Raw genomic sequence first — 57671 nt, 5'->3', positions numbered from 1 at the left:
GGGCATCGGACGAACGATCATCCCGATCATCACGGCGGTCACCAACCAACTGCTGGCCCACACGGAAATGATTGTGGTGACGTGAATGCCGGGATAACGATTTTCGATCCGTCCGACGGCCGAGAAGCCAGCGATGATCGTCATCGCGGCGGCTAGTCCCATCACGGGCGGAAAACTGGCCAGTGCAAAGATCTGTTTCAGCACCAAGCCCAACAGCGCCAACTGGACGGCCATGCGAGTCGCGCTGACCGCGATCTGCCGACCCAAGTTCAACTTCAACCACCACGACAGCGCGCCGTTGACGACCAGCAGTCCGGCGGCGACGGCCAATTCGCCCGCTGACAATGAAATGTCATTCATGGGTGATTCTCCCGCCGGCCAAACGAATCGTTCGTGTCGTCATGCGATCGATTTGGTCGGCATCGTGGCTGGTCCAAACCCAAGCACGTCGTGGATCACCGTTCTTCCATCCGCTTGCCAGCGATTCGAAGCGGTCCAGCGATGCTGCGTCCAGCGATGCTGTCGGTTCGTCCAGCAACATCACTTCTGGATCAACCAGGATCGCGCGGACGAGCGACACCAGTTGCTGTTCCCCACCGCTAAGCGTCGACGCGTCCTGGTCTAGAATTCCTTCGAGGCGGTCCAACTCGCCAAGCAAATCGATCGCCCGAGCGCGGTCGTAGTTCGATTGAGACGACGCAAAGGAAAACGGTAGCTGCAAGTTCTGTTCAACGGTGCCGACGATCATGGCGGGGCGCTGGGCAAGGTAGACGACACGGCGACGGAAATTGGGAATCGCCGCCGACGTGATCGTATCGCCATTGATTTTGACGTATCCGTTTCGGATCGGATCCAGCCGCGCGATCGCCCGCAATAGGGTCGACTTGCCGCTGCCGCTGGGGCCGACCAATGCGATGCCTTCGCCGGCCATCACGTCCATGGTGATGTCGTCAAGCAAGACGCGACCGGCGGCGCCGGTGCGAGTGATTCCCTGGACAGAAACGACAGGTGTCATCGGAGCGTTCACGCCCGAGATTCGGCGAACCGCTCGATCGCCATCACGGCCACCGCCGCGCCGACGGCCAGCGCCGCCAAGACCAGCAGGCTGCCGTCCCAGTTCGCTGGCGAGACGTATTCCATGACTTGGAATTTTAATTTCTCATGCGCGGTTGCCGCCGTCGGTCGTTGCAACGGCCAAAGTTTGCCGACACTGCCGACCATCAATCCGACCAACCACGCCATCGTGGTGCTGCGATGATGTTCAAGCAGCCAACGAAGAACTTTTGAAAACGCCAACAATCCGACCAGGCATCCGCTGGCGAAGACGGCGATCTGCGTCAGCGACTCGATCGAAAAGTTGCCCTTCGCGGCATCTTTGATCAGCCCCGTCACGCCGTGGTAGACCCCCAGCAGCAGCAACACAAACGCGCCGCTGATGCCCGGCAAAATCATCGCACAAATCGCGATCGACGCCGAGAAAAACAGATACGGCAAACTCATGTTGCCCGTCCCCATCGGCAGCAGGGTGATCACGATCGCCACGGCCGCACCGGCTAAGAAAGCGACCACACGCCCGAGGCTCCAGCGATCGACGTATCCCTTGACGATCCAAACGCTGGCGACCAGCAAGCCCAGGAAAACCGCAAACGTTTGCGGCATCCGATGCTCAAGCAACCAGTGCATCAATCCCGATAGCGAAACGATCCCGATGGCAATGCCGGCTCCCAATGCGGCCAAGAACCGAACGTCCAAATGCCGAGCCGCCGCGGCGAACTGTTTTTCTTTGACCAAGCCCAGCAAGTGCCGGTCGACGTGGCTGATCGCCGTGACCAATCGCGTGTAGTGACCCAGAATCAACGCAACGGTTCCGCCGCTGACGCCGGGAACGGTGTCGGCCGCACCCATCAGGAACCCGCGAACGACGTTGATCAAGTCTCCGCCGGCCGAATGGGTCGTGATCGAGGGCGTTGCGACCGGATCTGTCGGCGTGTTCCCAACCTCAACGTCATGGGGCATTTCAGAGCGTTCCATCAGTGCTTCCTTCGGGCGGACCTTGCAACGATACTTTTGACAGAAGATACCTGCGGGACATCGGTACAGCCATCGGCGACCGCGCCCAGCCACCTACCATCGTCTGACCCGGAAAGGGGTTCAACATCCCGTGATCGAAATCTTGATTCTTGCCGTCGTCCAAGGCATCGCCGAGTTCCTGCCCATCAGTTCATCGGGCCATTTGGTCGTGTTGGGCGCGCTGATGGGGGAATTGAGTGAGTCGCCGACGCTGGAAGTCATTCTGCATGCCGGCACGCTGGGCTCCATCTTGGTCGTCTATTGGCGAAGGATCCTGGATCTGTTGACTCGCGATCGTCGGGTCATTTCTTTGTTGGTGGTGGGCACGATTCCCGCCGTCGTGATCGGTTTGACGATCAAGACCCAGTTCGAACACATCATGCGTTATCCGCTGTTGGCCAGCCTGATGCTGATCGTGACCGGCGTGATGCTGATTTTTCTGGGCCGACTGAAGCCTCGCGACGGCCAATACGCCGAGCTGTCGCTGAAGAACGCGTTCCTGATCGGATGTTTTCAGGCGTTTGCGATTCTGCCGGGGATCAGCCGCAGCGGGTCAACCATTCTGGGTGGACGGCTGTTGGGGCTGAAGAATGACGATTCGGTGACTTTCTCGTTCTTGCTGGCGATTCCAGCCATTTTGGGGGCAACGGTCCTGACGTTGAAGGACGTTTACGAACAGGTTCAGGACGGTGTTCCGATGGCATTCGAGGTTCCGCAGTTGGCTGCGGGAGCCCTCGTTTCCTTCGTTGTGGGCATTTTTGCACTGAAATGGTTGATCGGCTGGTCGCGCCAGGATCGGCTGCATTGGTTCGCGTGGTGGTGCATTCCGGTCGGAATCCTGGCCTCGGTCTACTTTGGGCGGCTGGTCTTTTTTTCCTGATTCTATTGACGCATCGATGGACGCGTGTTTAGCGTGTGGTACAATCGACGTCACTGCTTCGGCAGGAACTCACCCCCCTTAGTAGGAGCAGACGCATGTCCATGCAACTCACCGACCGCCAGCAAAATGTCTATGACATGATTCGTGGCTTGATCGTCAATCGTGGATATGGTCCTACTGTTCGTGAAATTGGTGAACACTTTGGCATCAAAAGTCCCAACGGTGTGATGTGTCACCTGCGTGCACTCGAACGCAAAGGTTTGATCTCACGCAGTCCCAACAAGTCTCGCGCGATTGAGTTAACGCATGCTGCGGACCGCAGTGGACATTCGTTGCCAATGGCAGGCATGGTCGCCGCCGGTCCAACGACATTGGCATTCGAACAAAACGATCGCGTCGACTTCAGCGAGATGTTGTTCAAGGAAGATCGTTTCATCTTGCAAGTCTCGGGCGACTCGATGATCGACGCCCACATCACCGATGGCGATTTCGTCGTGGTGCAAAAACAAGAGACTGCGATGCCCGGTCAAATGGTCGTTGCCCAAACCGACGAAGGCGAAGCAACGCTGAAGTATTGGTTCCCCGAAGGCGATCGAATCCGGTTGCAACCGGCGAATGAATCGATGGACCCGATCTATGTCCGAAACGCCACCGTCATCGGCGTTGCCGTGGGCGTCGTCCGCGCCGGTTTATAGGCGTCGAATGTTCATCGGGCCGTGAACCGTTGGATCACGATCGACTCATTCGTTGGTCGATTCGTCAATCGACACGTTCGCTTCGGCGGCCCGTTCGGGTTCGTCCAATGCGGTGTGGATTCGAACCAATAGCTCAAACGCTGCTGTTCGTGTTTTCGGCGACTCGGAAGCAGTCGCAAGCGTCGCGTAGAACTCTGCTTGCTCCAGCCGCGCAGTGTCCGCCAGCAAGTATGCGAATGGCAACATCGCCTTCTCGTACTCGGCCGCCTCGAAAATGGATTCGTACTGTTCGATGGCTTCACGGAATAAACCTTGTCGCGTGAAGCAGTCCGCCCGAACGAACTGGCTTTCCAAATCGCCCGGCATCAAACGCAGCGCGTCTTCGGCTGATCGGCGTGCCTCGGTGAACTTGCCCGACCAGTGAAGCACTTTGGCCAAGTTGCGAAACGCAATTGCTTGACGATCGCGATCGATCGAATTGCGAATCTCTGTATCGACCCGGGCCACCGTTTCACCATCTGGAATGGTGCCTCGCAGCCACTTCGATGCCTCCAGCGTCTCGATGATCCAGCACGCCAAATCACGGTGAACGTCGATCGTCGGGTGAACGTGGTCCAAAAAGTACTCGTTGCCCAGGCAGGCGTGTCCGTATTCGGCGAAGCACTTTGCTCTCAATCGTTCGTCGAATCGAACCAGCGCCACGTCCTGTTCCGCCGCCGTGCTGTGTACGCTTTCGATGATCGCCGACGTCGCACGTAGCGGGCAAATGTCGCGGTCGACCGCCGCTGTGAACTCGGCTAGCGCTTCGTCGAACAACCCCTGCTCGAACAGTCCCCTGCCGCGATCGAAATGTTGATCGTCACTCTTGAACGGTGAGCAATCCTTTTGGTTCGACGAAGGCTCGACCAGCACGATGGCCGCGCCGCTGCGTCGTGCGATTGTGATCATGCGTTCCAGATTCAATCGATAGTGACGCACGACATCTGCGGACCACGTGTCGTCGCGAACATAGTCGACCGGGCCGGGTGTATGGTTCAGTCGCTCGTCCACGTCGCCGGGCAGCATTTCGATTGGCGCATCATCTTGCCCGCGCAAGCGACGGACGATCGATTCCATGGCGGTGAAGGTTCGGGTTTTTCGCAGACTCGTTTCGGCCCATCGCTGAGTGGCCGACGACTCGTACATTGTGGGATAGGTGCGACGCTCAAGAAATTCGTTGTGAGCCGAATAGACGATAAACAAGTCGGGTTCGTAGCTCGCCAATTCCTCCATCACCGCTGCGACGCGGTAGCTGGCGTAGCTGACTCCGCCTGCGTTGATGACTTCCCACTGTGTCGCCGGATCGACATACGGCAACAGTCGTCGCAGATAGCCACAGTACGAAGTCGCGTCGTCAAACGGTCGCCCGAAAGTCGTTGAGCCGCCGACGCAAAAAACACGTTTGACATGGTCGGGTTTCGGTACGGCAAAGGATTGCGAATTGAACCAGCGAAGTTTTGTGGGCGAGGTGACCATCGTCGTCGTGCCCACGTCGTCGGCGGTTTCCACCATCAGCGGCATCGTCGACGAAAAACCAACATAGGGATCCGTGGTCAGACGATCGGCCGACAAACCCAACAAGGCCAACATGCATTCGACGGTCAAAAAGAAGAACGCCACCGTAAAAAGGGCGAACGCGATCTTCTTGCGGTGTGTCAGCTTCAAGCGGTTACCCAGGTGGCTTTCTTGGCGGGGGCGGGGCCGACATTCTACCTCGTCCGATGGAGGTTGATGAAACGGGGGGCGTTGAAACGGGGCTGCCTCTGGCGTCGAATTGCCTTCCCGTTATGCTGGAATGATACGTTTTTACGCCCGAGGATCCATTTTTATGTCCGCTTCGTCCGCATCGGCTGATTTGTCATCTGCCAAGACCGTTCCGTTCACTCAAGAACAAATCAACTCGATCCGCAAGACGCATCCAACTCCGTTTTACATTTATGACGAAGCGGCGATCCGAGCGAATGTACGCCGGCTCAATGAAGCGTTTTCGTGGTGCCCGGGCTTTCGCGAATACTTCGCCGTCAAAGCGACACCGAACCCGCGGATTTTGCAGATTCTGATGGAGGAAGGCTGCGGCGGCGACTGCAGCAGTCTGGGCGAACTGCTGCTTTGCGAACGCGTCGGTATGACCGGCGAGAAGGTCATGTTCACGTCCAACAACACGTTGGCCAAGGACTACAAGAAGGCCCGCGAATTGGACGCTGTCATCAACTTGGACGACCTGACGCACGTCGATTACTTGCATGACAACGTCGGCACGCCCGAGCTGATTTGTTTCCGTTACAACCCCGGTCCGCTACGGGAAGGGAACGTCATCATCGGCAAGCCCGAGGAAGCGAAGTTCGGCTTCACTCGCGAGCAACTCTTCACCGGCTATCGCCAAGCGATGGAGAAAGGAGCGAAACGCTTCGGGCTGCATACGATGGTTGCGTCGAACGAACTGAACCCCGAGTTCTTTGTCGAGACGGCGGTCATGTTGTTCGAATTGGCGGTCGATTTGCACAAGGAATTGGGCATCCGGTTGGAATTCGTCAACTTGGGCGGCGGCATGGGAATCCCCTACCGTCCGGGCGAATTGGCACTCGACTTCGAAGTCGTCGGAAGCGGTGTGAAAGCTGCTTATGATCGCTTGATTGGTGGTACCGACTTGGATCCGTTGACGATCTATCTGGAAAATGGTCGCATCATCACTGGTCCATATGGTTACTTGGTGACCGAAGTCGTTCACGCCAAAAATACCTACAAGAATTACGTCGGTGTCGACGCGTGCATGGCGAACCTGATGCGGCCGGGCATGTACGGTTCGTATCATCACATGTCGATTCTGGGCAAAGAAGACGCGCCGCTGGATTTGACGGCCGATGTCGTGGGCTCGCTTTGCGAAAACAACGACAAGTTTGCGATCGACCGCAAGCTTCCCCACGTCGGACGCGGGGACGTGATGGTGATTCACGACGCGGGCGCCCACGGTCACTCGATGGGGTTCCAGTACAACGCCAAGCTGCGAAGTGCCGAGTTGCTGCTTCGTGAAGACGGTGAAGTCGAACTGATCCGACGTGCTGAAACGATGGACGACTACTTCGCGACACTGAATATTTAAAGGGCCATTGGGGTTGAAAACCTGCGGCCTCAGCGAGGCATTCTCGCGACGCGCAAATCGGTCGGCTTGGTGCCATCGATCGCCATCAGCACCTGCATTTTCATTTCCGCGGTCGGTTCGCCAGGCAATTCCATGCCGGGCGGGCTGCCCCAAAAATGGCGAGTCTCGTTTCGCGTTGTGATTTCCAATTGCGGCACCTGGACGCGGCGTGAATCGCCAGTCACCGAAATGGTTTCTAAGCCCGATTGTTCTCGAATCGGCATCAACACGTCCGCCAACCGGGCAGCCGCCTCGACGCGAAAGTCACCAAACGGCATTCCCTCGGCGTTAGTCGAATCGGCACCTGGTACGTCAATGTGGACGAACCCTTTCGTTTCGGCACGCGTGAATTCGCTGGTCGGCAAAAGGATTCCGTACGCATCGACCGGAAAGAAAAACCGATCACGAACGCCTTTGATGTTTCGATAAACTTGGACCATCGCAACGGGTTGTCGGTAATCCAGCCGAACATCGACATCACCGCCCGGTAGTTTGCGAACACTGATGACGCCGCGGACCCATGGATGCATGGAAAACGCGGACGCAATTTTGGCGGTTGCTTGCCGATCCATCAACGACAAGCCGTCCATGGCGGTGTCGCGATATACCGTTTGGACAATGTCCGATCGAACAAAGTCCGGCGGCGGGCTGATGCGAATCTGTTCGACGTTGACGGCATGGAAGTTCTTGGCAACGTGTTCGGTACCCCAGCGGTGCCATGACACGTATCCACCAACGATTAGCAGCGCCGGCCACAGAATCGATAGAGCTGCCGGCGCCTTGATCAGTCGCCTGAGCAAGTCGCGAATCGGTTGCTTCGTTTCGGGTTCAGGCGATCGCATCGCCACAGGCACGCCCTCACCGGCAAGACCGTCTAACCCGCAAAAGCGGTTCGGCGATCGGAAGATTGGAAATCACGCCGGCAAACGTCTCGCACCGGCTTCGCTTCTGATTACCAAATGTGCAGGTTCAACTGCAAGTCGATCCCGGTCTGCATCAGGACTTGCTCGCGAACCCTTTCGATCAGCCGCAGGCATTGATCGCTGGTCGCGCCCTTGTGGGCAATGATGTAGTGGGGCTGCTGTGTGTCCAGTGAAACATCGCCTTCCCGGATCCCCGCCAATCCGACCGATTGGATCAAATCACGCGTCGGCATCCCATCGGGATCCACAAACGGCATCGCAATTCGCCGATCTTCGGTGGGTCGCGAGGCATTTCGGCCGATCCACAGTTTCTGCATCCGTTTGGTCAGCGCCGCGACGTCGCGCGTTTCCAACTGAAACGTCACGCTAAGAACGATCAAGCCGCCCAGCGACGATTTTCGATGCGAAAAACCGATGTCGTCCTGCGAAACCGTTCGCTGCGAGCCGTCTTTTTCCAGGACCTCGATGCTGTGGACGATCGAACCGATGTCACGGCCACCGCTGGAGGCATTGCCGACGACGGCACCACCGACGCTGCCGGGGATGCCGACAAGATGCTCCAAACCTCCCAAGCCTGCGCCGACCGCTTTGATGACCGCGTGCGAGAGTTTGGCTCCTGCACCGGCCGTCATCTTGGTGCCGTCGACGGACATCCCGCTGGTGGTGGCAGCGGCCAGCGAGATGACCAAGCCATCGACGCCGGCTTCGCGAACCAGAATGTTGCTGCCATCGCCCAAGATCCGGACGGTAAGCCCCGCTTGTGATGCGGCAACTACCAACCGCTGCAAATCGTCGGTGTCGACGGGCTCAGCAAAATAATGAGCCGGACCACCGATACCAAGCCAAACCAACGGCCCCAAGGGCTCGTCGGTGCGAATCAAATGGTTCAAATCGTCCGGAAAGGTCATCTGCGAGCGGGCTCCATAGCAGTGATTCGTGCTGTCAAAGATACACAAGATAGCGAATCAAGCACAAAGAGAACCACCCGACACTCAGCCGCCAAGAACTTTCCGCCCGAGCGCCTTACGAATCAGCGACCGAACGGGCTGTTTGGGCTGGTAGCCCATCAGCTTTCGGCGCTGCCAGCGGCCATCTTCTTGAGTGAAGACGATGATTTGGGGCAGCATCTTGTCGCCGCCGGTCAATTGTTTGACCAATTCTGGATCGTCGTCCTTGTTGATCACTGCCAAGCTGACGGAATCCAGTTCGCCCGTTTGGGCCATTTGTTTGATGGTCGTATCTTTCAGCACGTTGCATGCGGGGCACCAAGGGGCACCCACGACAACCATTAAAGGCTTCTGCTCAGTCACCGACTGCTCGTAAGCTTCGGCGTACTTCTGAGTCATTTGTTGCTCGCTGGTGACGCTAGCTAACGCGATGGCCAAGATAAACAAAACCATAGATTATTCCCTTCAAAGATGAAGTTCGATCACGCTTCGCACGTCGTTTCGACGACGCGGAAGCACCCTTGCCGAATGAGATAAGTGTTAGGACTGCGCAGACTTTGCAGCTCTAGGTAACTGGCAAACTTGGGCGGAGTATATGGGGCCATGTGCGGGTCACAAGTGCTGCCGCTGACTTTTCGCCGAAATTGACATTGACAAAAAGGGCCGTTTCTGTGGTAGCCCCCCGGTCGATTCCCGGTCCCCGTTTCCGTAACCTCCCGTCGCTCAACAGGTTGGGGCGTGCCAATCCAGACGCGTCAAATGGACACATCCCCACATGCGGGCCATGGTGGCGACCCGAAAATTTTTGCTACATCGCCACGCAAACGGTCGAATTGGGGCACAATGGGGCGGCGTCGAACCCGATATTTCAGTCCGCAAACACGATCCACATCCGCCATGGCCCGATTCCTCCTCTACCCGGTTCGGACGCTATGAAAGTACGAGTCGGACTGATCGGCCACTGCGATGCCTGGCAAACGCGGCATCGGCCGGCCCTTCGTGTTCTGCATGACCGATTCGACGTTCGAGCCGTTTTCAATACGGTTGCGAAGTTGGCCGAGAACGTGGCCGCAGAATTCCAGGCCGATGTCGTCGATGGATATCGGGCCCTGGTCAATCGCGGCGATATCGATGCCGTCATCATGCTGCAACGCAATTGGCTTGGCTGGCTGCCGGTGATGGCCGCTTGCGAGGCAGGCAAAGCGATTTATTGGGCCGGGGATCTCGATTTCGATTCAGTCCAGGATGCCGAGGTTCGATCGATCGTCGAAGACTCTGGCGTTGCGTTCATGGTCGAATTTCCGCGGCGGTATGCTCCAGCGACACTTCGATTAAAGGAACTGATCGCGACTCGCTTGGGAGCCCCCAAGTTGATTTTTTGCCACCGTCGATTGCAGGCGCTCGGCGCATCGTCGGTCGGCGAATCCGATCCATCGCGACGTGAATTGGTCGAGTTGATCGATTGGTGTCGCTATGTCGTCGGCCGCGAACCGGTCAGCGTTTCATCCGTCGGTCATCAGACACAGGTTCAACCCGACATGACATCGGTATCCGACTACCGGTGCATGAGTTTGGCTTTTCCGCAATTTGACGACAAACCTTCGGTCACCGCTCAAATCAGTTGCGGCAGCTACATTCGATCGACGTGGCACGAAGCGGCCGGTTTTCGACCGCCTTCGGCGATGCAAATCTGTTGTGAACGGGGTGTCGCTTTCATTGACCTGCCCACAACTTTGGTTTGGTTCGACGAAGCCGGACGAAACATGGAGACGCTAGACACCGAATCACCCGTCGGTGAACAATTGCTTTCCCAGTTCCACCGCAGTGTCACAAGCCTGCTTCGCAACATGAGTGATCTGGACGACGCCTACCGCGCCGTTTCCATTTTCGAAGCCGCGCTGCAAAGCGAAACTGAGGGGCGAAGCATCTCGGTTTAATGGCGACGAATCGAGCGTTCACGAGAGCTGTTTTGTTCGGGTGTGGCTGAATCAGAGTGCTGGCGATTCAATCCGCCGCCATGATCCGCGAACGATGCGCATCGGCACCGGATTGCACAGCGCGTCCGGTGGATTCGAAAACAATTCATCGAGAGCGAAAACGCTGACGTTGCCGCGGATCTCGATCGAATGGCCGACGATCATACCGGTGACGATCAAGTTCGATCCATCGACGAGCGGTTCGAATTGAATGCTTGACTGGCTGTAGATCAAGCCTCGCAGTTCCGTCGGAAATCGATCCGTCAACGTGGTGTTCCCGTACATGCCGCGGTATCCGGATCCAGTCGGATTGAAGTGGACGGCGCGCGATGCTTCACTCAGTTCCGGTTCCATGGCAACGAAACGCACCGGAGAATCGGTGACAAGGATAGCGTCGGGGTGCGCAGAGTAGCTCCAAGTCACCGCTCCGCGGATTTCGATCTCGCTGGCCGATTCGATGACCAACGTCGCATCGATTCGGCTGTGTTCGATCACCAATTTTTCACCCTTCATGTCGACGTGGTAGATGCCGGACGCATCGGCCGGACCGAACGGATTCGATGTTGCCGAGATCAAACGGTCCCGAATCACACGGCCGGTCCCCCCAGACGGAATTGCCGTGCGAGCCATGGGGCCACTGATTTGCTGGTATGTTTCAACTAAATCGCGACTGGGTTGGATCAAAGCGTCCGGGGCAAGGTCTCCGCGAAGTGTCATCTGCGTGGTTCCGTCGCAATGAAGCAGCGGGGTCACCATCAAGCCGCCCGATGACTCGGTACAGTTTTCGCCGACTTGCACCGGACGTTCGCACGTGATGGAGCCATCATCTTGGAAATGCACGTTTTGAACGGCAGTCATCCCGTAGTTAAGTATCGATAGCGGTTGTCTATCCCATTGCAGTGTCGTCGTGATCGCGTACTGTGATCGTCCGACGCGTGCGTGAACCGTTACGTCTACCGGATGTGTCGGATCATTGTCTAGCGATCCGTCTTGATCGACATAGCGATGCCGAACTTCACGATTCGATCCGCGGATGATCGCGGTCCCTGTCGACCAAGGTCGCCAAGCCGAAAATCGTCCACTCAGCATTTCTTGTCGCCATAACGAACTGTCTCGCATCATGGACGCCAATCGATGCATCTCGCTCTCTGCTGCCCGCACTGCCAGGCCTCGATCGACCCAATCGGATTGCTCTTTCGCACGTTGGGTCGAATTCGAAATTGCTGTCACGACTAAGATCGAAACGATCAACGACGTGAACAGTACTGCGACGTACAGAAAACCGCCGCGATCGATTTGTCGTGGCCGTGGCGAACGGCATGATTTCAGGATTTCGATGTTCATTGTCCCACGCCTAAGATGGGACGGTTGCGCAGCGGAGCTGTGATCCGAAGCGAGCTGCCGTCGCTGAAGGTGAGCGTCTCGTTTCGCCAACGCTGAAACGAAGCGGTTTCAGCTTCGTCGCCTGGGACGTCTGACACCACGGCAACGTCCGTTATCAGGTGGCCGGTAGGCGTCGTGCAATGTACCGTTACCAAGCGAAGCCCAGCATCGGAATCTACCGTTGGGGTAGCACTGGCTTCGATGCCGTCCGTCGTTGGGGTTGCCGGTTGCACAATCACTTCGATACTCCATCCGCTGCATCCGTCGATGAATTGACCGTCACGGTGCATTGGCGGCGACTCGGTGAAGCCGTGATAGTCGTCGACGTCGTCGAAGCCAATGCGGGCAAGTCCGGTCTCATCCGTTTCGATACCGAACACGGGTGCCACAGAATCACGAAACGCCTTGGAAGTAATCTCGTCTAACATCTGGCCCGATAAATCAGCCGCCATTTCGTGTTCGTTTTGCAAACCACGGTTCCGCCACAGATTGGCTGATGTTGTCATCGCTACCAACAACACACCCGACACCAAGACGGTCGATACGACAACTTCCATCAGCGTGATGCCATTTCGCATTAGGGGAGCCCCTTCAACACGACGGCGGCTTGAATCCATGAGCCGTACGATCGGTGCATCATCTGCGGTGGCGACGAGAGCGTCGTTTCGTTGCCATTGCGACTGGCAACGCCGATCGAATTGCCAAACCAAAAGCTGCTTTCACCGGCGCGGCGCTGAACCACGTCGACATAAGATGCCATTCCCATGGTCCCCGGAAACCAGGGTGATCTGTCCGCCGCAAAGATTTGCAGGTTCAGGTCAGAATCTTGCGTCGTCGCCGATTCCAAAGACGTTGGTGCTAGGTCGGCAAACGGCGACGCGTTGCGACGATTCGCGGTCCAGCGGATCGGGCCGCCGGGATCAACGCCTTCGACGGTGATCAACGTCGCCGCCATGTATGCGATGGGCGACGCGTCAATCGTGATTTCAGTGGGCCAAGTCAGGTCGTAAGCCCCATAGGCAACGACTAGCGAGAGGTATCCGTTGGACTCGTCTTGCAGTGTCGTGAAGGAGTTCGGTTTCGTAATTGCGACGGTCGAGGATGACTTCGCAGACACACACAACAGCACCAGGTCGCCGGGGATCACGCCAGCAGGAATTTCGACCGAGATCGACGAGACACTGTCCGCCGATGATTGCACGGCTCGACTGCGACAGCGGACCAAATTCGGCGACGTGGCGATCCAGGTCGGGGCCGAGTAGCCATCGATGGTCGTGTCCAATTGCGTGATTGACGCACCGATCCGAACAGCCGTGTCGCCGTCAACACCGCGAGTCAAATCGGCGGACTCGGATCGATAGCGAATCACTTGGTTTATGTTCGATGCCGGTTCGGTGCGATGCAGGTCGAGGCCGACACCCGATGGGGCAGCCGTTGCCGAAGTTGCATAGCGAAGGTCCCCGCCGATGCGATCGGCGATCAATCGTCTAGCAAGATCCTTGTCGTGGTCGGTATCGGGTTGCAATAGACTCGACGTAACGGCTATCGACCCTGCCAAAGAAGCGACAAGCACGCTGGCCGCCAACATGGCGACGACGATCTCAATCAATGTGTAAGCGTGCCGTTTCACGGAGTTGCTCCGCTGGTGCCATCGACCTGTGCCGATTGCGAAGCAGGTTCGTAGACAGGATCCGATGTCGGAATCCACACACTGACGTTGGTGAGTGAGACCAAGCCGGTACCTGCAGCGATTCGAACGTCATATCGGTCCCCGCCGAATTGAAGCGTGATGACTCCGGTTTGCATCATGGATGTACCTACATAGGGCACTCCGTCAGCATCGAAGCGAATCGTTGATTGACCGTCAAAGTCCGCGGACAGGTCGAACGACGAATCAAAAAGTTCGCCGATGGAAACGGACATGGATGCCCCAGATCCGTCGCGCGAACCCAGTGAAGCGCACGTGTAGACGTCGTTCGCGTTCTGGCACACCCATTCGATGGATCGCCCTCGAGCGATGGCCATTTGGCGTGCCAGCCGAACATCGTTGGTGACTCGCCATGCCGCCGATTGCAGGCGAGTGGAGCGGTAGGCGTCAGATAGCCGAGGTGCCGTAATCGCCGATAGTAGACCGATCACCAAGATGGCGATCGTGACTTCGATCATCGTCATTGCGCTACGTCGCGGGTTCACGGAATCGACCCAGGCCTTCGGAATCATCGGACGGAATTCAACACACCGCACAACCCTAGGTCAGCGATCGCGAACTGCCGAGAAGAAGCTGGGGAAAATCGCCCGCACAATTGTTACGATCGAATCAAACGATCGTTTCGGTTCCATTCAGAGCGTTTCGTCCGTGACTTGCAGCGACTAAGCGATGATCTCGTGGATCGGTTCGATCGGTTCGACGCCGACTAATTTTTGCTCCAAGCCGCTGTAGAAATACGACAAGTGGTTCGGGTCGAGGCCGAGTTGGTGCAGGATCGTCGCGTGCAAGTTCTTCACATGCAGCGGGTTCTCGACTGCTGCGGCCCCCAATTCGTCGGTTGTACCGTGGCTGACGCCTCCCTTGATACCGCCGCCGGCCATCCACATCGTGAAGCCATAGGCGTTGTGGTCGCGGCCGCTTCCGTTGGCGTACTCAGCGGTCGGTTGTCGTCCAAACTCGCCGCCCCAAACCACCAAGGTTTCGTCCAGCATCCCTGTTCGTTTTAAATCGGCCAGCAGCGCCGCGATCGGTTGGTCGGTGCGACCGGCGTGCTTGTTGTGGTTGGTTTCCAAGTCGCCATGGGCGTCCCAATTATCATCGTTGTGGGCGCCGCCGCTATACAGTTGTACGAACCGGACGCCTCGTTGGACCAATCGGCGAGCCATCAGACATCGCGTGCCAAAATCGCGAGTCTCTTCTTTGTCGATTCCGTACATCGAAAGCGTCTTCGCATCTTCATCAGCCAAGTCGACGGCCTCCGGTGCAGTCGATTGCATGTTGTAGGCCAACTCGTAGCTGGCAATCCGCGACGTCAAGTCATCGTTGCCGGCGTGAGTGACTAAGTGCCGTGTGTTGGCGTCTCGGATCGAGTCGATCAGGCGACGCTGTACACCCGTCGGTAAATCTGATGGCGGCGCCAAGTCCAGGATGGGTGCTCCTTTGCTGCGAAAGACGGTGCCTGCGTAGGTTGCCGGCATGTAACCGCTGCTCCAGTTCTTTGCGCCGCTGATGGGGCCGCCCGTCGGGTCGAGCATCACGACAAAGCCCGGCAGGTTTTCGTTTACGGTGCCCAGTCCGTAATTGACCCACGAACCGATCGCCGGATTTCCGGACAAAATCTTGCCGCTGTTCATCATCAGCATCGCCGAACCATGGATCGGTGAATCCGCCGTCATGGAATGCAGGAACGCGATGTCGTCGACGTGCTCGGCCACATTGGGAAACAACGAACTGACCCACTTTCCGCACTGGCCGTATTGCTTGAAATCCCATCGCGGTTCGACGATCCGGCCGCCCGGTTTGTGCCCGCCGCGACCGAACGTTTTCACGTCCACGATTTTTCCGTCCATTCCCTTCATCTTCGGTTTGCGATCGAAGGTGTCGATGTGGCTGGGGCCGCCGTACATGAAAAGAAAAATGACCGACTTTGCCTTGGGCGCGAAATGCGGTGCTTTGGCAGCGAGTGGATTTTGAAACGGCTTGTCGTTCGCGGCAGCGGTGGAGCCGAAAAATCCGTCGCCTGACAACAAGGAAGAAAGCGCCGCCGCCCCAAACCCGGCGCCCGATTCCCACACGAACTCGCGGCGTGTGCGTCCACAGAAACCAATTTTGCGTCTTTTTTCAGTCATGGTATTCGTTCGCGTTGGAGTGGAAGATCGTGTGGCAGTTTTTACGACGGCGTATGTGGCGCAAGCGATTGCATCAATCGACAAACAGAAACTCGTTCCAGTTCATCACCGATAAACAATACAGTCCGACCGCGCGGTCCCGGCTGAGTTCGTGTTTTTCTTGAAGTTCGACGATCAAGCGACCGCCCGCGGCAATCTCGTCGGCGGACGATTCGCGCTGCAGGACGGCACGAACCGTTCGTCGGACGATTTCTTCGTTGTCGGCATTCGTCTTCCATTCGTCGGCACCGATCGATCCCGCCAAGATATCGGATTGCTCTTGTACGAAGTCACTGTTCAATAGCGACAGCGCCTGGCCAGGTTGCAAGGTTGTAAAGCGTTCTTCGCACGTCAGATCGGGGTCCGGGAAATCAAACGCCGTCAGCAATGGCGTCAGCAGTGATCGCTTCACGTGAATGTAGACGCTGCGTCGGTTGAGCTGATCTTCCGTCGAATCGCCCCAGCCGGAACCGGGACGCGACTGCCCTGCCAAGACTTCGGCCGACATCCGTGGATAGAAACTCGGGCCACCCAATTCCACGTTCAGTGAACCGTTGGCAGCCAAAATCGAATCGCGGACCTCTTCGGCACTCAACCGTCGTGGATCAAAACGCCAAAACAGATTGTTATCGGGATCAACTGACTGACCTTCGTCCGTCGATGCCGACGACATTTGGTAGACGCGACTGGTCATGATCAGTCGATGCATCGATTTGAGTTTCCAATCGCCGTCGATCAATCGCTGGGCCAGCCAATCGAGTAACAGTGGATGAGTCGGCGGTGTTCCGAGTTGGCCGAAATTGTTGCTGCTGCGGACGATGCCGCGACCAAAGTGGAACTGCCACAGCCGGTTTGCCATCACACGGGCGGTCAAGCGGTTGTCGTCGCGAGTCATCCACTCTGCCAGGACTCGTCGCCGGCCGGCTGACTTAGCCGATTCGGCAACCGGCGGTAACACGGGTGGTGCATCACCGAAAATCGCCGGATAGGCGGGCTCGACCGGGTCCGCCGGTGAGTGAGGGTTTCCTCGAAACAGCACGAATGTTTGATCTGGGGTCGCATCGCATCGGGCCAGCCCCATGACCGTCTCGCGAGGCGGCAAGGACTTGCGGCGCTGTTGGACTGCATCACGGGAGACGATGAGTTCCTGGTAGGTTTCCCATTGATCGGCGTCCAAGCATTCCTTGAGGTTCTTATTCAGGATTTTTTGTCGTGCACGTGGTTTACCTTCGGTCGCACGTTGGTCGGGGCCTGACATTTTGGCGATCCCAATCTGCTCGATCTCAAGCATCTTTGCTTGGATCTGCTGCAAGTCGGTGTCGCATTGTTGATGGCCGCGATTGGCTTCGTTTCCGGTCACGTCAATTTGATTGTTCGACGTACCGTCGCTTCGCGTCGCGTACGATGTCACGTCCGCCAAGAACGCCACCATGCTGTAGTAGTCGGTTTGCGGAATCGGATCAATTTTGTGGTCATGGCAACGCGCACAATTGATCGTCAAACCCAGGAACGCTTGGCTGGTCGTCGTGATGATGTCGTCGATTTCGTCGAACCGCGCCTGCAGCGGATCGGCCGGCTCGTCGTCCCAAATTCCCAGCCGATAGTAGCCCGTCGCGATCAATGACTCCTTCGTGACGTTCGCAAGTTCATCCCCCGCCAATTGTTCACGCACGAATTGGTCGTAGGGCTTGTCATTGTTGAAGGCGTCGATGACATAGTCGCGATACTTCCACGCGTTGGGTTTCGGATTGTCTCGTTCAAACGAATTCGTTTCGGCATAGCGGACCAGGTCCAGCCAGTGTCGCCCCCATCGTTGCCCGTATTGGGGCGATTCCAAGAGTTCGTCGACCAATCGTTCGAATGCTAAGGGATCATCGTCGGTGACAAACGCTTGCACCTGAGCAGCGGTAGGCGGCAACCCCGTGAGGTCATAGCAGGCGCGGCGGATCAAGTCGTGTCGGTCCGCGGGAAAATTAGGTGACAACCCGGCATGGGCGAGCGAGTCAAACACGAAGGCGTCGATCGGATTCTTGTTCCAAACGGCATCCGCGACCACCGGCGGTTGCGGATCCTTCATTGGCTCGAACGCCCAGTGGTTTCGCCACGCCGCACCCGATGCGATCCAAGACTTCAATATCTCGACTTCCTCCGACGTCACCGGATCGCCTTCGGGAGGCATCTTTTCGTATTCGTCATCCGTCGTAATTCTCGCGATCATCACGCTGGCTTCGATATCGCCCGGCACGATCGCATGTTCGCCCGAATCTGTCTCGGCGTAGGCCGATTCCTGGTCGACGAACTTCAGCCCTCCCTCGGCCTTGTCCGGGCCGTGACAAGCAAAGCAACGCTTGGCAAGAATCGGCTGTACCTGTCTCGCGAAATCAATTTCGGGAGCCGCTTTGGATGGCGGTTCACTTGGTTGAAATTCGTCAGCCTGAATGCCGATCGATCCGGACATTGCGATCGCAATCCCCATCGATCGGATTGCATACATTGCGGATGCCGTAGCAATGCAGCTTCGACGATCACGGTCCATCATTGGAATCACCGGGGTGGGGCTTATTGGGGTGGGGGACTTGGGCAGGGCAGCGCGGGCGGGCATGTATGGGCGGCGCGAAAGGTGTTGCAGTCGAATCGACGCCGCAACAGAAGTCGCTCGCAACCGTCCCACCGACAATATCATCCCCGATTCAGACCCTTATGGTAGCTCTCTAGACCCGTATGCCAATGAGAATGTGACCTTACCAAATGAGAGCCTTTGCACTTTCCGGATCAGTTCGAACGCCCCTAACGGGACGCGACCTAATTTTTCAATTGACAGAACGAATTTTCACGACCATACACTTATCGTGGTAAAACATCTCAAGCAGACCGCTAATCGTGCCAGAGTGCAAAGGATAACGCGGTTTGATTCCGACCAAATCTTCGCAACCCTCGGCGCGCCCATTTCATGGCAATTGCGGCTTGAAAGAATTTGAAATGGCTGAAACGAACAAACTGCAGTTGCTTCCGCGCCACAATCGCTCGCTTTCCGAACGTCCCAACGTGCTGTTGATCGTCGAAACGGCAATGGCGTTTGGGCGAGGCGTCTTGGAGGGGATCGGCCGTTACCTGTTGGAACATCCTTCGTGGTCCGTCCAACTGGATTTGCGCGAGTTGTTGGTTTCGCCACCGGCTTGGCTGCGGCGTTGGGAAGGCGACGGCATCATTACGCGGTCGACCACGCCCGAGATGGCCGCCATGATTCAAAAGTGGGGCATCCCAACGGTCAATCTGACAGATATCTACGGAGATCAAGGCATCCCCGCAATTTGGAACGACCATGCCATGATCGGTCGTATGGCCGCCGAGCACTTGATTGAGCGCGGGCTCAGCCATTTCGGGTTCTGTGGTTTCAGCGATCACCACTGGTCGATCGAACGGGGTGCCGGATTCGCTGAAACGGTCGCCCAGCACAATGGTGTGCTATCGTCCCACGCGTCGGATTGGTCCCAGGCGCGGCGAAGCGGCTGGGAACGGCAGCAATCCAAAATCGTCGAGTGGTTGATCAGCTTGCCCAAACCGGTCGGCATCATGGCGTGCAACGATTTTCGCGGCCAACATGTGTTGGAAGCCTGCCGCACGGCAAAGTTGAACGTGCCGGAGCAAGTTGCGGTCATCGGCGTGGATAACGACGAAGTGATCTGCGATTTCTGTCAACCGCCGCTAACCAGCGTCATCCCGTCGGCCGAACGGATCGGGTATGAGGCGGCCGTGCTGTTGGACGAATTGATGCGAGGCGAATCGCCGAAGGAAACCACTCGCAGGATCCCACCGCTGGGCGTCGCCGCGCGGCATTCCACTGATGTGATGGCCATCGATGATGTCGAAGTCGTCGCGGCGCTGAAGATCATTCGTCAACGCGCGTGCCAAGGATTGACGGTCAGCGACATTTTGCGGGAAATCCCGATCGCGCGAAGTTCGCTCGAACGACGCTTCCGCCGTTCGATCGGTCGATCGCCGCAAGCCGAAATCCGTGACGTCCAGATCAAACGAGCTCGACAATTACTCGGTGAAACGGATCTGTCGCTCGCCCAAATCGCGTCGCTGACGGGATTCAAACACCCGGAATATTTCAGCGTCGTCTTCAAACGCGAAGTGGGGCAAACCCCGGGACAATTTCGATCGGCCGTTGGCTAAGCGTGTCGCGATCAACCTTGATCGTCCGGTGCAACGCATCGGACGTGTGGGCACGGCGGAAGTGTTTCGATTGCAGCATCCACATTCGTTCAGTGTGTCCCTGGATTGCAAGTCAAGCTAACGTGACGGCTGTGGTTGTCCACCTTGGTTGGCAGCCCTTCCGTCCAACCGAGTCCCGGCCAACGCAGTGACCGCCATGACCGAACCCACCAAGCGGACCTCCGCATCGGCTGACATTGGGCACACCACGCGGCCCGACGCTGACGCCGAAAGTCACGACGGTCGGGCGCTCGGCGTCACGCTCTCAGTTCGCTCGACAGTGCAAGCCGGCGACCTGGACGATACCGTCGATACCCTAGATGAATCTGCGGGACCACGCGTCTTACCTGTTCGAACTGCTTCGAAGGTATTGGCGGATTTCGGCGACTATGAACTGCTTGACGAGATCGCGCGCGGCGGTATGGGCGTGGTCTTTCGTGCGAAACAAAAAAGCGCCAATCGCGTCGTCGCTTTAAAAAGGATTCTTGCCGGACGCTTCGCCAGCGACGAAGAAGTTCAACGGTTCTACGCCGAAGCGGAATCGGCCGCCCGATTGGATCATCCCAACATTGTGCCCGTGTTTGATGTTGGGGTGGAATCGGGACACCATTACTTTTCGATGGGCTTTGTCGACGGCCAGAGCCTTAACGCCAACATTCATCAAGGTCCCACGCCGGTACGACGAGCGGCGCAATTGGTGGAAACGATCGCGTCGGCGGTCGGATACGCGCACGACCAGGGCGTCATCCACCGTGACCTCAAACCAGCCAACGTGTTGCTCAGCCGTGACGGTGTCCCGCGCGTGACTGACTTTGGACTCGCCAAGCAAGTGGGTTCCAGCCGTGATCTAACCGCCACCGGTCAAATCATGGGCACGCCAAGCTACATGCCGCCCGAGCAAGCATCGGGACAGACGGCGACGGTCGGCCCGGCCGCCGATATCTATGCGCTCGGTGCGATCTTGTACGCGTTGCTTACCGGACGACCACCGTTCCAAGCGGCCAGCGCCATTGAAACGATCCGCCAAGTTCTCGAAGAAGAACCGCTCTCGCCAAGCACCCTGAACGCCGACGTCGATCGCGATCTCGAAACGATTTGTTTGAAGTGCCTTCAAAAAGACTCGGTGCAGCGGTATGCGACGGCGGGTGAATTGGGCGACGAACTGTCGCGATACTTATCGGGTGAACCGATTCACGCGCGGCCGGTCTCACGCGTCGAACGAACATGGCGATGGTGCAAACGCAATCGCTTAGTCGCCGGTTTGATGGCGGGGATCGGGTTCTCGTTAGTCATTGGCATTTGTTTGTCGACGTACTTCGCGATGCTAGCCAACGCGCGGGCGCGGCGTGCTCAAGAGGGCACGCAAATCGCGGTCGCAACGTTGGAAACGATGATCAACACGCTGCAAACGGGACTGGCAAGAATTCCGGCGGCGCGTGAACTGCGCCAGCAACTCCTTCGCGATTCCCTGTCGGATTTGCAGCGGGTTTCCGGTGAAGTGAAATCCCAGGCGCGGGTTGACCTCAGCACCGCCAAAGTCTTGACCAGCTTGGGGCTAATCTTCAGCGAGTTCGGCGATGACGAAGGTAAGTCAATGTCGGCCGAGGCACGGGATCATCTTCAACGATCCGTCGCGATCTACCAGCAACTGCGAAACCAGAACGACAAACCGTCGCTGAAACGTCTCCATGCCAATGCCTTGAACCAACTCGGCAATCTGTTCATCAACGACAATCAAATCGATTCGGCGGAAACGTCGCTGACCCAATCGATCGATCTTTTCCAAAGCCTGTTGGCCGACGATCCCGACAACGAAACCATTGCTTACGAGTCGACCTATCCCATCAATAACCTGGGCGACATCGATGCGATTCGCGGCAACTTCGAAGCTGCCTTGGTTCACTTCGAAACGGCGGTTGCCATGCATCGGCGGCTGCGATCGGACACGGGCGAGAATCTGCGCCGGCTGGAGGGACTTGCCGACAGTCTGATGCGAGCGGGCGACGCCTGTCACGATTTGAAACGCAACGACGGTGCGCTGCGGTACTTCGCCGAATCGAAGGACCTTTCCCGGCGATGGTATGAAGCCGAACCGAAATCGTCGTTTGCGATGGATTCCCTTTCGTTTGCTCACGAACGGCTGGGGAATCACTGGCTGCAGGTCGGTGACGCGAACAACGCGAAAATTCACTATGAAGGAATGCTCGCGTTGACCGAGAAGGCGCTCGTCGAAGATCCGAAGAGTCGCTTCCTGCTCGACGGCCTCTCGGTCTGCTATCAAAAACTCGCCAACACTTACGCCCGGCTGGACGAAACCGAGAAGGCGAGTGAGGCCAGCCGGAAAGCTGCCGAGGCAAGACAGCGGATGCCCCGCTGAATCATTACCTAGCCCAGCGGTGGGCATCCGCCGACCCAGGCTATCGACGGAAACCGATGGGATTGGAGTTTGCGGACGGATGAAAAGTTCGTATGTCCCAATACGATTCGTTGTTCCCGTTTCTCGTCCTCGGACGTGCGCGTGAAAAAAGCGAAAAGAAAAAAGGGTCAGGAGCCTAATTGGTGATTTGGGGGGATTTTCGAGGGCGGCCTCGTTTGCGAAGGGTTGATTCGAGGTTGTGCTGACGGGCGGTGGTCTCGACCAACCGGCGTCTCCGAAAGGCTGCCCTCGGTTGATCGCCCGACGCAGTTGCTCCTCTTCTTCCTTGCGGACTGGCCGGTTCACTCGCTCGGTCCAGCCTGATCGTTGACAGCCCAGGCTGTGACCAATTGAAAAGACTGCCGAAACGCCAATTTGGCTTTTTCTCCTCATGCCCCTTTTTCTCCTCAGCGTCGTGTTCAAGCGAGAAGTCGGCCAGACACCGGGCCAATTTCGGTCAGGCGTCGGCTAGCAGGCCAACGCCGATCCAATCGCGGGCGGTGCCGACTCAGTCGTCCGCCGGCGAGCCGTCTTTGATGACAAACTTGGCTTGCAGCCTGGCCACCTCAGTAGCGAGGCCCGCTGCTTGGACGCTGGCCAGGACTTCGCCAAAGTCCTTGTAGGCATCTGGGGCTTCGTCCCGCGGATATTCGCGGCAGTTGCTCATCACATCGTGCTGTGTCAAGTCTGCGTCGATCGTTTGTTGGTCCAGCAACTTCTTTGCTTTCGTACGACTCATTCGTCGGCCGGCGCCATGGTTCACACTGAAAGCGGAAAGCGACGCGCCTGGCAACGCCACCATCACGCTCGATCCGTCGCGAGGATTGCCGGGTAACAGAATCGGGTGTCCGGTTTCGGCGAAAGGCGTTCGGTCGAGTTCCGGATGTCCGGCCGGATAAGCTCGCGTGGCACCTTTGCGATGCACCCACTGTGGTCGCCCGTCGAGCGGTTCGAGTCGCGCGATGTTGTGGCTGATGAAGTAGATCAGGTCGCCGCGAATGCCGGGGAACACGTCGCGAAATGATTCCAGAACCAATTGATTGATCAACAAGTGATTGACCGTCGCGAAGTTGGCGCCCATGGCCATGTCACCTAGGTAGCTGCGTCCCTCGTCCGAGTCGACTTCCGCATGGACCAATTGCGGGTCACCGGCGGGGAATGCACGTCCTCGCTTTTCGAACGACGACTTCATGGCGCGGAATTGTCCCATCGCCAAATCATGGCCGAGGCCTCGTGAGCCGCAGTGTGAAAGAAAGGCAACGTGCCCATCCTTCAGCCCGAAAGACTCAGCAATTTTTCGGCTCGCCAGATCCTCAGCGACGTGGACGACCTCGCATTCGCCGAAATGGTTTCCGCCGCCGTAGCTGCCCAGTTGGCGGTACTTGCTCTCCAGGCGGTCGAGGCTGTCTCGAGTGCGTCCCATCCATTCCAACCTTGCGGCCAAAGTATCGCACGATCCATCGTGCGCGGTATGGAAAGCGTCTTCACATCGCGACGCCCAGGATTTCGGGATGCCTAGTTTCTTGAGCACGCTTTTCGAAGCGCCATCGGTTGTCAGTTGAAAGCCCAGTCGTCCGTCGACGGGACGGCTCTTGGGGACATGTCGCTGGCCGCGGCCGGCGCCAGTGGGGACTCGCTTGGCGATGGCTTGGATCAGCTTCCGGCGGACGGTCGGTTCATTGATCGCATCGGCGGGCAGATCGGTTTGCAACAGACTCATGCTGCACTTGATGTCGACGCCGACCGGTCCCGGATACACGTGGGTGGGCGAAGCCATCACACAACCCACCGGCGCGCCGTAACCGACGTGGGCATCTGGGTTCAAGACAACGCTCGTTACGCCAGGCGCCATCCGGCAATTGATGGCTTGGCCGATTGTGTTCGCGTCAAAGGTTTGCCGAATGGATTCGTTACCGATGATTGTGATCGGACTGAGATCGCCGCCGACATCCAGGGTTGCGGTTGCGACGCCCGTTACGTTGATCATTTGGTTTGTGGTGTCCATCGCAAATCGCTCGCTGTCATGTTCGGAAGAACGGCAATCACGATGACAAAGCGGTGCCGTAGGAGTTGAACCTAGACTGCTCCACAACGAAAAAGGTTCGCCAAGGCAGTCTCGTCCTCGTCGCCACGCCTGAAGTTATAAGTGCTTTTCGCCTGTCTGTTTCTGGCCTCTTGTGGGCGTACATATCTGGGATTGGGCAATCGCGAGTCGGACTCGACGAGTTTGTCTTTGCCCATGCTTTACTTCATAACGCAACGTCGCGCCCGACCCGGGGTGCGCTGCCCGACCCAGCGCAATGCAGTTCAGCGGCTTCGCCATACGGAGAATGGCCATTGAAAAAAATAACACCTTCGCTTTATCCGTGAAAGAATTGAAGCAAAACCAAATTTGAAAACCAAAAAAAATCTGCCCCCACGCGGAGCGCTCTTTCAATCCTCGTTTACGAAATGTCCGGTCACGTGAATTCACCAACACGACGGGCTGGTTTGCAGGGCGTCTGCTAAACTGAGTGCACGCGGCTACGGCTTGGCTTGCGAGTTTGCCGCCATGGATCTTGAAAAACAATTCGCCGCAGTTCTCAATCGACTCGTCTTTCGGATTGCCATTTAATGAATTCTGATTTGTTTGAGTCCGAGGAGAAGCGGGTGCCGTCAGCAAAGTACCTCGCCGTTGGGTCTCTCATCGTCGCTGTGTTGGGATTTTTCTTTTGGACTCAAGTGGATCAAGAAGTTGTCGATATCGGACAGCTAAAAAGACGTCAGCAAGTACGCCGGTTGCAAGAGGAGAATGAGAGCATCGCTCGACCGGACCCTGATGTCGTGTTCGCCGAATTGGCCAAGCTAGGCAAGGCTGCTCCAATCCCCAGTTATTTGCAGGTGGATCGTAACAGGGCAGGAGCTTGGATCGTCCGGAAACCGGGCGGCAAGGTAGCCGCAGTGTTGCCGTTCCCTCCCCAGCAATCGCCAAAGCCTCCCAGCGATGCCCAACCAATTCACGAGAACCCAGGCTTTCTGGGTGCAAAGGCCTGCGAGGAATGCCACGCCGAGACCTTTGCGTCTTTCTCGAAAACTTCACATCACCTGACAAGCCATCTGGCGACTCCCCAGTCCATTCGCGGTTCGCTGGATTCGGGAAAGAATCGACTTGGAACTCGGCTGCCCAACGTTTCGTTCAAAATGGTCGAGCACGATGGTGCGGCGTTTCAACGTGCCTCGTTCATGGGCTGGGAGTTCGAAATCCCAATGCAAATCGTGACTGGCTCGGCCAAGCTGGCTCAGACGTTTCTCTATTGGAACGACGACGAACTGTACCAATGCAACGTCACGTATCTGACGGATACGGATTCATGGATCAACAGTCCTGGCTACCACGACGGCGACGCCGCGTACGAACGCCCGATCATTGCACGTTGCTTGGAGTGCCACACGACGTACGTTGATTTTCGCGAGCCGGTCAACCGCTTCACACCCCGATCGCTGATCACCGGCATCTCATGCGAACGATGTCACGGTCCAGGTCGTGAACATGTGGAATATCATCGCGAGAATCCACGCGAAAAAGAGTCTCGCTTTGTCACCGTTCCCAGCGATCTACCGCGTGACAAAGAACTGCAAGTCTGTAGTCAATGTCACAGCAGTATCACGCCGTTGAAGGGGCGGCCGTTTCGTTTTCGCCCCGGAGACGATTTGATTCAGCATTACGAACCACCGGGCGAAGAAAGCGGGAACAGCGTCCACACGAGCAACCAGTTGGATCGACTGGGACGAAGCAAGTGTTTTCTTCAAACCGAAATGACTTGCGTCGATTGTCACAACCCGCATCAATTTGAACGAGGAAACATCGCGTTATTTTCGCAGCGATGCATGAAGTGTCATCAACCGCAGGCGTGTGGGATGAGTGACGAAGTAGGCGAAAAGATCTCGACAAACTGCATCGACTGCCACATGCCATTTACCGGCAGCGATCAACTCCGGTTGGACACGGCTAGCGAGAGTATTTTTCCCGAGATGCGCGATCACTACATTCGCATCGACAAGCAAGCGTCCGATGCGTACTTGAAACAGAATGCTGTTTCGGACAAGTGACGTAGCGGGACACTGATTTGTCCGCTCGGGAGGCAGGTGGCGAAGTGCGGCGAGTTGCGTTGGGGATTCGGCGCAAAATAAAACCTTGGCCATTGGTGGCCAAGGTTTGAAGTGCGGGCTTGCGTTCGTTGTCGCGTCGCAATCAGGGAATGACTACTTTGCGAGTTTTCGCCGTCGACGCAGTTGATAGAAACTGACGGCGCCAGCAGCGCTGAGCAGGAGGATGCTAGACGGTTCCGGGACTGCTGTTGCTCGCAACGTGAGGCTTCCATCGATGAAGCTGCCGCCGTTTCGACCGACCAGGTTGACCGTATCCGTTCCGATGTCTCCGGCATCATTGTTGGTTCGGAGCAACGAGAACATCGACTCACCGATTGTCGGAGCGATCAGGTCTACGCTTCCAAGTCTCGCCTCAAAGATTCCTCCACCGACATCGACTGCCGTGCGTCCTTGACCAAAAATCGAAAGTCCGCTGTAGCTAAACGTATTGTCATCGGCGGCGGCTGTGGCGGACCCATTCGTGATGTCCGTCATCACATTCGCGAACCTTCCGTCGGATCCGGCAGCAGCGATGTCGATGCCGTAGGACGAAATCCGTTGCGTTGCCAAGACGGGTGTGTCTCCGTCGGTGACGATTTCACGGATGAACACGTCAACATTCGAAAAGACTTGGCCTGGCGAGGCGGGCACGATGACCCGATTCATATCGCCAAGTTCCGGCGCCCGAAAAAACAGTTCGTATGAAATGGCCGCGTCGGCCACCGAACTGAACAAGCAAAGACCCATTACCCAGGAAACGAGAACACGCATGGTGAGGGGCTCCGAGAGATTCTGATGAGATAGGATGAGGTTGAGTGGTTTGCCCCGGTTTTTGAGGATCAAACGCCTGCGTCATTGTTACCTAAATTGACAGCGGGTGTGCTACACATTTGCCGCAAAATCGCTGGTTTTTTCGAATTTATCACCCTCGCCTGTGGCCATATCCGCTTCCCTGCTCGCCATTTTTGGGGGGCTGGGTCGATCCTGGGTCGATGGTGTGCCAGCTGGACACTGGTCTGGCGGGTTAGCGGGCGATTGAAACAAGCTTTAGCGTCGATGCGAGCGACTCAACGGACCCCCCCGCTTGGTAGTGGAATGACATTTCGGCCTTCATCCCCATGGTCAGCTTTACCGGCTGTCGCAGCGGCAGGACGAGGCATTGGTTGGGCCAAGTGATGGCTCGCTGGCTGTCGATATCAACCGTGATGACGTTCTGTGTGACGAAACGAACGGCATTGGCTTGTCCGTTATTGGTCGGCGTAACGTCTTGTCGAACGTTGAACTTCATCGGGATCGTGCCGTCGTAAGCGATGTTTGCGTACGGTGACAACGTTGTGATCGCTTGCGTGCCGGGTTGGTCGACGCGCGGCGGATGGAAGAGCGGCACAGGCGCGTGGTAGCCTGCGAAATCGAACGACTGGGTGACCGGTTCGGCCATCAAAATCGAGGCTTCCGGCAGGAAAATCGGCAGTTTTGGACCGTGTTTTCGTACGTGGTTCTTCTTGAAGGCCGCGATGACTTGCGCCTGTTTTTCACGAAGTAGGCCCACGTGCAGCATTTCGCAAACGACGACATCGACGGGCGTATCGCTGACGAACTCGCAAGCATCGGCTCGCACGACGGTGATTTGTTCCTCCAGTTCGTTCAGGCCGACAAACCGTCGGGCACACGCGACGAGTTCGGGATTGCGTTCGACGCAGGTGACGCGGGCGCCCCTCTTGGCGGCGAATGACGACAAAATTCCGGTGCCGCCGCCGAGTTCGACCACGTGCATGCCCGGCTGGACGACTAAATCGATCGCTTCGCGGAAGGCGCCGACGCGGTCTGCGTCCTGCAGCATGTTGTAGTGGTACAGGAGCGGAATGAACTGGCCGAGGGTTTGCTCATCATCAGCAACGTGCGGCGAGACGGGGGCATCGGTCAGGGGGTAGGACGTCGTCATCGATCGGATCCCGTGGATGAGCTCTAAAGGCGAAACTGGCTACAGCGGGACGGTAAGGCGAATTCGACTGAAGGCTCAAGGGCAATCGCGACGACGATGCTGTCATGTAGCTCGATTCCATTCGATTCACCGATCGGGCTGCCGCGAAACACCACGACGCACTTCAAAAGCACATTCTTTGATTTTCGTTGATTGCAAAGCCGGTCAATCAGCCAGAAAGCGACGTTTACGGTCCCGATTGAGGGATGTTCTCGATGAACGTCGACAGAGGCTTTAAATTACGCGACAATCTTCGACGAAGCCGAAAACGGCCAATCTTCTCTAGAAGGACATCCCAGTAACATGCTCGACCAGAAACCGAACGCCACGCTAGCCACAACGGACCTGACACTGACGTCCGACATTTTGGCTCCCCTTCCCGATGAACTTCGACGGCATTTGTATTTCACGCTTGGGCACGATAACAGCAAAGCCGAGCCTCACTATTTTTATCAGGCACTGGCCATTGCCGTCCGCGACCGCGTGACCAAGCATTGGCGGACGACTCGCCAGCGGTTTGCCGCGACCGAGGCTCGACGCGTCCATTACTTCTCGCTGGAGTTTCTACTCGGCCGGTCGCTCAACAACGCGATCCAGAATTTGGGACTCGACGAGGATTCGCGTCGTGCGCTGCACGAATACGGATTGAAGTTGGAAGAGATCGAGGATGCCGAACCCGATGCCGGGCTGGGTAACGGTGGTTTGGGTCGTTTGGCGGCTTGCTTCCTAGACAGTTGTGCGAACCTTGAGTTGCCGGTCGTCGGATACGGGATTCGGTACGAATTCGGAATGTTCCACCAAACCATCAGAGATGGTCGCCAAGTCGAAGGTCCCGATCATTGGCTTCGCGATGGCAATCCTTGGGAAATCGAACGCCCCGAAGACACGCGGACGATCAAGTTCTATGGGCACACCCAGCGTGGGCTGGACGCCAACGGCAAACCATTCAGCAAGTGGGTTGGTGCGCAGGACTTGTTGGCCGTGCCGTACGACATGCCGATCCCCGGATACAAAAACGAGACGGTCAACACGCTTCGTTTGTGGAAAGCCGAAGCGACGGACGTCTTCAACTTGGAAGAGTTCAATTCGGGCAACTATCCCGATGCCGTTGTCCAAAAAAATACTGCCGAACAGATCTCGATGGTGTTGTATCCCAACGACGCCAGCGAGAACGGGAAAGAGTTGCGGCTGAAGCAACAGTACTTCCTTGTTTCGGCGAGTCTGCAAGACGTGCTGGCCAAATGGGTCGATCAGCACGGCGAAGACTTTACTCGTTTCGGCGAATTGAATTGTTTCCAGCTCAACGACACGCACCCGGCATCGGCGGTCCCCGAGTTGATGCGGTTGTTGATGGACGAGCACGGATTGGATTGGGAAAGCGCTTGGAAAATCACGTCGGGGTGTATGGCGTATACCAACCACACGTTGTTGCCCGAGGCGCTGGAGCGTTGGTCGGTGGGCTTGTTCAGCCGCCTTTTGCCGCGGTTGCTTGAAATTATCTTCGAAATCAACGAGCGATTTTTGGCAGAGGTTGCCAAGTCGCATCCTGGCGACATGGAATTGCGCCGTCGGGTGTCTTTGGTTGAAGAGGGCGATCACCCGCACATTCGCATGGCGTACCTGTCGATCGTCGGCAGTTTTTCTGTCAACGGCGTAGCGGCGCTGCACACCGAACTCTTGAAGTCCGGTTTGTTCGCCGACTTCTACGCCATGTGGCCCAAGAAGTTCAACAACAAAACCAACGGTGTGACCCAGCGTCGTTGGCTTTCGCATTGCAATCCAGAATTGCGAAATTTGCTCTATGAAACGATTGGAACCGAATGGGAATCCGATCTCGAGCAAATGAAGAAGTTGGTGCCGTTGGCTGACGACGCCGCGTTTCAAAAGAAATGGGCGACCGTCAAACAGCACAACAAAAAGCGTCTTGCCGACTACGTCTTTGAAAATACCGGCGTCCAGTTCAATACGGCGGCCATGTTTGACGTTCAAGTCAAACGGATCCACGAGTACAAACGGCAACTGTTGAACGTGTTGCACGTCGTCCACCTGTACGATCGCATTCGACGTGGCGACACCGTGGGGATGGCGCCACGATGCGTGCTGATCGGTGGGAAGGCGGCACCGGGGTATCACGTTGCCAAGTTGATCGTGAAGTTGATCAACAACGTTGCCGACGTGGTCAACAATGATCCGAAGAACAAGGACATGTTGAAGTTAGTGTTCTTCCCGAACTATCGTGTTTCGTCGATGGAAATCATTTGTCCCGGCACTGAGTTGTCGGAACAGATTTCGACGGCGGGTAAAGAAGCGTCGGGCACGGGAAATATGAAGTTCATGATGAACGGTGCGCTGACGATCGGAACCCTTGACGGTGCGAACATCGAAATTCGCGAACAAGCCGGGGATGAAAATTTCTTTCTTTTCGGATTGGATGCCAGTGGGGTCGTCGAAGCGAAGAAGACTTACGATCCGGATGCGATCATCGCCGGCGATGAAGACATCCGCCGCGTGATGGAACTGTTAGAGAGCGGACACTTCAACGAAGCCGAACCGGGGATCTTTGACCTGTTGACCAAGGGGCTGCGAAATCCGCAGGACCAGTGGCTGACGATCGCCGACTTGCGAAGCTACATTGATGCCCAAGCCGAAGCGGCGAAGGTGTATGCGGACCAGAAAAAATGGAACCGAATGAGCATCATCAATTCGGCTACCAGCGGTTGGTTCTCGAGCGATCGAACGATCAATCAGTACGCCGACGAAATCTGGAAAGCAAAACCCTTGCGCGACAAGAAGGCTTAGTCAACGATGCGGTTCACTCGATCCTCTGGCGTACTTTGTCATATCACTAGCCTGCCCGGCGAATTCGGCATCGGTGATATGGGGCCGAGTGCGTACGCGTTCGTCGATTTTTTGAACGCGGCCGGTCAGGGGATTTGGCAGTTGCTGCCGCTGGTTCCACCTTCGGCGTGTAATTCGCCGTACAGCGGTTACTCGGCCTTCGCGGGGAATCCGTTGCTGATCAGTCCCGAGGGGTTGGTCGAAGACGGTTTGCTCGATCGTGAAGACATCAAACCGCCCGGCCCATGGTCGACCGATCCGTCGCAAGTCGATTACGAAAACGTGATCACGTACAAGCGTGATGTGTTGCGGAAAGCGTTTGAGCGTTTTCAATCGGGCCAGCATCCGACATTGCAAGCGGCGCTGGATCAATTCGTCGCCGGTGCATCTTGGATCGACGAGTTTGCTCGGTTCGAGGCGTTGATGTTGCATTTCGGTCAATCCGATTGGACACAGTGGCCGATCGAATTGGTGCGTCGATTTGCGGATGCGATCGAGATGTGGGACCAGAAACTGAAAACGGAGATCGAGTTTTCTGAGTTCCAGCAATTCATTTTTGATCGTCAGTGGACGCGGTTGAAGCGATACGCTGCCGAGCGTCATGTGCAGATGTACGGCGACATGCCGATCTTCGTGGCTCACAACAGCGCCGACGTTTGGTCGAACCAGAAACTGTTCGCGCTCGACATTTTCGGCAAGCCGACCTTGGTCGCCGGTGTGCCGCCGGATTACTTCAGCAAGACGGGCCAATTGTGGGGCAACCCCCAATACCGATGGGACGTCCTAGAGTCGACCGATTATGCGTGGTGGACGGCGCGGTTCCGCGGTGCGCTGCAGCAGTTCGATCTGCTGCGAGTCGACCATTTCCGTGGCTTCGAAGCCTATTGGGAAGTGCCCGCGACTGCCAAGACCGCCGTCAATGGCAAGTGGGTCAAGGGCCCGGGCGCTAAGCCTTTCGTGGCCGCGCGAAACAAGTTGGGCGAGTTGCCCATGATCGCCGAAGATTTGGGCATGATCACCGAAGAAGTCCACCAATTGCGTGACGAGTTGGGTTTCCCGGGGATGCGAGTCTTTCAATTCGGGTTCGATACCGAAGAAGACGACTTTCACCGCCCCTGCAAATACAACGAGCGATCCGTCGCGTATACCGGAACGCATGACAACGACACGTTGATGGGTTGGTACCGCAATCGTCGACCGGCGGACGACGCATCCGATCCTTTGGACGCGATCGTGACCGGTGGCGACGATGCGAACTGGCAAATGATCGAATCTGTTTACCAGTCCGCGTCGGACACGGCGATCGTGCCGATTCAAGACTTCTTGGGGCTGGGAAACGAAGCTCGCATGAACATGCCAGGCAAAGCCAACGACAATTGGGCGTGGCGATTGCAGGACGGCATGATCACTGATGACGTGATCCAGCGGATACGAGTGATTACGGAAAACAGCAACCGCATGGCGAGCCAACCGGCGACGACTTGAACCGTATACGGACGCTATTGAACCGTATGCCGGGGCTGGCCGTACGCTATCATGCGGACCGTCATTTCGACCGCAATTGAGCATCGTGTTTCTCGGGTTCGCAACTCTTGTCAGACTTGTCACAGTGGATCGGTTGGTTATTGGCTGTGACCGTGGTCCCGCCGATGGTCATTTGCGCCATCACGCTTTACCCCGTTCGATGGTTTGCGGTCCGGTTGGGTTTGTTGGCACCGATGTCGGGCCACAGCACGCATACTCGTGTCACGCCACTTGGCGGCGGCATTGGGATCTGGATGGGGATTGTGGGCACGTTCGCGATCGGTACGCTTGCCGTTGCTTTTGCCCGTCACGCTCCGGAATGGCAAGCCCGAATGCCGGCTGCGATGGTACCGCTGCTCAATGGTGTGTGGTCCAAGGCCGGTCAATTGTGGGCCGTGCTAGGTGCCGGAACCGTCTTGGCCATTTTGGGCGTGACCGATGATCGCCGTGGGGTCAACGAATGGGTCCGCTTGGCGGTCGAGTTTGCCGTGGCCGCGTTCGTCGTTTACTACTTGGATTTTGGATTGACGGCATACATCGGCGTTGCGTGGTTGACGAATTTGTTGTCGGTGATCTGGATCGTCGGACTGATCAATTCGTTCAACATGCTCGACAATATGGACGGGCTCAGCGGTGGCGTTGCGGCGATCATCGCCGCGACGATGGCTGCGGTGATGTTGATCACGCCTGACCCTGGAACGGCGCGGCCTCAGTTCTTCGTCGCCGCGTTGTTGTTGGTGGTGTTGGGATCGTTGCTGGGTTTTCTGTGGCACAATCGGCCGCCGGCAAAAATTTTTATGGGCGATGCGGGCAGCTATCTGGTCGGGTTTTTGGTCGCTATATCGATGTTGATGGCGACGTATGCCGGCGATGGGGAACCGCGACCGCACGCGGTGCTTGCGCCGCTGTGCGTCATGGCTGTTCCGCTATACGACATGATCACTGTGTTGTGGATCCGCGTTCGCGAAGGGCGAAGTTTGTTTGTGGGTGATCGTAGCCACTTTTCGCATCGCTTGGTCGACCTGGGGCTCAGTCGCACGCAGGCGGTGTTGACGATCTACTTGGTCACCGCAACGTGTGGATTGGCCGCGATTGTTTTGACGCAGGTCACGGTGATTCAGGCCGTAATGGTTTTGGGCATCGTTGCGTGCATGTTGTTGTTGGTCGTCATTTTGGAATCGACCGGATGGCGAAAAGACGACCAATAAACCCATCGTCGGAAGTCGCGATCGAAAGTGAATCGCCGACGATCGTGGGGGCGTTTTCGCTGCAAAAGGGTTCGCTGGGCGATGCCGCGATCGCGATGCTGGGTGCCACGTTGGTGTACACTGCCTACCACCCCAGCGACAGCATCGCGGCCGAACAGGGCGATGCATTGTGGTTCGCGATGTTTGCCTTGGCGATCGCGACGGTGACGGCGGTCGCGTCTCGATTCGGGAAGACGCGGCAAAGTGAGGCTTCCGATTCCATCGCCACGCGGATCTTGCAGGCGGCACCCTGGGTGATGGGCGGATGGGTCTTCCTGGCGGCATTCGCGACGTCATCGACTTGGTTCGTACCCGACGGCGGGTCATCGCTGGGGAATCTGCGTTCGGCGACCAACGAGGCCTGGGTGTGGTTGGCCGGCGCCGCAATCTTCACTTCGACACGTCGATTGACGGTGGGCTTGGCCGCACGTCGGTCGATGATGATTTTGGCAATCGCGATTGCGACAGGATTGGCCGTTCATGGACTGCATCAACATTGGGTGTCGCTGCCCGCGGATCGGCAAGCATTCCAGCAGGATCCGGATGCCGTCGTGGCGATGGTGGGATTGGACGCGCCGGCCGGGACCGCCGAGCGGATGCGGTTCGCCAATCGCTTGTTTGATGGTGGGCCGTCGGCGACGTTCGCATTGGCCAACTCGTTCGCGGCCGTCTTGTTGGTGGGAGTTGTTGTTGTCGCCGGGATCGTGCGATTTCGATTCGCCCACTGGACGAACGCGCGACGTGGTATCGCTGTCGCGATGGTGTTGGTTCTGGTCGCGGCGCTGTTAGCGGCGCGAAGCCGGTCGGCGACGCTGGCGATGTTGATGGCGGTCGGTTGGTTGGTGCTGTCGAGTATCCGTATCGACGCGAATCGGAAACGCCGCTGGGCGTGGGGGATCGCGATCATTGCCGCCGTGGCATCGATCGGCATCGCGGGATTGGCGTTGTTTGGCAATCGCGAGTGGTTTGAACAGGCGCCGGCATCGTTGGCGTTTCGTTTTCAGTATTGGCGTTCGACGTGGCAAATGTTTCTGGATCGACCCTGGTTCGGCGCTGGGCCTGGGAACTTTCAATCGATTTATGAACGCTATCGGGAAGCCAGTTCGACCGAACAGATTTCAGATCCTCATAGTTTTGTTTTTGAAACCTTGGCCACCGGCGGTTGGGTAGCGACGGCAGCATTGATGTTGTTGATGGGTGTGGGGATAAAGTGCTGGTTGGGGAGAGGCCGCGATCAGATCGAAGATGTTCAGGTATCTGGTGGCGGGACCTCTGCTGGTGTGTTCGGAGACTCGCCTTGGTTGCTTAGCGGGGCCGTGGTCGGATTTCTTTTGACGTGGTCGATCGGCTGGATCTCGCACTCGATTCCCGACTTCGACGCTAGCCTGTTCGCGGTTCCGATCGCCTTAGCCGCGGGATACTTCGCGACGTCGGCGGTTGGCAAGCTATCGTCAGAATGTTTGGACCGCATTTTCGTCGCCGTGTTGATCGCGATGGCGATCCACTTGAGTGTGGCGGGCGGATGGACGGTTCCCGGCGTTGCGGTTTGGGTTTGGGTTTGCGCGGGGATCGTGACAGGCGTTCGCGCGTCGGCGACAGGAACTTCGTCCGCTTCGCCGAAGCTCGGAACGGCCAAATCAGTGGCTTTGGTTGGTGCGATGGCAGCGCTTTATTTTATGTCGCTGCGTCCGGTCGGTCGCCAGCAATACTGGATGGTGGTCGCCGAAGTTTCGCAATCGACGGGCCAAATCGGCAAGGCAAGGTTGTCGCTTGAAAAAGCCATCGAGGCGGATCCTTGGGCGACCGCACCGGTGTTGTGGATGACTGATTTCTTGCGTTGGGAATTGATTCGAAAACCGAATGAGGGATCCGGCGACGAGGCCATTCGGCTTCGTTTGGCAGAATGGATCGACGCGGCGAAAGCTCGCTCGGGGGACGATCCGTCGGTCTTTCGCCAAATCGGCGTCGGCCAGTTGCATCTGTACCAGCGGTTCGGCAACGCGGAAGATTTGGCCGCGGCATCGGCGACGTTTCACGATGTCGTTCGGTGGAGTCCGGCGAACCAGTGGGCCATGGCCCAGATGTCACTGATCGCCGATGCAGAGGGGGACACGCAATCCGCCGAAACGCTGGCCGCACGGGCGAAGGCACTTTCCGAACAGGGGGGCAATCTGGAACGGGCGTTGTATCTGCAGTCGATCTATGTGGCCCGCCCGATCGGCATCGAGGCCGCCCGAGAGCCGGTTCGCGGGCGGGCGGACGAACTGTTAGGGTTCGTGCCGACGGCCCAAAAGTGACGTTTTTGCGGTTTTTTGAGACTTACATTTTACTTCGGCAATCGTGAACCGGTATCGAACTGCCACCGGCGATGCTGCGTAGCATGGGCACGCATCGACTCTGTTTTTCGGAAGCCACCATGAAGACTTTTATTTTTATCGCATTCCTCTCGGGCCTGATCGGCGCTTCGGCCGCGTGGGCGATCAACCAAAGCCGGTACGGCTACCGTGAAGCCCTGTTTGGTCCGTTCGATATGGCGGGAACTGTGACGTCCGAAAACGTTGCGGAAGTCTTGGACAAGCGAGAGAAGAAGAAAGTCGGCAAAGTCGTCATCGACGACGATTTGGATTACGACTTTGGCGTGATGTCGCCGGGTCAAGAAGGTGAAAAAACGTTCCGGATTCGCAACGAAGGCGAAGGCCCCCTGAAGCTGAGGGTGGGCGCATCGACGTGTAAATGTACCCTCGGGGCGCTCAATAAAGAGATTCTCGAACCGGGCGAAGAGACCGAAATCAAGCTGACCTGGACCGTCAAAGGCGGAAGCACGGATTTTGGCCAATCAGCACAATTGTTGACGGATGATCCAAAGTCGGTTGCCATCACGTTGAAAATTTCGGGCAAGGTCATTCAAGACTTCCAGCTGGTTCCCGATGTTTGGACGTTCGGCGAAATCGCGACGGGTGACTCGTTCGAAATCACGGGCGATATTTACAACTACACCGGCACAACGATCGAAACGACGGACTTAAAGTTCACCAGCGATTCCATGACGGAACTGGCGGATATCGAAGTACAGCCTCTGGACAAGGCAGATTACATGGAAGGCGGCGAGGCTGCCGTGCAAGCGTTTCGTGTCGTTGCAAAAATCAAGCCTGGCATGAAACAGGGTGACATTTCCCAAAACCTGCTGGTCGGATTCAACAACATTGGCGATCCGGCTAAGGCGGATGACGGCGACGAAACGGTATCGACGGAAGAAGACACGGCGGAGGCCTCCGGCAGGTACATCACAGTCCCGGTCAAGGGAAGGTTGGTGGGACCACTGAGAATGCTTGAAAGCAGCAAGTTGACCATGTGGGCAGGTGAATACCTTTACGATTTTGGGAGAATCGGCCCCGATGGCGAACTGAAAGCGAAAACGTTTGTTGTGCTAAAAGGCGATGAACGCGACAATACGACCTTGACGGTTGGAGAGACTAGGCCGGGAGGGGTTGTTAGGGCAGTCTTGGGTGAGCCCAAAAGCCGTGGGTCGATGGTTTTGTACCCCCTCGAAATCGAGCTTGTGCCGAGTGATGAAACGATCTCACGTCTCGGTAAAGATAGTAGGGACTACGGTTCGATATGGATTAAGTCAGATAATCCAAAGGTGTCGAGCATGCGTGTCGTGCTCAAATTTGCTATCGAAGGTCGTTAGCAACTGGAGTTTCAATGTCGGATTGGTTCGCAATGTTTGAAATGAAATTTTGGTCAAGCGACTCTAATCCAACGAATCCAGTGGAAAATATCTCGCGCGGACATCGCGACACGGTTTCTGAGATGCGTCGACGACGGGCTGGCGTCGTCAGCGGTGCTATGGCGATCGGATTGCTCGTGGTCGGAGCGGTCGGATGCTCGCCACCCGCTCTACCGATGACCCCTCAGGCGGATCTCGCTGTGGGAATGCCGACCGGCCAATCCAGCGACCCGGGTACCCTGTCGCCGACAGGCATTGCCGCGCCGTCGCTGCTGGCAACGGAAACTCATTCAACGCAACCGATCTCGTTTCGCATGAACGTGCAAACGACCGAAGCGGAATCGGGGTTCCCAGGTCGGTTTGACTCTGGTCCGTTCGATCAGAGTTCCCCCTTCGCCGGTGAAACATTCGCAAGCGAAGCGGTCGCGACTCAATTGATTCAGATTCCACAGGGCCCTCAGCCTGGTAGCATCATCGAGGTGATACCAACGCCCAAGGGCGAACGGGATCCTGCGTTTGCCAAGCCGGTCGAAGCTGCCGAAAAAGCCATGCCGGCCGAAAAGGAATCGCCCGCCAACGTCACACCGCCCGCAAAAGAAGATGTGACCGAGACGATGGACGCGACTGCCAAAGCCGAATCGCCGTCGGCTTCGGTCGCGTCGACGCAACCGGCGATGGCAATCGATCCCACGATCGCCTCAAAAGCCGAGCCGTCCACGACTCCCTCGACGCCCGTGTTCCCCAATGCTCTGGATGGACCCGAGGACTATACGACTTGGGATCGCCCGTCGGTCGCGCTCGTCTTCACCGGCCAACAACACGGCTACATCGAACCCTGCGGTTGCACCGGCTTGGATCGTCAAAAGGGCGGGGTCGCACGCCGGTTTACGTTCATCGAATCGCTGACCGATCGCGGCTGGGACGTGGTCCCTATGGACGCCGGAAACCAAGTTCGCCGGTTTGGAAAGCAGGCCGCGATCAAGTTGCAACAGTCCGTGCGCGCCCTCGATGAAATGAAGTACCAAGCGGTCGGTTTCGGCCCCGATGACGTTCGATTAGGCGTCGGCGATTTATTGGCCTTAGCGGCGGAAGAAGACTTTTTCGTTTCGGCGAACGTGGTGCTGTTCGATCCGGAGTATCTGCCCCGCATTCGCATCGTCGAAAAGAACGGGATGAAGATCGGCGTTACCAGTGTCTTGGATCCGGATGCGATGGAAGTCGCCGCCGACGACGCTTTGACGGTTAGCGATCCCCTTCCCTCGCTAACCGCGGCCACGAAAGACTTGGCGGCCAAGTCGCCTGACTACAGCGTACTGTTGTACTTCGGCAAAGAAGACGCTGCCAAAGAACTGGTTCGCAAGGTAGCCGGATTCGACTTGGTGGTAGCGGCCGGTGGCTATGGCGAACCAACCTATCAAGCCGAATCGATCGAAGGATCAAAGACGCGAATTATCGTGACGGGCGACAAAGGCATGTATGCGGGCATCATCGGGTTGTATCCCGATGGGACGACGAAGTATGCGCGGGTGCCGTTGACGCACGAATTCGCCGATGCCCCGCAAATGCGAGGCGTCATGGCCGATTACCAAAACCAACTTCGTGACATCGGATTGGGCGGATTGGGATTGCTGCCGCCGATCAAGCACTCCTCCACTGAAACGTTTGTGGGCAGCGAAGCGTGCGGCAAGTGTCACACCAACGCGTACGCCGTCTGGGAGAGTTCCGCCCACGCCGAAGCAACCGAACACCTGGTTCATCCGCCCAAAGAACGCAGTGACATCGCCCGTCACTTTGATCCCGAGTGTATCAGTTGCCACGTCACCGGCTGGAATGCTCAGGACTATTATCCCTATGAGACAGGTTATTTGTCGCTGGAAGAAACTTCCCACTTGACCGGTAACGGTTGCGAAAACTGTCACGGACCGGGCGCCGGACACGCCGCAGCGGAAGCCGAAGGGGCGACGGTGGAAGTCGCCCTTCGTGACAAGCTTCGCGAGTCGATGAAGTTGCCGCTCGAAAAGGCTCGCGAGAAGTGCATGACGTGTCACGACTTGGACAACAGCCCTGACTTCCACGAACCCGATGCGTTCGAAGATATCTATTGGCCCGAAGTGGAACACTACGGACTAGACTGAACCTTGACGGTCACTCAGTGGTTAGACTGATCCGACGCTGCCGCCCGTTTTCGCGGCACATCGTTGTCAGCAAATCATGTGAGAGACATCATGTTCAAAGTTTTCGGTTTCTGGATCCTAGGTGCGACCCTTGCGGTCGGCGTGGTTGCCGATTCACCCATGAACTTGGTGATCATCCAGACCGACGAACACAATTTTCGAACGCTCGGATGTTATCGTGAGACGTTGACGCCGGAGCAAGCGATGGTTTGGGGAAACCAGGCTGTCGTGGAAACTCCCGCGATCGATGCGATCGCCCACCGCGGCGCGATCTGCACTTCGTTCTATGCAACCAGCCCGGTCTGCACGCCATCGCGAGCTGCATTCTTTTCCGGACGCTATCCCCAGAACACGGGCAGTTGGCAGAACGATCGACCGCTCAGCAACGATGTCGTCACCTTCGCCGAGGTGCTGCGCCAGAACGGGTACGCGACCGGATACGCCGGTAAGTGGCATCTCGACGGACCGGGCAAACCCCAGTGGGCGCCCGAGCGACAATTCGGTTTCCGAGACAACCGATATATGTTCAACCGCGGCCATTGGAAGAAGTTCGAATTGACCGATGACGGACCACGCGTTGCGGCGACGGCCAAGAATGACGAACCGAGTTACTCGCTTGCCGGTGCTGATGAAAAATCGTTCTCAACGGATTGGCTATCCGATCGAGCGATCGAATTCATCCGCGAGCATGCCGAGGAGCCGTTTTGCTACCACCTCAGTCTGCCGGATCCACACGGACCCAACACGGTTCGCCCGCCCTACGATTCGATGTTCGAGAACACCCCCATTCGCCCGCCGGCCACGTTTTCACAATCGAGCCCTCAGCCAAAATGGTTGTCGGACAGTGGGAAGAAATCGAATCTAAAGTTTTCTGCCCAACAGATGGCGTTGTACTTTGGGATGGTCCGTTGCATCGACGACAACGTAGCGAGAATCACAAAGACGATCGACGATCTTGGACTGACCGATCGCACCATCGTTGTCTTTACGTCGGATCACGGTGACCTTTGCTACGAACACGGTCGATTGAACAAAGGGAATCCATACGAAGGCAGCGCCAAAATTCCGATGATCGTCGCGGCACCGGGAAAGATCGCGCCGCGGACGCGAGTGGATGCGGCGCTCGGGACCGTCGATTTCAAACCGACGATTTTGACGCTGATGGGGTTCGACGCGAGTAAACGATCCGATACGAGCGAGGGGCGTGATGCGTCGCGATTGTTGACCGACGATGCGGACACAGCGTGGAACGACGTGACGTTTTTGCGATCGGCGGGTCCCAAGCCGGGATGGTTGGCCGCGGTTAGCGATCGGTACAAGTTCATCGTGTCCGTTTCGGATGAACCTTGGTTGTTCGACCTTCAATCGGATCCCGACGAGGTCGTCAACCAAATGGGCCGCGACGGATACGCCCCGATCGCTACGGAATTTGCTGGGGCACTGAGAGCCTACGCACAATCGCACGGTGAACCGCACTTGGATTCACCGGCGATCGCAAAATCGATTTCATCGATCCTTGACTCAATCGATCCTTGATGGATGCGCTGGTTAGTTCGACGACGGAACGGCGCGGACCAGTTTCATGATTCGTCCGGCCACGTTCCAGTCTTGAACGTAAAGGTTCCCATCGGCATCCCAGTATGAACCGTGCGTCCCGCTGAAGATCCCTTCCACCCATTGGTCTTGAGGGACATTGAAGTTTCGGCCTTTCGCGGGATCTGGATTGAATCCCAAGACGGCCATGATCGTGTTGGACTTGTCCAAGATGACCAAGCGTCCCAACAAGTCGGGAACGGAAACGTAGTCGCCCTGAATCGCCACGGATGTCGGCATTCCCAAACCGGTGATGACTTCGTCCATGAACTCGCCGTTCAGCGAATAGTGCAGCAGCCGACCCTTCGGTTCGTGGTTGCGATCACAGATCAGCAAACGCGGCGGTTCGTACCGCGTGTCAAGTGTCATCCCGTGCGCGGTGTTGAACTCCTTCATTCCGTTGCCCTTGGTGCCAAAGTGCATCAAGTACTTTCCAGTCTTGTCGTATTTGAAAATGTGGTTGCTGGCGTAACCGTTGGACAAGAAGATGTCTCCGTTGCCAGCGACGGTGATCGCCGTCGGGTTGAATTTGATCGAGTCCTTCAGTCCCGATTCTTCCGGTACACCCAAATGCAACACGATCTCGCCCGAGTGAGCGTTGAACTTGATGCCTTCGGCGTCTGCGTTGCGAGCTCCATAGATGAACTCGCCGCTCTCTTCTTCCCGGATCTCCATGTCATGGATATTCGAGTACGCTTTTCCTAGGTATGACTGGACCACTTTTCCATCGGGCGAGAAAACGAAAACGCCTTCTTTCGCACTCGTGTAAATATTGCCTGCTTTGTCGACCACGACGCCGCCGTGCGTCGATCCGATCGCCGAGTTGCCGTCCGGCCGAAGTCCCCACCCGGGCACGGTATCGAATGTCATGATGCCGCATCCCATCCGTACCGGGGCGACATCGTCTTCACCGTTCACGCGGTCGACAGCGTTTAATGACAAAGCAACCAATAAGCCGAGAAGAAAGCGTTTCACGAAACAGACTCCGAAAGTGGGCAGGACAGAACACGGTGGGCCCCTATCGTACTTCCTCACGCCGCGGGTGGTGAACGCGCTGGCAACAACTGGCGACCTCAGAACTTATATAGGTTCTAAAAATGAGTTGCCCTGCCGGCGACCCCGGCATGGTCGCCAAAGTCGTGGTGGACAAGTTATCCTACGCCTCATGAGGACACGATCCAATCAACACAGCATCACTCGCGGCCTGGGCATCGTTTTTTGGGTGTCCGCGATGGCGATTGCGTGGTGGGGCGTCCGGTCCAGTGGCGACGATGCCGCGCCGCCGGTGCATCGCACGCTGATCCGTTACTTCAGTGGCGCGTACTTCAGCGGCGCTGGGACGCGGTTCGAAGCGATCGATCCGTCGTCTCGCTTGAAGCCGAACGATCCCGTCTTCCTTCAAGACGACTCGGGCGAATGGTCACAGGTCGGATTCGTGCAATCATTGGCCCCTCGCGGGGATAAAACCTCACAACTGGTCATCGGCTGGAATCATCCCGATTGGGATGTCGCGCAGTGCCAGTGGACGCAGTATCGCAGCAGCGGTCGGCTCGAGGATATTGTCGCCACGATGTTGCCGGATGATCAACGCGAAAAAATTGCTCGTCGACTGAGCGATGCCATGGCCATGCACGGAGATCAATTGGCGGCCGCCTATGTGCCGCTGGTCCAGTTGAGCTTCCAGCGGTCGCTGCCAATCATCGAAGATGAGTTTCGACGCTCGATCGGGCGGCACCGTGGCGAAGTGGATCAATTGGTCGCCCGATGGAACGACCAAGTGATGAAGGATCGGTTGATCCCCCTTGCCCGGCGTGAGATTCTGCCGATCGTTCGCCAGCACGGCGAACCCGAAGCCGAAAAAATTGGCCGCGAGCTTTGGGATAAAGCATCAATTTGGCGATTTGGTTGGCGGGCCGTTTACGACCGATCGCCGTTGCCGAAGAAGGATTTGCTGCAAGAAGAATGGGACCGCTTTGTCGAGGAACAGGCGATCCCCGTTTTTGAGTCTCATATGGACGACGTCGTCGTTGCGGTGCAAGAAATCATCACGGATGTCGCTGCCAACGGTGCAATTCGATCCGAGTTGGCGGAAGTGGCAACGGAGATCGCTGCGGATCCGCAGGCCCGTGAACTGGTACGCACGATTTTGAAGGAAACGTTCGTCGACAACGTGGAGCTTCGAAACGCTTGGACCGAAGTCTGGACCAGCGACGATGCGCGGCGTGCGTTCGCGTTGACGAGCGAGCGATTGGAACCGGTTGCGCGACAGATCGGCGACGACCTGTTTGGAACTCAGGAAGAGGGCATCAATCCGAACTTTGCTCGCGTGTTGCGAAATCAGATTCTGGGCAAAGACCGCCGCTGGATCGTGGTTCGTTTGGCCGAGACGACGAACCGCGATGGCGCGCCGCCCGTCATCGGTTTTTCGAATGAACCGATGCCCTACCCGATCGTCTATATGGCGAACGAGGATGATTCGAAATGACCGACGGGAACGGTTCCCCCGAAATTCTTGACGATCGGCCGCTGCGCCTTGTTGATGTGAACGTCCGCGTTGGCGCGTTGCCGCTCTTGGCGGACACGACGGTCACGATGCCCGGTGGGAAGATCACGGTGATTGTTGGCGGCAGCGGCGCCGGCAAATCGGTGCTGCTTCGCGTGTTGGCGGGTTTGATTCCCCGTCGTGGCGAAACGGTCACGTGGGACGGCGACATCGAACTTGGGGGCGTCGCCGGTGAACCAGAAAGCAAACCGCAATCGCGGACCCCACGAGTCGGCATCGTCTTTCAACAGTTCGCACTCTTTGACGAACTCTCACCGACCGCGAACGTTCAGTTTGGGATCGACCATCGCCAAGGAAACGCGACAACGCAATCGGCCGCGTCTTGGTTAGATGAATTGGGAGTCCCGGCCAATCGCCGGGTCGCCAATTTAAGCGGCGGTCAAAAGCAGCGTCTTGCGATCGCGCGGACGTTGGCCGCCGAACCGGACATTGTGCTTTACGATGAACCGACATCGGGTTTGGATGCCGCCAGCGGTCGGAAGGTCGCCGAGCTGATTCGTCGGACCCAATCCAAGCATCGCCGTACCAGTATTGTTGTCACCCACGACTATGAAACGTTGTTGCCGATCGCTGATGCCGTCTTACTTTTGGACAGTCACGAGAAGCGTTTGGTTGCCATCGATCGTGAACATTGGAATGACATTCCCGACCGAATGAAGCCGGTCGCGACGGGCGCGACCGAGTCACCGGAATCAACCAAGACCGATTGGGCGATGGAACAAGCCGACGCGTTCTTTTCGGCGACGGGATCCGCCCTGATCGCGGCCATTCGATTGCCTTGGGATGCGCTGCCACGGTTTCCCCGCGTCGTTTGGGGATTGCGATTCTTCGCCCACTACTTGCGATTGGTTGGTGGTGCGTCGGCCTGGGTCTATTTGGCGCTGGCGGGTGTTATCGTTGGATTCACGACGACGTACTTCACGTTTCGCTTTTTGCCGTTTCGACTCTATACGCAGCCACTTTTAATCGATGAATTGTTGTCGTCGATCGGGTTCGCACTCTACCGCGTTCTGGTACCCGTGCTGGCAACGATCTTGATCGCGGCCCGCTGCGGCGCGGCGGTCGCGGCCGATGTGGGGGTGAAGCAATACGGTGGACAAGTCGATGCTATGCGAACGTTGGGGGTGCGTCCGACGGCCTATTTGCTTGCGTGCATCGTCTTGGCATTCATGGTGGCGACCCCGGCGCTGGAGTGGATCGCGTTCACCGCGGCACGGTGGGTTTCTTTGATCACATTCACGCAATCGCATCCGTCGATCGGTCCCTATTTTTGGGAACAGCACTTCTACCGAAACTTAGACGCCGGTGATTCGTCGCTCGGCTGGTTCGCCTTTTCCAAAGGCTGGGGCTGGGTGGCGTTGAAGAATCTGGCATGCGGTGTTGGAACCGGCGCGATCGGTTACTATCGTGGGGCGTCACCGAAATTTTCGGCGGGCGATGTCAGCGATGCGATCACATCGACTGTTTTATGGACGACGCTGTACGTGTTGGTCGTCCATTTTATCGTCGCGCTATTTGAATTTTAAGTTTTACGAAATCGGAAATCGTCGATTTCACAACATACTTCTATCCAACCAGGTTATCCGTGGACAAAAAAGCAAAGAAGCGTCTCGACATCATCAACAAGAAGCTGCAAACGCTGCGGCCTCGGTTGGCCGGATCTCGCGAGCAGGCGGATGATCCCGCCGAGTTGCAGCAGTTGGAAGACGAAGTGGCCAAGTTAGAAGCGGAAGCGACCGAGTTGAAGGCTTCCAAGTAGATCCGTGAGGAATTGGCAGGATGCCTTCCCTATGTTTGAAATTTTCTGAATCGCTGGAGTTCAATCCGGACCAGACTTCAGCAGGCCTTTACGTCAAGTGCGCATCGCTGACGACCGACGGGATTGGCGTTGCAGTCGACGCAGTGATTTCATGAGCGATGAAGTCGCTGAGCCCCGAAACGGTGGGGTGATTCCAAGCGACCATCGGCGTCAACTCGACGCCGGACCAGTCTTCGATCTCGCCGCTCATTTCCACTGCCGTCATGGAATCGAGTCCATACTCCGAGAACGGTTTGGCGGTGTCGATGTCGGCCGGATCGACTCCGGCGCGTGCGATCAACCACTGCGTCATCCAGTTCTCGGTTTCAGATAAGACGACTTGAAAATCTTTTGCCGTTGCGTTCGCGGGCATCAACGGCAGTGGGATCGGCACTTGCTCGCTGCCAGAACACCGATCGTAACGGTACTTGGTATTGATGTCGTCCGCCACGAACTGTTCGCGACATCGACTCCGTTGGACCTTGCCGCTGCTGGTCATGGGGATGGTGGCGGGGCGAACCAGCCAAACGTGACGCGGATCAACTTCGTGGACCTCGATCACTTCCCGGCGAATCGATCGAACCAAGTCGGGCAAGGTCGACACTTCGGCATCGCGTGGTACTTCGACAACGATCGCAAGTGCCTCGCCACGCCCGCTATCCACGGGGAATGCCGCACACTGAATGCCACTCTGACCGACCACGTCGAGCGCGGTGGATTCAATGTCCTGGGGAAACAAATTGCGACCTCGCAAGATGATCAAATCTTTCAATCGACCCGTGATGTAGAGTTGCGATTGATGTAAGAAACCAAGATCGCCTGTTCGGCAAAAACCGCGTTGGCCGTCGTCGGTTTCCGCATCAAACATGGCCGCGTTTTCGGCGTCACGATTCCAGTGTCCCGAGGTCACGCCTTGGCCGCGAATCCAAATTTCGCCGATGGATGAATCGGACAGTTCGCGGCGAGACGAAGGGTCCACGATTTTCAATTCAGTCTGGTAGCAAGCGGATCCGCAGGCGACCAGTTTCTGAAACCCGATACCGCGCCCGCCTGGAACGATTCGCGGATTACCGGTGGCCAATGACTCTCGCTCAACGGTGACGACCGTGGGTTCGGCCGGACCGTCGCCGCCTGCCGCCAACAACGTCGCTTCGGCAAGACCATAGCACGGGTAGAAGACGTTGGACGCGAATCCGCAGCTCGAAAAGCGGCTGCCAAAGTCTAAGAGCGTTCGTGCTTGAACAGGTTCGGCGCCGGAAAACGCGATCCGCCAACCGCTCAGGTCTAACTCGTCGGTTTGATCGGGCGAGATGCGATCAACGCAAAGTTGGTAAGCAAAATTAGGGGCGCCGCTAATGGTGGCGTTGTGCTTGCTGATCGCCTGCAACCAACGGATCGGTCGTTGCAGGAATGACCGTGGGCTCATCAAAATGGTTCTACCGCCCACGTACAACGGTGCCAGCACGCCACCGATCAGACCCATGTCGTGAAAGAACGGCAACCAAAAGACACCGCAAACATTCGGTGTGTCCGTTGATTCATCAATATCCGATGGCCACTCGATTTGGAATCCTCGCCGAATCGATTCAAGGTTGGCCAATACGTTGCGATGACGAACAACGACGCCCTTTGCATCGCTGGTGCTGCCGCTGGTGTATTGCAAGAACGCGATGGCGTCGGCGTCCGACGAAAGCGTCTGGGGATCGATCCAGCCGTCCGGTATTGTCGCGTTCTCTGACGTGATGATTCGCGGAATCGAGCGGGCCGGGGGCGCCAGTTTGTTCGAATCTAAACCGTCGATCGCGTACCGATCACCCAAAATGGCAGACGGCGCGCAGTCGGCTGCGACGGAGTCGAGTCGCGGCATTGCTCGGTTCGGTTTGGGATAGCACGTCGGCACCGGGATCCATCCGGCGACTTGGCAACCCAAGAAACCCGCTAAGAAATCGACGCCGGGCGAATACAGCAACATCGCTCGTGGCGGCAACGTATCGTCCTTGGCGACTTCGATACCGTTCAGCTGTGACGCGACGGCACAGCATTGGCGCCACAGTTCGGCGTAGCTCCAGGTCGTTTCGCCGGTTTCGTCATCAAGAAACGTCAACGCCGGCCGATCGCCATGGAGCTTGGCGCGCATTCCGATCCACTGGACGAGCGTGGTCGCAGTCAGCCGTTCGGAATGTGCCATACCGCTAGTACCCTTCAGGGCTGACGAGACAAAAAGATCAAAGCGTTCAAGCTGGATTCTAAATCATGTGTCGAATCCGCACAGAATATACGCCGCGACGGTGACACGTAATCACGCATCGCGACCATTGACCCTCGAAACTAGCAAGCGACGGGCGATCGTTCAAATCGCCCTTAAAATCAATTCAACGTGATCGATCACCGGGACAGCGCCAGCCAGGTCCCAAAATCCTTGACACCGGTCGGATTCAATCCCGGCGTTTAGAAACCGCTGCGAAAGAATTGGGGTGAACGAGTGGGCATCGCTTGATACACGGGGCCAATCACGCCGATCGAACTGGTTCGCACAGGTGACGTCCGTGGCAACGGCAGCGGCGTGCCGTGATAGTGGTTCCGGCGGACCGTATTGCCGTAAAAGTGCAACGGTCGATAAGGACGCAACTCGATCGGCATCGACTCGATTTGCTGGCGATATTCGCCCCGAGCGATGATGACCGGTGACCACCCTGGTTCAGCGGCCTGGGTTTCAGTGGCGATCGTTTGCATGACGACAGCAACGGCAAACGAGGCAACCATCCATCGAAAAAACTGACGCATCGGATATTCTTCGGAATCGGGGTTTATGAGTCGTTGGAAGGCAGAAGCGGATTTTTCCGCGAACGAAGGCTCTCTATCTCGCGTATTTTGCCTTATCTCCCTAAAGATACCACGCCCCAGAGACGGCACTGTCTGCTGAGTCGCTTTTATGCGGAAAATCCTACCGTAGCGACGGATTTAGTCGGTTGGATCGATAACAAGTCAAAAAACTCTCGGTGGTCTACAATCTGGGACGTCGAAGCGAAGCAACATCCAGCGGGGGATGTCGGACGATTCGTCGCGACTGGTTTGCACGGGAAGAAGGAAAAAGGAAAACAGGAATGGCAGAACGCGGTGACGTTTCGCAATCGAGCTCGATCGCTGGTTCGACAAGGCGCAAGTCGGGTACGAAATCGAAAGTGGGTGGACTGGCCGTCGTCGCCCTGGTGGCGATCTATTCGTTTTCAGCGCCTCGACTGAACGAGCGGTATGGTTGGTCACTGCCGGCGGTGAAAACCGACCGTGACGGCAACGTTCGCATGGCCGACTCTGCGGCTGCGACGAAAAAACAGCCGTCGAAACAGACGCCCTCGAACCAGACTTTCGAGCCCAAGCCGGCAACGGGCAAATCAACGTCGTCAACTGCAACTTCGTCCAGTTCGCCCAAGCCGGGGCCGTTGTCGGACCGGATGCGGACGGCTGACCGAGCGACGTCAAGCTCGTCGCCGCGCGCCGATGCGATCGATGTCAAACCCAGCAATGCGAAAACGACATCGCCGACATCGGCTGAGAAGTCGGATCTGTTGTTTGGAATCTTACGAGAGGTATCGGCCGATCGGTATATCTCGCCCGCCGGTCTGATGTACACGCCCGGAAGTGCTGAAGGGCATCGGTTGGAACATTTGCGCCGCCACACGGTTGATGATCCGAGTCGCCCCGGCAGCCATGGTGTTTTTGACGGTGATATGGACGGGGCGTTGGCCACGATCGATCGGGCATTCGATCGTGCCAAGAAAAATCAAAAGACGACCAAGACCGAAGAGGATGGCCGCATCATCTATACCGTCGACATGGGCGGACGTATCGGATTCGTTGGTGGTCGTGACGGTGGGCGTAAGCGAAACCCGATGGCTCGCCGTGTCCGAATCGTCTTGGATGGTAATCGGGTCATCACGGCGTATCCGATGTGACCTTGATCATTGCGTGTTTGTGCCTTGTCCGTCGTTATTCCCCGTCAATCTGATCCAACGGAGCCTGCTCGTCGTGAGCCCAAAACATTCCATCAATTTCTGTCCCATTTGTGGCGGCGGCTTGTGCGGTATTCGGATCTGCGGTGTCGCAGCAAAAGATTCCATCGACATCGAAAACCAGTTCGCGAAAACGGGATCAACCCAGCCGCACGGTTTGATTGTGTGTGACGAGTGCGAAGCGATCTGGTTGGAACCCGATGTCAACACGGCACATCAATATCCAAACATCGAAGACGCAAAGTGTCCGATTTGCCAGGAAGCGCTTTGGGGACCGCAAAGTCGTTGGGCCGATGCGACCGACGTCGAGACTTTGGAATGGGAATATGCCGTCAACCCAGACCTAGACGCGAATTTCGACGAAGGCACGACCTAGAAAAATCGCCGCCCTGTTTTTTACCGTCACCTCGCGTGCCCCGAGACATTGTGACCCTGTGACCCCGGACCCCGGACCCCGGACCCTGGACCCCGGGCCTCTGGGCCTCTGGGCCTCCGTTCGCGAGGATTGATAAACGCAAGCGGCTTCGCAGTTCGTTGCCTGTCGCGGCTTGCCAGGACCACAAGCGTTGGCCGCTTTTTCAGCCCTGTCTAGCGATAGACTTCGACAGCCCGAACGATCGAAATTTTTCCCTGGTAGATGACTCGGTCTCCGGTGTGGATTTGTCGGATTCGCTCCCAACCTCCCTCACACGGCCAGACGTTCATTTTTTCGCTCGGCCGCACGATCACGAACCGTCGTGTGTTCAAGCAAACGATCATGGCTTCGCAATCGTCGGTGGTTTGTTGGTCCGTCTCGATGTCATCGGATCCCAAACATTTTGTGGTGGTTGTGTCGTTCATGAAATCATCGTTCCAATGACAATGGACACGTCTGGTCAAAACGTAAAGAAGATTGCTTGTGCTTCAAAAAATTGAGATCCCATCGCACGTCGATGCGCGGCCGATCCCTGATCGCGTCGTCAAGCGATTCGAGTCAGCCAAACAACGCATCGAGGCGTTTCAAGATCGTTGGGACCGGCCACAGATCGAGCAATTCGTTGCGGCCGATTACTCGCACGTTTTTCAGTCGCTCGATTGGACACTTGAGACTCAAATGACGATCGGGCGACGATTCGTCGAATGGGGTAGTGGATTCGCAATCGTCAGCGCGGCGGCTGCACTGTTGGGGTTGGATGTGATCGGAATCGAATCGGAAGACGTGCTGTTACAGCAAGGCCGGATCACGGTCGACGATTGGGAGGTTCCCGTCGAGTTGGTCCACGGAAACTTTTTGCCAACCGGCGCCGAATCGTTGGCCGACGATCCGATGTTGCCCAGCCTCGGGCACCCGGTCGAAAATGCTTACGATTCGATCGGGCTGGACATCGATGACTTCGCCATCGTGTACTCGTACCCATGGCCGGGCGAGGATGATTTCCACGAAGCCGTGTTCAACCGCTACGCGGCGCGTGGTGCATTGTTGATGATGTTTTGTGGTCCAAACGATATTCGGCTGTATCGAAAAACGTAGACCCAATCATCCGAACATGTCTTCGAGTTGTTCGATGTAGTCGAGAGCCTCTTCCAGCAAAGGCGTCTCGGCGCCGGCGATTCGACCGGCAACGTCACAGTCGCTGAGCCGCATCAGATCATCGAACGACGGATGCTCGGACAAGCGTCGCCGCCGCCGTGCGCCCAGCGAGTGATCGCGAATTTTATGCGCGTCCATGTGGTGCTGGATCAGCCATGCTGTCCGCTCCGAAACGAAGCCATCAAGTGCTTCCAAGCCCGCCGCCACATGATCGTAGGGATCGATCGCCTTGCCGACATCGTGCAACAGGGCTGCCAGCAGAAAGTCTTCGTCGTAGGCGGCTTCGTCTTTGGCTAAGTCATAGACCTGCAGGCTGTGATGAAGCACGTCGCCTTCGGGATGAAACTTTGGATTCTCGCGAACGCTTTCAAGCGGCATCAGCAACGCCAAGTAAACGTTCCAACGATCCGGACGAGTATCCATGTCGTCGAGGTTCGCTTGGAGTTGATCGGGATCGACGTCGTGTTCGATTTGAATCCGTTTTTCAAGCTCGGCCGTCGACGCATGTTCGATCGGCTTGCCGGTGATCGAACTGCGGAATCGAAAACCCAGCAGCGACGTCGAATAGACCGTCAACTCGATCGGATGCTCATCACGGATGTGAATGTGCGTGAAGACTCGCGACTGGCCATCTTTCACGACTCGCTTTCGCTCGAGAGTGTGTGACCCACCGAGCGCTTCGACGCGCATAGCAATTGTGTCGGGATGGTTCGTGAACACGTGGATGTCGATGTCCGAACCTTCGCGGATTCCGCCCGTCCAAACGCTGCCGATCAGCTTGGGGTGGAACTCTTCAAGCTGTTTCATCCACCACATCGCCCGCAGTCGCATCGATCGCAACTGGTTCGTCGGGCGCGAGCCCTCGTGTAGACGAGCCAGAATCTGAACCTGTTCACGGATTTCGGCATTGCTGGGCAAGTCGGCCGGTTTAACCCAGCCGCGGACCACAGCACGCGCGGCCCTTTGTTTGGCTTGAAAGTATTCCGTGACGTCACGGGAATGCATTAGGCGAGCAGCCTGCCAAGCGATTTGGCGGCGAAGTTTAGAAGACATCAACAGGGTTCGACAATGCGGACCCGAAAACGTGAGTAACGAAGGATTCGACTAGTCGCAACGATAGGCATCGTTGTCCATCAAGGCAACTAAAAACTCGTCAAACTTTGATTTCCCCCGTCAAACTTTGATTTCGAAGATCGCTTCGATTTCGACGGCGATGCCGCCGGGCAGCGCGTTGGTGCCCAGGGCGCTTCGAGCCGCCACGCCGTTCTCTTCGCCGAACACGTCGCGGAAAAGTTCGCTGCAGCCGTTGATGACGGCCGGTTGCTGGTCAAACGAATCGGTGCATCGAACCAAGCCCAGCAGTTTGACCAAGCGATTGACCTTATCGAGGGATCCGAAATGCGACTGCAACGTGGCCAACATCGCTAACCCCGTCACGCGCGCCGCCTCGTATCCCGCTTCGACATCCATGTCCAATCCCAATCGGCCCTTGATCAGTTTTGTGTCGGCTTTCAATGGGCCGTGACCGGAAAGATAGGCCAAGTTTCCCGCGACGACGATCGGCTTGTAGACACCGACGGGCTTGGGGGATGGGGGAAGAACCAGTTTCAGTTCGGTAAGTCGTGCTTCGGCGCTCATCAGAAATACTCTCTAAGGAAAAACGTGAATCTTCAAAACGTAAACGAAGCGGCGGGGTTTGAAAACGATACGATGAAAGCTGTCTTCACGGTCGCCCCTGCTCACCAGAATCCGACCCACCCCCAATTTGCGAGAGTCTAGCATGTTACGTTTCCCTGTCGCTGTGATTTTGGCCGTATCGACCGTCGTCGGCATGGCTGTCCCCGCCAACGCCGAGCAAGGGTTGACGGCCGGTTCCGTCAAACTGCAATCGCTCGGCCCAATGGCATTCGCTGAAAACGGCGTGTTGTTGGTCGGCGACCCCAAAGCCGCCACCGTGTATGCGATCTCGGTCGCGAACGATTCGACGCCTCCGGCTGAGTTCGCGATCAATGTCGCCGACGTGCGGCTTGCGATCGGTGACAAAGTGGGATCAGCCGCGGGCGATATCGTTATTGGTGATTTGGCCGTCGATCCGCAATCGAAAACGATTGTCGTTTCTGCGGAAAGCAAAGGACAATTCCATCTGTTGCAAGTCGGTGCCGACGGCGAGTTGACGTCCATCGATTTGCAGAACGTCGTTCACGCGGCCAAAGCATTGCCCGATCCTCCCGCCGACGAGATCACGGGCCAAGGCCGCCGTCAGAAGAATCTGCGAATGGAATCAATCACCGACATCGCCTTCTTCGACGGCAAAGTGATGGTGTCGGGCGTCTCCGCCACGGAATCACCATCGAACGTGATGGAGTTTTCGTTTCCGTTTTCGGACAACAGTATCGTGACCCATGTCCAGATCTATCATGCCGCGCACGGACGCGTCGAAGAGCCCACGATCCGAACGTTCGTGCCGATGACAATCGATGGCGAAGCAACGTTGCTTGCCGGCTTCACGTGCACTCCCTTGGTTCGTTTTCCCATTGAAAGTCTGGGAAGCAAAGAAACCGTTCGCGGTACAACGGTTGCAGAACTTGGCAACTGGAATAGCCCGATCGATTTGATCACCTACGAAAAAGACGGTCGGTCCACGCTGCTGATGAGCAACACTGCGCGTGGCGTGATGAAGATCAGCACGGATGACATTCAAAACGCGACCGGACTGACCCAACGGGTGGCCAATGGTGGCACGGCGGGACAACCATTTGAAACAATCGCCGCATTTGACGGCGTGACTCAAATGGACAAACTGTCAGATTCGCAAGCCATCGTCGTCATCGGCAAGTCCGACGAAGTGCAACGCTTGGTCGTCATGGATCTGCCGTAGTCGCGCCGTCATCACTCTGGTCGGCAACCTATTTTGCTTCAAATGGGATCGTTTGGCCATTCACCAAGCGATCCGATTGAATGCTGATGTCGGGTTTTGATCCGCCTTTCGCAATCTCGCAAACGGCGGATTTCCCCGGTAGCAGGCCTTTCAGCGACGTTGCCGAGCGGCGGTCACCGATCGCCACAAATGCGTCGTGGTACATCGGCGCGATGCCGCTATTGGTGACTTTGATTCGCCAATCGTTGCCGTTGGTTTGGCAATCCGAAATGGTCATGCGATAGCCGATTGCCATTCCCGCTTCGGCGATGCGTGGCATCGGTTGGTATCGCGATTGGTCGTTGCCGATGATGAATGTCAGGTGAAATTCCGACGCCATGTCCTGGAACGTTCGGCCGTTTGGCCCCGACGCTGATAGGGCAAGTTTCTGGTCCTTCTTGTTGTAGTAACTGAACTCACCACCGCCGGGACCTCGTTCCCAACGATCACGTCCAAAGAATGCCCAGTTTTTGGCGTTCTCTTTGGCATGCGGTTTACACAAGAACGAATCGTCAAAGACGCCAAAGTTCAGTCGCAACAATTCGGGTTGATCGTCGAACGGCGTATAGTCCGTATCGGCAGCATCGATCGAAATCATCCAAGGTGTATCGCGAAACTGTTTCGCCAGATGGTTCAAGAAAGTCGTCTGAAATTGTTTCGTCGGAAACGTTTGACCCATTTTCCATGGGCCGTCATAGATGTGATACTCGGCCCACAAACCGAACCCCGTTTGCAGGTAAGCCAGGCGGGGATCCTGGTCGTAGCGGGCCGCAAATTCTGAGTAAAAATCGAGTGCGAACTGTTGGACTTCGGGCGCCGACCAGTCGACGAATCCGGTCGGGTTGCCTTCGCTTTTGGCGGTGATTTCTTTGTAATGCGAAAGCTGTTTGATGTAATCGGGGACGGTCGTCGGTTCACCAGGATAGATGAAATAGAAACGCAAAATTTGTTGGTGTCCTCGCGATGCGGCCTGGTCCAGCAACGTTTCGACCATGGTCCAGTCGTAAACGCCCTTGTCGCGCACAATGTCGTTGTATTTGACATAGCTGTATTCCAACTGGATCGCATCCGTATCCACCGCATCATTGTCATTCCAAAACACGATGCCCGACCAAGGCGCGACTCGAGTGATCGTGTTGCTAACGTTGACCGTTCGCCAAGCCGTAGCCGTCTCTTGGGCGGTGGAGTCTTCGCACTGGGACCCGATAAGGCCCATGCCGAGGATCAATAGAGTCTTGAAAATGGAGAATCGTTGTTGCATCGCTGGGCCCTTCGGGCTGATAGGTGAAGCACGTTTAGGTAGACGAGTGTGACCGTAGACTCGGCATAGACTGGGTTGGCGCCGTAGGCGGAATCCAAAGGTCTTCGACTTCTTGGCCACCTGCGGCCGCGCGAAGCAGTAAGTAGACGCCGCCGCCGAGACCCCAGAAAAGTGTGACTGAAATGATGATAGGAAGCTGTCCACAAAGCAACTGTGCCGCGTCCGACGTTGAAATCGGCGCGCTGACCAGCCCCATCATCGACAGCACGATCGATCGTGCCGACCAAGCAACGCCGGACGCAATGGTGGCTGCAACGGCGATCAAGGCAGCGGCGATCACACCATAACCCAAGCAATGAACCGGTCGACGATAGAAATACTCGTAACCGCGGCTGAGCGAATCCAGCGGGTCGGCGTCACCTTCGTTTGCAAGTGCAGCCCATCCGATCGGAATCGCCACGATTGATCCAAAGGCCAACAGTCCGGCGGGGATCGCGATGACAGCGACGAGGAAACCGAACGCGACTTCGATGGCTTGGTTCACCGCGATCGATCTCGCTCCGACTCCGACGACTACCATGATCAACCCGATCGCGGCGACACATAGCAGCGGAACCATGGCAACGATCCAAGCCGGCGCCGTGCGGGCTACCGCGTAACGAAACACCACCGACAGGGGTGCCATCGGGCGACCCGCGGCCAGCAAACCGCCCTGCCGTGCCAACATCAACGCGACTGGAATCCATACCAACATGGACCAGACAATCGTGGTCAAAGCGGTCGTCACCCCACCATGTTCCGGCCACCAAAAGATGGACGTGGGTTCCGCAGCGATGACAAGCGAGGCGATCTTTTCAAGCGGTTCGCGAACCATCGCGGGACCGGCATCCGACCATCGCCACGACGGAGGCGACGAACCCGTCAACAGTCGCAGTCCGATTGCATGGATCGCCATCGCTATTGCCGTCACGAACAGCATCGACGGAGCGCCAGCGATTCGCAAGCAACGGCTCAACCGTACCCACGGAAACACGTCGGTCCATTGACGAACGCGGGCAAGCATTCCCGATTCCAGATCGATTCCGCGGGCACCGGCCGGTGTTTCTTCGTCTGTCATTCGTCGCAGTGGGGGCGGGAAGGGGCGCGTTGGGAAGGGAAGCGGGCCGGCCAATCCTAGCGGAACGTCCCTCTGCGTGTGAATGATGGTGGGGAATGGTTGCGGGGGAATGATTTTCAAATTCTGGACGGGTGGGATAGAGTGATAGGCGACCCCTTGTTTGTGTCTTTCTATCTTTCCAAGTGCAGTATGTCCTATGGTCGATTACCAAAACCAGCCGCCCAGCGATGCAGATGCGTACTTGGTCGATCAGATTCGCAAGGGCGACCAGGAAGCGTGGCAGTCGTTGATCGATCGTTTCGAAGGTCGGTTGCTTGCCTTCACCGATAGCCGTATTCGCAATCGAGCCAGCAGCGAGGACATTGTCCAAGAGGCGTTTGTCGGTTTCTTGATCAGTCTGCCCAACTACGACGGCAATCGCCGATTAGAAAGCTATTTGTTTTCAATCTGCGCTTACAAGCTGACCGATCATTTGCGTCGCGAAGGCCGTCGACCATCGATCCAAATGCACCATCGGGGTAGCAGTGGCGAGGGGGCCGCAATGGAGCCCGCCGGCAGCGATCGTGTCGCCAGTTCGATCGCCCGCAGTGTCGAACGCAAAGCAATCGAAGAGTCTGCGGTACGAGACGCGATCGGCGAGCAAGTCGATCGATGGAAA

46 protein-coding genes (2 of these 46 only partly in view) are annotated in these 57671 nt (G+C 57.0%); 22 read left to right on the top strand and 24 right to left on the bottom strand.

What is annotated here, in order from left to right:
* The 3 genes in view from Poly51_RS11785 to Poly51_RS11775 are tightly spaced (each overlapping or abutting the next) and all read right to left on the bottom strand, a layout consistent with a single transcriptional unit that may run on beyond the window.
* Positions 1-360, bottom strand: the start of a protein-coding gene (locus Poly51_RS11785) for an ABC transporter permease (RefSeq protein WP_146457697.1). The gene continues 414 nt to the left of window position 1, outside the view; the window shows 360 of its 774 coding nt (coding positions 1-360); the start codon lies at positions 358-360; its stop codon lies beyond the left edge, outside the window.
* Positions 353-1027, bottom strand: coding sequence for an ABC transporter ATP-binding protein (locus Poly51_RS11780; protein ID WP_146457696.1), 675 nt, complete (start codon positions 1025-1027; stop codon positions 353-355). Before Poly51_RS11780 ends, Poly51_RS11785 begins: the two co-directional genes overlap by 8 nt.
* A complete protein-coding gene (locus Poly51_RS11775) occupies positions 1024-2031 on the bottom strand; it encodes a DUF368 domain-containing protein (RefSeq protein WP_146457694.1) in 1008 nt (335 codons plus the stop codon). The genes Poly51_RS11780 and Poly51_RS11775 overlap by 4 nt, the downstream gene beginning before the upstream one ends.
* A gap of 130 nt (positions 2032-2161) precedes the next feature.
* On the opposite strand from Poly51_RS11775, the gene Poly51_RS11770 reads away from it, so the two are divergent.
* Complete coding sequence (locus Poly51_RS11770; protein WP_146457692.1) at positions 2162-2950, top strand: undecaprenyl-diphosphate phosphatase; 789 nt, start codon at positions 2162-2164, stop codon at positions 2948-2950.
* Between the two features lie 95 nt (positions 2951-3045).
* On the top strand, positions 3046-3645 hold the full coding sequence (gene lexA / locus Poly51_RS11765; protein ID WP_146457690.1) for a transcriptional repressor LexA: 600 nt from the start codon (positions 3046-3048) through the stop codon (positions 3643-3645).
* 45 nt (positions 3646-3690) lie between these two features.
* Here lexA and Poly51_RS11760 read toward each other — a convergent pair whose 3' ends face one another.
* Positions 3691-5349: a tetratricopeptide repeat protein gene (locus Poly51_RS11760; protein WP_146457688.1), complete on the bottom strand. Its 1659-nt coding sequence runs from the start codon at positions 5347-5349 to the stop codon at positions 3691-3693.
* A gap of 163 nt (positions 5350-5512) precedes the next feature.
* On the opposite strand from Poly51_RS11760, the gene Poly51_RS11755 reads away from it, so the two are divergent.
* The gene (locus Poly51_RS11755; protein WP_146457686.1) at positions 5513-6784 is read left to right on the top strand and encodes a diaminopimelate decarboxylase; all 1272 of its coding nucleotides are present in this window, start codon (positions 5513-5515) and stop codon (positions 6782-6784) included.
* A 29-nt stretch (positions 6785-6813) separates the two neighbouring features.
* Here Poly51_RS11755 and Poly51_RS11750 read toward each other — a convergent pair whose 3' ends face one another.
* The 3 genes from Poly51_RS11750 to Poly51_RS11740 form a co-directional block, all read right to left on the bottom strand.
* Positions 6814-7665, bottom strand: a complete 852-nt coding sequence (locus tag Poly51_RS11750) for a hypothetical protein (protein ID WP_246114432.1) — start codon at positions 7663-7665, stop codon at positions 6814-6816.
* A gap of 110 nt (positions 7666-7775) precedes the next feature.
* Complete coding sequence (locus tag Poly51_RS11745; RefSeq protein ID WP_146457681.1) at positions 7776-8654, bottom strand: UDP-N-acetylmuramate dehydrogenase; 879 nt, start codon at positions 8652-8654, stop codon at positions 7776-7778.
* A gap of 84 nt (positions 8655-8738) precedes the next feature.
* Positions 8739-9146 (bottom strand): thioredoxin family protein, encoded by a 408-nt coding sequence (locus Poly51_RS11740; protein WP_146457679.1) that lies wholly within the window; start codon positions 9144-9146, stop codon positions 8739-8741.
* A gap of 479 nt (positions 9147-9625) precedes the next feature.
* Between Poly51_RS11740 and Poly51_RS11735 the strand changes: the two genes are divergently transcribed.
* Positions 9626-10630 carry a Gfo/Idh/MocA family protein gene (locus Poly51_RS11735; protein ID WP_146457677.1) on the top strand — a complete coding sequence of 335 codons (1005 nt, stop codon included), beginning with the start codon at positions 9626-9628 and terminating at the stop codon, positions 10628-10630.
* A 51-nt stretch (positions 10631-10681) separates the two neighbouring features.
* Here the strand turns inward: Poly51_RS11735 and Poly51_RS11730 are convergent, their stop codons facing one another.
* The 6 genes from Poly51_RS11730 to Poly51_RS11705 form a co-directional block, all read right to left on the bottom strand.
* Entirely contained in the window at positions 10682-12013 is a 1332-nt protein-coding gene (locus Poly51_RS11730; RefSeq protein WP_146457674.1) for a hypothetical protein, read from the bottom strand.
* Entirely contained in the window at positions 12010-12630 is a 621-nt protein-coding gene (locus Poly51_RS11725) for a type IV pilus modification PilV family protein (protein ID WP_146457672.1), read from the bottom strand. The genes Poly51_RS11730 and Poly51_RS11725 overlap by 4 nt, the downstream gene beginning before the upstream one ends.
* Complete coding sequence (locus Poly51_RS11720) at positions 12630-13682, bottom strand: hypothetical protein (RefSeq protein WP_146457669.1); 1053 nt, start codon at positions 13680-13682, stop codon at positions 12630-12632. The genes Poly51_RS11725 and Poly51_RS11720 overlap by 1 nt, the downstream gene beginning before the upstream one ends.
* Positions 13679-14272 (bottom strand): GspH/FimT family pseudopilin, encoded by a 594-nt coding sequence (locus Poly51_RS11715; protein ID WP_146458478.1) that lies wholly within the window; start codon positions 14270-14272, stop codon positions 13679-13681. The genes Poly51_RS11720 and Poly51_RS11715 overlap by 4 nt, the downstream gene beginning before the upstream one ends.
* A gap of 150 nt (positions 14273-14422) precedes the next feature.
* A complete protein-coding gene (locus Poly51_RS11710; RefSeq protein WP_146457667.1) occupies positions 14423-15889 on the bottom strand; it encodes a DUF1501 domain-containing protein in 1467 nt (488 codons plus the stop codon).
* 73 nt (positions 15890-15962) lie between these two features.
* On the bottom strand, positions 15963-18467 hold the full coding sequence (locus Poly51_RS11705) for a PSD1 and planctomycete cytochrome C domain-containing protein (protein WP_246114431.1): 2505 nt from the start codon (positions 18465-18467) through the stop codon (positions 15963-15965).
* 440 nt (positions 18468-18907) lie between these two features.
* Here Poly51_RS11705 and Poly51_RS11700 point away from each other — a divergent pair, with 440 nt between their 5' ends.
* Together Poly51_RS11700 and Poly51_RS11695 are read left to right on the top strand one after the other, a co-directional pair.
* Positions 18908-20107 carry a XylR family transcriptional regulator gene (locus Poly51_RS11700; RefSeq protein WP_186775494.1) on the top strand — a complete coding sequence of 400 codons (1200 nt, stop codon included), beginning with the start codon at positions 18908-18910 and terminating at the stop codon, positions 20105-20107.
* Positions 20108-20303: 196 nt separating this feature from the next.
* Positions 20304-22523, top strand: coding sequence for a protein kinase domain-containing protein (locus tag Poly51_RS11695; protein WP_146457662.1), 2220 nt, complete (start codon positions 20304-20306; stop codon positions 22521-22523).
* A gap of 547 nt (positions 22524-23070) precedes the next feature.
* Here the strand turns inward: Poly51_RS11695 and Poly51_RS11690 are convergent.
* Positions 23071-24567, bottom strand: coding sequence for an RtcB family protein (locus Poly51_RS11690; protein WP_146457660.1), 1497 nt, complete (start codon positions 24565-24567; stop codon positions 23071-23073).
* Between the two features lie 608 nt (positions 24568-25175).
* Between Poly51_RS11690 and Poly51_RS11685 the strand changes: the two genes are divergently transcribed.
* Positions 25176-26651, top strand: coding sequence for a multiheme c-type cytochrome (locus tag Poly51_RS11685; RefSeq protein ID WP_146457657.1), 1476 nt, complete (start codon positions 25176-25178; stop codon positions 26649-26651).
* Between the two features lie 153 nt (positions 26652-26804).
* Here the strand turns inward: Poly51_RS11685 and Poly51_RS11680 are convergent, their stop codons facing one another.
* A complete protein-coding gene (locus Poly51_RS11680) occupies positions 26805-27461 on the bottom strand; it encodes a PEP-CTERM sorting domain-containing protein (RefSeq protein WP_146457655.1) in 657 nt (218 codons plus the stop codon).
* 253 nt (positions 27462-27714) lie between these two features.
* Positions 27715-28632 (bottom strand): methyltransferase domain-containing protein, encoded by a 918-nt coding sequence (locus tag Poly51_RS11675; RefSeq protein WP_146457653.1) that lies wholly within the window; start codon positions 28630-28632, stop codon positions 27715-27717.
* A gap of 342 nt (positions 28633-28974) precedes the next feature.
* Here Poly51_RS11675 and Poly51_RS11670 point away from each other — a divergent pair, with 342 nt between their 5' ends.
* The 7 genes from Poly51_RS11670 to Poly51_RS11640 all read left to right on the top strand — a co-directional run bounded on the left by Poly51_RS11670 (position 28975) and on the right by Poly51_RS11640 (position 41720).
* Positions 28975-31470: a glycogen/starch/alpha-glucan phosphorylase gene (locus Poly51_RS11670; protein WP_146457652.1), complete on the top strand. Its 2496-nt coding sequence runs from the start codon at positions 28975-28977 to the stop codon at positions 31468-31470.
* A gap of 6 nt (positions 31471-31476) precedes the next feature.
* The gene (malQ, locus tag Poly51_RS11665; RefSeq protein ID WP_146457650.1) at positions 31477-32994 is read left to right on the top strand and encodes a 4-alpha-glucanotransferase; all 1518 of its coding nucleotides are present in this window, start codon (positions 31477-31479) and stop codon (positions 32992-32994) included.
* 116 nt (positions 32995-33110) lie between these two features.
* The gene (locus Poly51_RS11660) at positions 33111-34241 is read left to right on the top strand and encodes an MraY family glycosyltransferase (protein ID WP_390621785.1); all 1131 of its coding nucleotides are present in this window, start codon (positions 33111-33113) and stop codon (positions 34239-34241) included.
* Positions 34220-36577 carry an O-antigen ligase family protein gene (locus tag Poly51_RS11655; RefSeq protein WP_146457648.1) on the top strand — a complete coding sequence of 786 codons (2358 nt, stop codon included), beginning with the start codon at positions 34220-34222 and terminating at the stop codon, positions 36575-36577. Before Poly51_RS11660 ends, Poly51_RS11655 begins: the two co-directional genes overlap by 22 nt.
* A 119-nt stretch (positions 36578-36696) precedes the next feature.
* On the top strand, positions 36697-37971 hold the full coding sequence (locus Poly51_RS11650; protein ID WP_186775493.1) for a DUF1573 domain-containing protein: 1275 nt from the start codon (positions 36697-36699) through the stop codon (positions 37969-37971).
* Between the two features lie 80 nt (positions 37972-38051).
* On the top strand, positions 38052-40145 hold the full coding sequence (locus tag Poly51_RS11645; RefSeq protein WP_246114429.1) for a multiheme c-type cytochrome: 2094 nt from the start codon (positions 38052-38054) through the stop codon (positions 40143-40145).
* 90 nt (positions 40146-40235) lie between these two features.
* Positions 40236-41720 carry a sulfatase family protein gene (locus Poly51_RS11640; protein ID WP_146457642.1) on the top strand — a complete coding sequence of 495 codons (1485 nt, stop codon included), beginning with the start codon at positions 40236-40238 and terminating at the stop codon, positions 41718-41720.
* Positions 41721-41732: 12 nt separating this feature from the next.
* Here the strand turns inward: Poly51_RS11640 and Poly51_RS11635 are convergent, their stop codons facing one another.
* A complete protein-coding gene (locus Poly51_RS11635; RefSeq protein WP_222435838.1) occupies positions 41733-42752 on the bottom strand; it encodes a hypothetical protein in 1020 nt (339 codons plus the stop codon).
* A 190-nt stretch (positions 42753-42942) separates the two neighbouring features.
* Between Poly51_RS11635 and Poly51_RS11630 the strand changes: the two genes are divergently transcribed.
* From Poly51_RS11630 to Poly51_RS30390, 3 genes are read left to right on the top strand one after another with little or no spacing between them, the layout of a single operon-like run.
* Positions 42943-44262: a hypothetical protein gene (locus Poly51_RS11630; RefSeq protein ID WP_146457640.1), complete on the top strand. Its 1320-nt coding sequence runs from the start codon at positions 42943-42945 to the stop codon at positions 44260-44262.
* Positions 44259-45866, top strand: a complete 1608-nt coding sequence (locus tag Poly51_RS11625) for an ATP-binding cassette domain-containing protein (protein WP_146457638.1) — start codon at positions 44259-44261, stop codon at positions 45864-45866. Before Poly51_RS11630 ends, Poly51_RS11625 begins: the two co-directional genes overlap by 4 nt.
* 59 nt (positions 45867-45925) lie before the next feature.
* The gene (locus Poly51_RS30390) at positions 45926-46099 is read left to right on the top strand and encodes a hypothetical protein (protein ID WP_186775492.1); all 174 of its coding nucleotides are present in this window, start codon (positions 45926-45928) and stop codon (positions 46097-46099) included.
* Positions 46100-46187: 88 nt separating this feature from the next.
* Here the strand turns inward: Poly51_RS30390 and Poly51_RS11620 are convergent, their stop codons facing one another.
* Positions 46188-48326, bottom strand: a complete 2139-nt coding sequence (locus tag Poly51_RS11620) for an AMP-binding protein (protein WP_146457636.1) — start codon at positions 48324-48326, stop codon at positions 46188-46190.
* A 260-nt stretch (positions 48327-48586) separates the two neighbouring features.
* Positions 48587-48922 (bottom strand): hypothetical protein, encoded by a 336-nt coding sequence (locus Poly51_RS11615; RefSeq protein ID WP_146457634.1) that lies wholly within the window; start codon positions 48920-48922, stop codon positions 48587-48589.
* Positions 48923-49242: 320 nt separating this feature from the next.
* On the opposite strand from Poly51_RS11615, the gene Poly51_RS11610 reads away from it, so the two are divergent.
* Both Poly51_RS11610 and Poly51_RS11605 read left to right on the top strand, forming a co-directional pair.
* Positions 49243-50091, top strand: coding sequence for a hypothetical protein (locus Poly51_RS11610; protein WP_146457632.1), 849 nt, complete (start codon positions 49243-49245; stop codon positions 50089-50091).
* Between the two features lie 73 nt (positions 50092-50164).
* A complete protein-coding gene (locus Poly51_RS11605) occupies positions 50165-50524 on the top strand; it encodes a hypothetical protein (protein ID WP_146457630.1) in 360 nt (119 codons plus the stop codon).
* A gap of 212 nt (positions 50525-50736) precedes the next feature.
* Here the strand turns inward: Poly51_RS11605 and Poly51_RS11600 are convergent, their stop codons facing one another.
* The gene (locus tag Poly51_RS11600; RefSeq protein WP_146457628.1) at positions 50737-50988 is read right to left on the bottom strand and encodes a hypothetical protein; all 252 of its coding nucleotides are present in this window, start codon (positions 50986-50988) and stop codon (positions 50737-50739) included.
* Positions 50989-51046: 58 nt separating this feature from the next.
* Here Poly51_RS11600 and Poly51_RS11595 point away from each other — a divergent pair, with 58 nt between their 5' ends.
* Positions 51047-51658 (top strand): class I SAM-dependent methyltransferase, encoded by a 612-nt coding sequence (locus tag Poly51_RS11595; RefSeq protein ID WP_146457626.1) that lies wholly within the window; start codon positions 51047-51049, stop codon positions 51656-51658.
* A 6-nt stretch (positions 51659-51664) separates the two neighbouring features.
* On the opposite strand, the gene Poly51_RS11590 is transcribed toward Poly51_RS11595, so the two are convergent.
* Positions 51665-52771, bottom strand: coding sequence for an HD domain-containing protein (locus Poly51_RS11590; RefSeq protein WP_315853666.1), 1107 nt, complete (start codon positions 52769-52771; stop codon positions 51665-51667).
* 120 nt (positions 52772-52891) lie between these two features.
* Entirely contained in the window at positions 52892-53356 is a 465-nt protein-coding gene (locus tag Poly51_RS11585) for a RidA family protein (protein WP_146457623.1), read from the bottom strand.
* Positions 53357-53498: 142 nt separating this feature from the next.
* Between Poly51_RS11585 and Poly51_RS11580 the strand changes: the two genes are divergently transcribed.
* A complete protein-coding gene (locus tag Poly51_RS11580) occupies positions 53499-54596 on the top strand; it encodes a hypothetical protein (RefSeq protein ID WP_146457621.1) in 1098 nt (365 codons plus the stop codon).
* Between the two features lie 28 nt (positions 54597-54624).
* On the opposite strand, the gene Poly51_RS11575 is transcribed toward Poly51_RS11580, so the two are convergent.
* Positions 54625-55896: a DUF4832 domain-containing protein gene (locus tag Poly51_RS11575; RefSeq protein ID WP_146457619.1), complete on the bottom strand. Its 1272-nt coding sequence runs from the start codon at positions 55894-55896 to the stop codon at positions 54625-54627.
* A 34-nt stretch (positions 55897-55930) separates the two neighbouring features.
* A complete protein-coding gene (locus tag Poly51_RS11570) occupies positions 55931-57013 on the bottom strand; it encodes a hypothetical protein (RefSeq protein WP_146457617.1) in 1083 nt (360 codons plus the stop codon).
* Between the two features lie 196 nt (positions 57014-57209).
* On the opposite strand from Poly51_RS11570, the gene Poly51_RS11565 reads away from it, so the two are divergent.
* On the top strand, positions 57210-57671 hold the 5' portion of the coding sequence (locus Poly51_RS11565; protein WP_146457616.1) for an RNA polymerase sigma factor. The gene runs 195 nt beyond the window's last position; the window shows 462 of its 657 coding nt (coding positions 1-462); it begins with the start codon at positions 57210-57212; its stop codon lies off the right edge, out of view.

This window comes from Rubripirellula tenax (genome assembly GCF_007860125.1).
Taxonomy (GTDB): Bacteria; Planctomycetota; Planctomycetia; order Pirellulales; family Pirellulaceae; genus Rubripirellula; species Rubripirellula tenax.
This window is presented reverse-complemented; position numbering and strand designations above follow the sequence as displayed.

Excerpts from the sequence above, each read along its gene's own strand:
- Poly51_RS11730 (WP_146457674.1), bottom strand. The coding sequence starts at position 12,013 with ATGAACATCGAAATCCTGAAATCATGCCGTTCGCCACGGCCACGACAA.
- Poly51_RS11735 (WP_146457677.1), top strand. The coding sequence starts at position 9,626 with ATGAAAGTACGAGTCGGACTGATCGGCCACTGCGATGCCTGGCAAACG.
- Poly51_RS11725 (WP_146457672.1), bottom strand. The coding sequence starts at position 12,630 with ATGCGAAATGGCATCACGCTGATGGAAGTTGTCGTATCGACCGTCTTG.
- Poly51_RS11615 (WP_146457634.1), bottom strand. The coding sequence starts at position 48,922 with ATGCGTCAGTTTTTTCGATGGATGGTTGCCTCGTTTGCCGTTGCTGTC.
- Poly51_RS11715 (WP_146458478.1), bottom strand. The coding sequence starts at position 14,272 with ATGATTCCGAAGGCCTGGGTCGATTCCGTGAACCCGCGACGTAGCGCA.
- Poly51_RS11630 (WP_146457640.1), top strand. The coding sequence starts at position 42,943 with ATGAGGACACGATCCAATCAACACAGCATCACTCGCGGCCTGGGCATC.
- Poly51_RS11580 (WP_146457621.1), top strand. The coding sequence starts at position 53,499 with ATGTTACGTTTCCCTGTCGCTGTGATTTTGGCCGTATCGACCGTCGTC.
- Poly51_RS11670 (WP_146457652.1), top strand. The coding sequence starts at position 28,975 with ATGCTCGACCAGAAACCGAACGCCACGCTAGCCACAACGGACCTGACA.
- lexA (WP_146457690.1), top strand. The coding sequence starts at position 3,046 with ATGTCCATGCAACTCACCGACCGCCAGCAAAATGTCTATGACATGATT.
- Poly51_RS11650 (WP_186775493.1), top strand. The coding sequence starts at position 36,697 with ATGAAGACTTTTATTTTTATCGCATTCCTCTCGGGCCTGATCGGCGCT.
- Poly51_RS11685 (WP_146457657.1), top strand. The coding sequence starts at position 25,176 with ATGAATTCTGATTTGTTTGAGTCCGAGGAGAAGCGGGTGCCGTCAGCA.
- Poly51_RS11745 (WP_146457681.1), bottom strand. The coding sequence starts at position 8,654 with ATGACCTTTCCGGACGATTTGAACCATTTGATTCGCACCGACGAGCCC.
- Poly51_RS11750 (WP_246114432.1), bottom strand. The coding sequence starts at position 7,665 with ATGCGATCGCCTGAACCCGAAACGAAGCAACCGATTCGCGACTTGCTC.
- Poly51_RS11610 (WP_146457632.1), top strand. The coding sequence starts at position 49,243 with ATGGCAGAACGCGGTGACGTTTCGCAATCGAGCTCGATCGCTGGTTCG.
- Poly51_RS11625 (WP_146457638.1), top strand. The coding sequence starts at position 44,259 with ATGACCGACGGGAACGGTTCCCCCGAAATTCTTGACGATCGGCCGCTG.
- Poly51_RS11700 (WP_186775494.1), top strand. The coding sequence starts at position 18,908 with ATGGCTGAAACGAACAAACTGCAGTTGCTTCCGCGCCACAATCGCTCG.
- Poly51_RS11620 (WP_146457636.1), bottom strand. The coding sequence starts at position 48,326 with ATGGCACATTCCGAACGGCTGACTGCGACCACGCTCGTCCAGTGGATC.
- Poly51_RS11740 (WP_146457679.1), bottom strand. The coding sequence starts at position 9,146 with ATGGTTTTGTTTATCTTGGCCATCGCGTTAGCTAGCGTCACCAGCGAG.
- Poly51_RS11590 (WP_315853666.1), bottom strand. The coding sequence starts at position 52,771 with ATGTCTTCTAAACTTCGCCGCCAAATCGCTTGGCAGGCTGCTCGCCTA.
- malQ (WP_146457650.1), top strand. The coding sequence starts at position 31,477 with ATGCGGTTCACTCGATCCTCTGGCGTACTTTGTCATATCACTAGCCTG.
- Poly51_RS11655 (WP_146457648.1), top strand. The coding sequence starts at position 34,220 with ATGGCGAAAAGACGACCAATAAACCCATCGTCGGAAGTCGCGATCGAA.
- Poly51_RS11585 (WP_146457623.1), bottom strand. The coding sequence starts at position 53,356 with ATGAGCGCCGAAGCACGACTTACCGAACTGAAACTGGTTCTTCCCCCA.
- Poly51_RS11600 (WP_146457628.1), bottom strand. The coding sequence starts at position 50,988 with ATGAACGACACAACCACCACAAAATGTTTGGGATCCGATGACATCGAG.
- Poly51_RS11690 (WP_146457660.1), bottom strand. The coding sequence starts at position 24,567 with ATGGACACCACAAACCAAATGATCAACGTAACGGGCGTCGCAACCGCA.
- Poly51_RS11710 (WP_146457667.1), bottom strand. The coding sequence starts at position 15,889 with ATGACTGAAAAAAGACGCAAAATTGGTTTCTGTGGACGCACACGCCGC.
- Poly51_RS11705 (WP_246114431.1), bottom strand. The coding sequence starts at position 18,467 with ATGATGGACCGTGATCGTCGAAGCTGCATTGCTACGGCATCCGCAATG.
- Poly51_RS11570 (WP_146457617.1), bottom strand. The coding sequence starts at position 57,013 with ATGACAGACGAAGAAACACCGGCCGGTGCCCGCGGAATCGATCTGGAA.
- Poly51_RS11680 (WP_146457655.1), bottom strand. The coding sequence starts at position 27,461 with ATGCGTGTTCTCGTTTCCTGGGTAATGGGTCTTTGCTTGTTCAGTTCG.
- Poly51_RS11775 (WP_146457694.1), bottom strand. The coding sequence starts at position 2,031 with ATGGAACGCTCTGAAATGCCCCATGACGTTGAGGTTGGGAACACGCCG.
- Poly51_RS11675 (WP_146457653.1), bottom strand. The coding sequence starts at position 28,632 with ATGACGACGTCCTACCCCCTGACCGATGCCCCCGTCTCGCCGCACGTT.
- Poly51_RS11640 (WP_146457642.1), top strand. The coding sequence starts at position 40,236 with ATGTTCAAAGTTTTCGGTTTCTGGATCCTAGGTGCGACCCTTGCGGTC.
- Poly51_RS11755 (WP_146457686.1), top strand. The coding sequence starts at position 5,513 with ATGTCCGCTTCGTCCGCATCGGCTGATTTGTCATCTGCCAAGACCGTT.
- Poly51_RS11695 (WP_146457662.1), top strand. The coding sequence starts at position 20,304 with ATGACCGAACCCACCAAGCGGACCTCCGCATCGGCTGACATTGGGCAC.
- Poly51_RS11575 (WP_146457619.1), bottom strand. The coding sequence starts at position 55,896 with ATGCAACAACGATTCTCCATTTTCAAGACTCTATTGATCCTCGGCATG.